The 57,671-nt window shown below is 40.0% G+C and carries 49 protein-coding genes (1 of these 49 running past the window's edge); 22 read left to right on the forward strand and 27 right to left on the reverse strand.

Annotated features, from left to right (window positions below):
* The first annotated feature begins 587 nt into the window (after nucleotides 1-587).
* From CLV42_RS19195 to CLV42_RS19205, 3 genes are read left to right on the forward strand one after another with little or no spacing between them, the layout of a single operon-like run.
* Entirely contained in the window at nucleotides 588-1,598 is a 1,011-nt protein-coding gene (locus CLV42_RS19195; RefSeq protein WP_106603558.1) for a nucleoid-associated protein, read from the forward strand.
* A 3-nt stretch (nucleotides 1,599-1,601) separates the two neighbouring features.
* On the forward strand, nucleotides 1,602-3,101 hold the full coding sequence (locus CLV42_RS19200) for a hypothetical protein (protein ID WP_106603559.1): 1,500 nt from the start codon (nucleotides 1,602-1,604) through the stop codon (nucleotides 3,099-3,101).
* A gap of 1 nt (nucleotide 3,102) precedes the next feature.
* Complete coding sequence (locus CLV42_RS19205; protein WP_106603560.1) at nucleotides 3,103-4,824, forward strand: amidohydrolase family protein; 1,722 nt, start codon at nucleotides 3,103-3,105, stop codon at nucleotides 4,822-4,824.
* Nucleotides 4,825-5,067: 243 nt separating this feature from the next.
* Here the strand turns inward: CLV42_RS19205 and CLV42_RS19210 are convergent, their stop codons facing one another.
* The 3 genes from CLV42_RS19210 to CLV42_RS19220 all read right to left on the reverse strand — a co-directional run bounded on the left by CLV42_RS19210 (nucleotide 5,068) and on the right by CLV42_RS19220 (nucleotide 7,584).
* Nucleotides 5,068-5,697, reverse strand: coding sequence for a hypothetical protein (locus tag CLV42_RS19210; protein ID WP_106603561.1), 630 nt, complete (start codon nucleotides 5,695-5,697; stop codon nucleotides 5,068-5,070).
* A gap of 82 nt (nucleotides 5,698-5,779) precedes the next feature.
* A complete protein-coding gene (locus CLV42_RS19215) occupies nucleotides 5,780-6,931 on the reverse strand; it encodes a FecR family protein (protein ID WP_106603562.1) in 1,152 nt (383 codons plus the stop codon).
* Nucleotides 6,932-6,972: 41 nt separating this feature from the next.
* Nucleotides 6,973-7,584 carry an RNA polymerase sigma factor gene (locus CLV42_RS19220; protein WP_106603563.1) on the reverse strand — a complete coding sequence of 204 codons (612 nt, stop codon included), beginning with the start codon at nucleotides 7,582-7,584 and terminating at the stop codon, nucleotides 6,973-6,975.
* A gap of 196 nt (nucleotides 7,585-7,780) precedes the next feature.
* Here CLV42_RS19220 and CLV42_RS19225 point away from each other — a divergent pair, with 196 nt between their 5' ends.
* From CLV42_RS19225 to CLV42_RS19240, 4 genes are all read left to right on the forward strand, one after another.
* Nucleotides 7,781-8,800 carry a helix-turn-helix domain-containing protein gene (locus CLV42_RS19225; RefSeq protein ID WP_106603564.1) on the forward strand — a complete coding sequence of 340 codons (1,020 nt, stop codon included), beginning with the start codon at nucleotides 7,781-7,783 and terminating at the stop codon, nucleotides 8,798-8,800.
* Between the two features lie 307 nt (nucleotides 8,801-9,107).
* Complete coding sequence (locus CLV42_RS19230) at nucleotides 9,108-9,536, forward strand: MauE/DoxX family redox-associated membrane protein (RefSeq protein ID WP_106603565.1); 429 nt, start codon at nucleotides 9,108-9,110, stop codon at nucleotides 9,534-9,536.
* A 22-nt stretch (nucleotides 9,537-9,558) separates the two neighbouring features.
* On the forward strand, nucleotides 9,559-10,032 hold the full coding sequence (locus tag CLV42_RS19235; RefSeq protein WP_106603566.1) for a peroxiredoxin family protein: 474 nt from the start codon (nucleotides 9,559-9,561) through the stop codon (nucleotides 10,030-10,032).
* Nucleotides 10,033-10,059: 27 nt separating this feature from the next.
* Entirely contained in the window at nucleotides 10,060-12,759 is a 2,700-nt protein-coding gene (locus tag CLV42_RS19240) for a lanthionine synthetase LanC family protein (protein ID WP_106603567.1), read from the forward strand.
* A gap of 1,768 nt (nucleotides 12,760-14,527) precedes the next feature.
* Here the strand turns inward: CLV42_RS19240 and CLV42_RS19245 are convergent.
* The 3 genes from CLV42_RS19245 to CLV42_RS19255 all read right to left on the reverse strand — a co-directional run bounded on the left by CLV42_RS19245 (nucleotide 14,528) and on the right by CLV42_RS19255 (nucleotide 20,709).
* The gene (locus tag CLV42_RS19245; protein WP_106603568.1) at nucleotides 14,528-15,829 is read right to left on the reverse strand and encodes a redoxin domain-containing protein; all 1,302 of its coding nucleotides are present in this window, start codon (nucleotides 15,827-15,829) and stop codon (nucleotides 14,528-14,530) included.
* 59 nt (nucleotides 15,830-15,888) lie between these two features.
* The gene (locus CLV42_RS19250) at nucleotides 15,889-17,289 is read right to left on the reverse strand and encodes a RagB/SusD family nutrient uptake outer membrane protein (protein ID WP_106603569.1); all 1,401 of its coding nucleotides are present in this window, start codon (nucleotides 17,287-17,289) and stop codon (nucleotides 15,889-15,891) included.
* Nucleotides 17,290-17,400: 111 nt separating this feature from the next.
* Nucleotides 17,401-20,709: a SusC/RagA family TonB-linked outer membrane protein gene (locus CLV42_RS19255; RefSeq protein WP_106603570.1), complete on the reverse strand. Its 3,309-nt coding sequence runs from the start codon at nucleotides 20,707-20,709 to the stop codon at nucleotides 17,401-17,403.
* A gap of 826 nt (nucleotides 20,710-21,535) precedes the next feature.
* Here CLV42_RS19255 and CLV42_RS33720 point away from each other — a divergent pair.
* Together CLV42_RS33720 and CLV42_RS33970 are read left to right on the forward strand one after the other, a co-directional pair.
* Nucleotides 21,536-22,564, forward strand: coding sequence for a hypothetical protein (locus tag CLV42_RS33720; RefSeq protein ID WP_211303490.1), 1,029 nt, complete (start codon nucleotides 21,536-21,538; stop codon nucleotides 22,562-22,564).
* A 136-nt stretch (nucleotides 22,565-22,700) separates the two neighbouring features.
* Nucleotides 22,701-24,743 (forward strand): metallophosphoesterase, encoded by a 2,043-nt coding sequence (locus tag CLV42_RS33970; protein WP_170117572.1) that lies wholly within the window; start codon nucleotides 22,701-22,703, stop codon nucleotides 24,741-24,743.
* A gap of 74 nt (nucleotides 24,744-24,817) precedes the next feature.
* Here CLV42_RS33970 and CLV42_RS19270 read toward each other — a convergent pair whose 3' ends face one another.
* The gene (locus CLV42_RS19270; protein WP_146154427.1) at nucleotides 24,818-25,123 is read right to left on the reverse strand and encodes a hypothetical protein; all 306 of its coding nucleotides are present in this window, start codon (nucleotides 25,121-25,123) and stop codon (nucleotides 24,818-24,820) included.
* A gap of 205 nt (nucleotides 25,124-25,328) precedes the next feature.
* A complete protein-coding gene (gene istA / locus CLV42_RS19275) occupies nucleotides 25,329-26,798 on the reverse strand; it encodes an IS21 family transposase (RefSeq protein ID WP_106603573.1) in 1,470 nt (489 codons plus the stop codon).
* Between the two features lie 1,360 nt (nucleotides 26,799-28,158).
* Here istA and CLV42_RS19280 point away from each other — a divergent pair.
* The 3 genes from CLV42_RS19280 (at nucleotide 28,159) to CLV42_RS19290 (ending at nucleotide 29,744) form a co-directional block, all read left to right on the forward strand.
* Entirely contained in the window at nucleotides 28,159-28,671 is a 513-nt protein-coding gene (locus tag CLV42_RS19280) for an AAA family ATPase (protein ID WP_106603574.1), read from the forward strand.
* Between the two features lie 230 nt (nucleotides 28,672-28,901).
* On the forward strand, nucleotides 28,902-29,297 hold the full coding sequence (locus tag CLV42_RS19285; protein ID WP_106603575.1) for a hypothetical protein: 396 nt from the start codon (nucleotides 28,902-28,904) through the stop codon (nucleotides 29,295-29,297).
* Nucleotides 29,298-29,351: 54 nt separating this feature from the next.
* Entirely contained in the window at nucleotides 29,352-29,744 is a 393-nt protein-coding gene (locus CLV42_RS19290) for an Imm1 family immunity protein (protein ID WP_106603576.1), read from the forward strand.
* A gap of 180 nt (nucleotides 29,745-29,924) precedes the next feature.
* Here the strand turns inward: CLV42_RS19290 and CLV42_RS19295 are convergent, their stop codons facing one another.
* Nucleotides 29,925-32,654, reverse strand: a complete 2,730-nt coding sequence (locus CLV42_RS19295; RefSeq protein WP_170117573.1) for a CheR family methyltransferase — start codon at nucleotides 32,652-32,654, stop codon at nucleotides 29,925-29,927.
* 379 nt (nucleotides 32,655-33,033) lie between these two features.
* Between CLV42_RS19295 and CLV42_RS19300 the strand changes: the two genes are divergently transcribed.
* Both CLV42_RS19300 and CLV42_RS19305 read left to right on the forward strand, forming a co-directional pair.
* Nucleotides 33,034-34,392 carry an ATP-binding protein gene (locus tag CLV42_RS19300; RefSeq protein ID WP_170117574.1) on the forward strand — a complete coding sequence of 453 codons (1,359 nt, stop codon included), beginning with the start codon at nucleotides 33,034-33,036 and terminating at the stop codon, nucleotides 34,390-34,392.
* An 11-nt stretch (nucleotides 34,393-34,403) separates the two neighbouring features.
* Complete coding sequence (locus CLV42_RS19305; RefSeq protein WP_170117575.1) at nucleotides 34,404-34,787, forward strand: response regulator; 384 nt, start codon at nucleotides 34,404-34,406, stop codon at nucleotides 34,785-34,787.
* A 131-nt stretch (nucleotides 34,788-34,918) separates the two neighbouring features.
* On the opposite strand, the gene CLV42_RS19310 is transcribed toward CLV42_RS19305, so the two are convergent.
* The 3 genes from CLV42_RS19310 to CLV42_RS19325 all read right to left on the reverse strand — a co-directional run bounded on the left by CLV42_RS19310 (nucleotide 34,919) and on the right by CLV42_RS19325 (nucleotide 38,571).
* On the reverse strand, nucleotides 34,919-35,689 hold the full coding sequence (locus tag CLV42_RS19310) for a slipin family protein (protein ID WP_106603580.1): 771 nt from the start codon (nucleotides 35,687-35,689) through the stop codon (nucleotides 34,919-34,921).
* Nucleotides 35,690-35,700: 11 nt separating this feature from the next.
* Nucleotides 35,701-36,987, reverse strand: coding sequence for an NfeD family protein (locus CLV42_RS19315; RefSeq protein WP_106603581.1), 1,287 nt, complete (start codon nucleotides 36,985-36,987; stop codon nucleotides 35,701-35,703).
* A 555-nt stretch (nucleotides 36,988-37,542) separates the two neighbouring features.
* Nucleotides 37,543-38,571 carry a hypothetical protein gene (locus CLV42_RS19325; protein ID WP_146154428.1) on the reverse strand — a complete coding sequence of 343 codons (1,029 nt, stop codon included), beginning with the start codon at nucleotides 38,569-38,571 and terminating at the stop codon, nucleotides 37,543-37,545.
* A 551-nt stretch (nucleotides 38,572-39,122) separates the two neighbouring features.
* On the opposite strand from CLV42_RS19325, the gene CLV42_RS19335 reads away from it, so the two are divergent.
* Nucleotides 39,123-40,859 carry a PKD domain-containing protein gene (locus CLV42_RS19335; RefSeq protein ID WP_106603585.1) on the forward strand — a complete coding sequence of 579 codons (1,737 nt, stop codon included), beginning with the start codon at nucleotides 39,123-39,125 and terminating at the stop codon, nucleotides 40,857-40,859.
* 302 nt (nucleotides 40,860-41,161) lie between these two features.
* Here CLV42_RS19335 and CLV42_RS19345 read toward each other — a convergent pair whose 3' ends face one another.
* From CLV42_RS19345 to CLV42_RS19360, 4 genes are all read right to left on the reverse strand, one after another.
* Nucleotides 41,162-41,419: a hypothetical protein gene (locus tag CLV42_RS19345; protein WP_106603587.1), complete on the reverse strand. Its 258-nt coding sequence runs from the start codon at nucleotides 41,417-41,419 to the stop codon at nucleotides 41,162-41,164.
* A 44-nt stretch (nucleotides 41,420-41,463) separates the two neighbouring features.
* Complete coding sequence (locus CLV42_RS19350; RefSeq protein ID WP_106603588.1) at nucleotides 41,464-41,826, reverse strand: hypothetical protein; 363 nt, start codon at nucleotides 41,824-41,826, stop codon at nucleotides 41,464-41,466.
* A 62-nt stretch (nucleotides 41,827-41,888) separates the two neighbouring features.
* Nucleotides 41,889-42,458, reverse strand: coding sequence for a hypothetical protein (locus tag CLV42_RS19355; RefSeq protein ID WP_106603589.1), 570 nt, complete (start codon nucleotides 42,456-42,458; stop codon nucleotides 41,889-41,891).
* A gap of 341 nt (nucleotides 42,459-42,799) precedes the next feature.
* Nucleotides 42,800-42,937, reverse strand: a complete 138-nt coding sequence (locus tag CLV42_RS19360; protein ID WP_170117576.1) for an IS3 family transposase — start codon at nucleotides 42,935-42,937, stop codon at nucleotides 42,800-42,802.
* Nucleotides 42,938-43,123: 186 nt separating this feature from the next.
* Here CLV42_RS19360 and CLV42_RS19365 point away from each other — a divergent pair, with 186 nt between their 5' ends.
* A complete protein-coding gene (locus CLV42_RS19365; protein WP_170117577.1) occupies nucleotides 43,124-44,053 on the forward strand; it encodes a FimB/Mfa2 family fimbrial subunit in 930 nt (309 codons plus the stop codon).
* Nucleotides 44,054-44,311: 258 nt separating this feature from the next.
* Here the strand turns inward: CLV42_RS19365 and CLV42_RS19370 are convergent, their stop codons facing one another.
* From CLV42_RS19370 to CLV42_RS19405, 7 genes are all read right to left on the reverse strand, one after another.
* Nucleotides 44,312-44,632, reverse strand: coding sequence for a LytR/AlgR family response regulator transcription factor (locus CLV42_RS19370; RefSeq protein ID WP_106603592.1), 321 nt, complete (start codon nucleotides 44,630-44,632; stop codon nucleotides 44,312-44,314).
* Nucleotides 44,633-45,386: 754 nt separating this feature from the next.
* Entirely contained in the window at nucleotides 45,387-45,680 is a 294-nt protein-coding gene (locus tag CLV42_RS19375; protein WP_106603593.1) for a hypothetical protein, read from the reverse strand.
* 124 nt (nucleotides 45,681-45,804) lie between these two features.
* Nucleotides 45,805-46,422, reverse strand: coding sequence for an ATPase (locus tag CLV42_RS19380; RefSeq protein WP_106603594.1), 618 nt, complete (start codon nucleotides 46,420-46,422; stop codon nucleotides 45,805-45,807).
* On the reverse strand, nucleotides 46,409-47,170 hold the full coding sequence (locus tag CLV42_RS19385) for a hypothetical protein (protein ID WP_106603595.1): 762 nt from the start codon (nucleotides 47,168-47,170) through the stop codon (nucleotides 46,409-46,411). The genes CLV42_RS19380 and CLV42_RS19385 overlap by 14 nt, the downstream gene beginning before the upstream one ends.
* A 44-nt stretch (nucleotides 47,171-47,214) precedes the next feature.
* Nucleotides 47,215-48,126, reverse strand: a complete 912-nt coding sequence (locus CLV42_RS19390; protein ID WP_146154430.1) for a hypothetical protein — start codon at nucleotides 48,124-48,126, stop codon at nucleotides 47,215-47,217.
* A 672-nt stretch (nucleotides 48,127-48,798) separates the two neighbouring features.
* Nucleotides 48,799-49,650, reverse strand: a complete 852-nt coding sequence (locus CLV42_RS19400) for an SDR family oxidoreductase (protein ID WP_106603598.1) — start codon at nucleotides 49,648-49,650, stop codon at nucleotides 48,799-48,801.
* 36 nt (nucleotides 49,651-49,686) lie between these two features.
* On the reverse strand, nucleotides 49,687-50,499 hold the full coding sequence (locus CLV42_RS19405; protein WP_106603599.1) for an alpha/beta fold hydrolase: 813 nt from the start codon (nucleotides 50,497-50,499) through the stop codon (nucleotides 49,687-49,689).
* Between the two features lie 107 nt (nucleotides 50,500-50,606).
* On the opposite strand from CLV42_RS19405, the gene CLV42_RS19410 reads away from it, so the two are divergent.
* The gene (locus tag CLV42_RS19410) at nucleotides 50,607-51,212 is read left to right on the forward strand and encodes a Crp/Fnr family transcriptional regulator (RefSeq protein WP_106603817.1); all 606 of its coding nucleotides are present in this window, start codon (nucleotides 50,607-50,609) and stop codon (nucleotides 51,210-51,212) included.
* Nucleotides 51,213-51,281: 69 nt separating this feature from the next.
* Here CLV42_RS19410 and CLV42_RS19415 read toward each other — a convergent pair whose 3' ends face one another.
* Together CLV42_RS19415 and CLV42_RS19420 are read right to left on the reverse strand one after the other, a co-directional pair.
* On the reverse strand, nucleotides 51,282-51,692 hold the full coding sequence (locus tag CLV42_RS19415; protein ID WP_106603600.1) for a hypothetical protein: 411 nt from the start codon (nucleotides 51,690-51,692) through the stop codon (nucleotides 51,282-51,284).
* Nucleotides 51,689-52,297 carry a TetR/AcrR family transcriptional regulator gene (locus tag CLV42_RS19420; RefSeq protein WP_106603601.1) on the reverse strand — a complete coding sequence of 203 codons (609 nt, stop codon included), beginning with the start codon at nucleotides 52,295-52,297 and terminating at the stop codon, nucleotides 51,689-51,691. Before CLV42_RS19420 ends, CLV42_RS19415 begins: the two co-directional genes overlap by 4 nt.
* 191 nt (nucleotides 52,298-52,488) lie before the next feature.
* On the opposite strand from CLV42_RS19420, the gene CLV42_RS19425 reads away from it, so the two are divergent.
* The 3 genes from CLV42_RS19425 to CLV42_RS19435 are packed head-to-tail and all read left to right on the forward strand — an operon-like array spanning nucleotide 52,489 to nucleotide 54,995.
* Nucleotides 52,489-53,424, forward strand: coding sequence for an alpha/beta fold hydrolase (locus CLV42_RS19425; RefSeq protein ID WP_106603602.1), 936 nt, complete (start codon nucleotides 52,489-52,491; stop codon nucleotides 53,422-53,424).
* A gap of 21 nt (nucleotides 53,425-53,445) precedes the next feature.
* Nucleotides 53,446-54,303: an alpha/beta fold hydrolase gene (locus CLV42_RS19430; protein WP_106603603.1), complete on the forward strand. Its 858-nt coding sequence runs from the start codon at nucleotides 53,446-53,448 to the stop codon at nucleotides 54,301-54,303.
* Nucleotides 54,303-54,995, forward strand: a complete 693-nt coding sequence (locus CLV42_RS19435) for a metal-dependent hydrolase (protein WP_106603604.1) — start codon at nucleotides 54,303-54,305, stop codon at nucleotides 54,993-54,995. The genes CLV42_RS19430 and CLV42_RS19435 overlap by 1 nt, the downstream gene beginning before the upstream one ends.
* 56 nt (nucleotides 54,996-55,051) lie before the next feature.
* Here CLV42_RS19435 and CLV42_RS19440 read toward each other — a convergent pair whose 3' ends face one another.
* Both CLV42_RS19440 and CLV42_RS19445 read right to left on the reverse strand, forming a co-directional pair.
* Nucleotides 55,052-55,927, reverse strand: a complete 876-nt coding sequence (locus CLV42_RS19440) for an NmrA family NAD(P)-binding protein (RefSeq protein ID WP_106603605.1) — start codon at nucleotides 55,925-55,927, stop codon at nucleotides 55,052-55,054.
* 71 nt (nucleotides 55,928-55,998) lie between these two features.
* On the reverse strand, nucleotides 55,999-56,313 hold the full coding sequence (locus CLV42_RS19445; protein WP_170117578.1) for a putative quinol monooxygenase: 315 nt from the start codon (nucleotides 56,311-56,313) through the stop codon (nucleotides 55,999-56,001).
* A 106-nt stretch (nucleotides 56,314-56,419) separates the two neighbouring features.
* On the opposite strand from CLV42_RS19445, the gene CLV42_RS19450 reads away from it, so the two are divergent.
* Nucleotides 56,420-56,848 carry a winged helix-turn-helix transcriptional regulator gene (locus CLV42_RS19450; RefSeq protein ID WP_106603607.1) on the forward strand — a complete coding sequence of 143 codons (429 nt, stop codon included), beginning with the start codon at nucleotides 56,420-56,422 and terminating at the stop codon, nucleotides 56,846-56,848.
* A 415-nt stretch (nucleotides 56,849-57,263) separates the two neighbouring features.
* Nucleotides 57,264-57,671: the beginning of a helix-turn-helix domain-containing protein gene (locus tag CLV42_RS19455; RefSeq protein ID WP_106603608.1), read on the forward strand. Its footprint extends 408 nt past the window's final position; the window shows 408 of its 816 coding nt (coding positions 1-408); its start codon is at nucleotides 57,264-57,266; its stop codon lies beyond the right edge, outside the window.

A 57,671-nucleotide genomic window follows, 5' to 3' on the forward strand; every position in this document is an offset into this window, starting at 1 on the left:
TCCACTAATGCGAAATAGCCGTCCTGTATGGGTCCTTTCATCCTAACGCAAAATTAGAAAAATTCGTCTCGCTTCACAACTTTTGGCCTTGATCCTAGAGGATGACGTTTGGTGCCGTGGTTCGAAATTTATTATCTGAAAAAATCAGCTTTTCTGCGAAAGAGGAGAGTTATATGTTACCGTTAGATGCTTAACGCAACCATGCAATATCACTTAGAAAATTGGCAGGTAGTGTAGTTTACTATAATTAATACCTCTCGCTAACTTTTGGTGAAGAACAATAATAACCGGAATTTTCCCCTCGGACCTTTATTACGGGATTATCTAAATTCGCTGCAGCAACCAGTAGCAAAAGGCTAATGGAACTTTATCATAATAGGGCGATAATACTAAAAAAATTAGTATATTAATACCTGATAACTGAAAGTTTTCATAATGACTGAGCTTTATAGCGGTTATACAGGTATTTATATTTATATGTATATCTAAATTAGACCATTAAAAGATGGCCTAATTTAGATATTGTTGATCTATTATTAGTCGCCAAACAAAACTTAAACCGCTATACTGACCCCCAAACTAACATTATGACGATTGACTTCCAAAAGGCTTTCAAATTCGACCTTGATACTAACCGCGTATTAGAAGTACCTACACCTGAAGGAGAAACTGATTTCGGTGAATACATCGGCGGATTAATTATAGACGTTGTAGCAGATGCCCGTAGTAAAAAATATTTGTTCCCTGCTGATGAGACTACAACTATGGCTGATATGGCAAAAATTCTCGCAGACGATCACAGTGACGTAGCTGCCAGAAGATTTGCCCGTCGCCTTATGACTGCAGAGGCAAGAGTACAAGGGCGCATAGAACATTTGAATAAAGAAGTACAAAGAGGTATGATGATACAGGCAGTGGTAACTATGGGAGAGCTACGTTATTTTCTGATCATCAAAGCAGAACATTTTGACTTCATTGACGAGAGTAGTACGCTCAAATCCACCGGCCTTCCGATAAAAAAGAAGATATTTAAAGCCTTTTGCGCTCACCTAGGTGAAGATGACGCACCAACCCATGCCAAGGTAAGTGACTATCGCACCGTAATATCAACCTATTGGTGGCAAGATTTTTTAGAGTTAAAAGAAGAATATACAGATGAATATAACACGATAAAAAGTTTTGAGGCGCTAGAACGCAAGATTTTTAATCCAATGAAAGAAAAACATCCAAGGGATTACATGTACCTACGTAATGCCACAGTGCAATATTATCGTTCTAAAGAAGAATTCGTACTTGAAGATTATGTACAAAGTATAATAGCACCTTATATTCCGGAGGATGAAACACTTGAAATGGATAAGGTAGCCGACAGAGTCCGTGCTTTACCGGAAAAACAAGAATTTGATGGTCGCTTCCGGGTGATCACCAACAAGATAAAGAAACGAATTATTAAGCATCTACCTCTTACTCCACAGCTGGAACTGGTGATAAAAGAAAATATCAATTGGGATCGTACAGTAAAGTCGGTAGTAGTAGATAACCTAAAACATATTCTTATTAGAACCGATGCCGGTTATGACCATTTTAAACCATCGTAAATTGTGTTAGTACTATCCAATTTATTACCCCTATTCTTTGAACATCATCAAGTAAATGAGATCAAAGAAACTGTTGAGCTACTTGAGCTCAAGTCAATATGCAAGAATCCTAAGAATAACGTGGTAAATACATTATCCACTTTTTTTCAACATCTATACACGGATCACTGGCAGGTGGCAATTGAAGATGGAGATGACCCTTTTACCTTTGATAATTGGGTAGAAGATCTATCTTCCTTCCTTGAACGCTGGGAACACTTGTTGAATAACTATGATGAAGAGGATGAATGCAAGGTGACTGTTACTGTGCATAAAGCGGTTCATGATATTAACATGACCTTTGTTTATGATCATGACGCTTTCATGCATTACCTGACGCAGATTAAAGCGATCGATTTTATTGGTGTCTTTTCCCGGCATCTGATAAAATGTAAGGGAATGGCCATTTTTGTAGTAGCGAGCTTATCAAAACGCGCAGGATCCAATACCGTACATTTTTTAGAAAACATTCCGCCAATTGGCACCAAACCTAGTTCAGACGTTGATCATACAAAAACATGGGAGCGACTCAAAAGCGTTTGTCAGTTCTCTGGAGTTGAAGACTCTATTTTACTGCCATCTGACTTAAAGCTGGAATCGAAGGGTGCCTTGCCACCAAAATTGATCGAAAAATTTGAAAAGTGTGCCCTAGTATTATTACTATCCATTGTGGCTGATTTTATGACCATCCGGGAAAATAAGCTGATTGGTAAGCTGAATGGGTATAAAACATTCAATCTAGACTTTGACATTCCCCAATTAAGTACTGCCTCAATTGACACATACTATAAAATTTATTTATGGTTGCTTACAGGTGGCAACCTCCAGGATAAAATTGGCATTGTACGTAATCTAATCTCACTAAATGTTGATTCTAATGATCTCTATACCCTACCCGATGCGGTCTATCATTCTATACTTTCCGGATTTAAGGTTTATGAGCGCCAAAACATCAAACAGTATATCGAATTACGTAATAAGATGTACGATCAATTAATGGGATTCAATGAGAAAGCCGGCAAGATCGTGGAGACTTTCGCTAACAGCTTTCAAAAATCTGCATTGGCAGTGGTTTCGTTGTACGCTTCTATGATTGTTGTCCGTGTGTTATCTGCCAAAGATGTAAAAGGCGCCTTCACATTGGAGGCTACAATGTTATCCCTTGCATTTCTACTAATATCTTTTGTGTATTTTTTTATTAGTCGTTGGGAAGTCCGGCAGCAGCGTCTGCGATATACAGAAAGTTATAACAATATGAAATGCCGTAATGAGGATCTACTTACTAAAGAAGACATTACAAAAATATTAAATAATGACCGTGACTACAAAGCGGACTTGGCGTTAATCGATGGCAAATTACAGGAGTATTCCGTCCTGTGGTTGCTGCTACTAGCCATATTAGCAACAATTACACTGCTTTTATTTCACCTAAATCAGAGAGATATTTACACACCTACCCTTTGAAATGAAAACGATGCGCAAATATAATTATTTATTCTCCGGCGTATTGGCTTTTATAGAAGTCTTATTGCTTACAGCATTGCTAAAAAAAGACTTATCATGGTCATGGTCTCCTATTAGTATACCGATTACAGGGTTTATTGTTACACTGATTTGGGCGGCACAACTGTACTTTGTTGTCCGAGCCAAAGCCCCACAAGCTGTCGGAAACCTCGCTGTGGATTTTACCCAACGTCCAAGTGTCTTTGTAAGCGTGATCTGCTGTATCGGATTTCTATTCTTATGGCTGTTATTTGCTATCATTGTCTTCACATCTCGTCCCCAACAATACCAGACCTCCCAACAGGTAAATGATTATTTTGAGAAAATCCGTGATGATCATGTTATACTGACAGCATTTTTAACAGCCATGCCCAAAGGCGGAGATCTGCATCATCATTATTCTGGGTCAATATATGGGGAAACCTACTGGAACATGTTAACTGACAGCGATGGTTGGATGAACCCGTACAGCCTCGAGGTAGACACTGTAGGTGCACGACACAAGCCTCCATGGAAGCATTTTAATGCGCTACGCTCAGAGATGTGGTTCGACTCTCTTAAACAGGCTTTTTTGCGTAAAGTGTCTGTCAAAAACTATGATGAATTGATCGGTCCAACTGATCAGCACTTCTTCTCGACCTTTGCCAGACTTACTGCTGTGGAAAGTTATGATATGCAAAAGTGTTTGCAGGAACTCAAAAAACGAGCCGTTGCTGAAAATGTACATTATATTGAAACTATGCTGGGATCTCCAGATACCGCTATACAACTGTCTACGGGACCGGCTTGGGAACAGTCAATGACTGGAGCCCTGTTATCTGATAGCACATCGGTATTGGATACACTCAATAAGGTATATGCTGCTCTTATAACAGCGGGCGTCACTAATACTGCTACAAAATTCTGTCACAAGCTAGACCTGCTCCATCAAAAGGCAACTATTGACGATAGCGCATTCATGATGCGTTATCAGTTGCATGCCAACAGGAGTGCACCGCCACTTAGTGTATATAGAAAGCTTTTAATCGCCTTTCACTCAGCCAGCTTAGACTCACTGGTTGTAGGGGTTAATCTGGTTTCACCGGAAGATGGGGAAGTGTCAATGCGGGACTATAGCCTGCATATGTTAATGTTTGCTCACCTACACCGGCACTATCCTAATATCAAATATGCGCTACATGCCGGTGAGCTGGCATCAGGAATGGTACAACCGGAGCTGCTACGTTACCACATCCGACAGGCAATCTTTGTGGCAGGTGCGCAACGCATTGGCCATGGTGTCGATATCGCTCATGAGGCACATTGTGTTGAGCTACTGAATACAATGAGTAAACGTAAAATACCGGTGGAAATCAACTTAAGCAGTAATGAATTCATCTTGCATGTAAAAAATGAGAAACATCCTATCATGTTGTATCACTCGCACAAGGTGCCGATTATTATCAGTACTGATGATGCAGGAGTGCTACGTACTGATTTGACGCAGCAATATATCTTATTGGCTACTAGGTATCCCTCCCTGCCTTATATTGAAATCAAAAAAATCGTTAGAAACAGTATTGCATTTAGCTTTTTACAACCTAATCTGAAGCGTCAGAAGCTCCAACAACTGGATAAGGCTCTAAGCGAATTTGAAAATGATGTGCTGCGAAATAATCAGGCTTCTGAAAGCAGCATTAAGTAATGATATCAACGACTTATTAGGTGATTCACAATGTCTATAACGAACATTTAAGACTCCTCTACGATCGGTGGGTATTTTTAACAATATGTCCTTGCCAGTTTTACTGAAACACGAATAATTTACTGATAATCAAACATATTTGGTTCGACCCCTACCGCTACTGGGCACGTAAATGGCAAACGCCGGAGATTATGTCTTCGGCGTTTTTGTTTTTAATATAATCCCACTACATATAAAGGAGGATCAAGTTGAATTCGGATCAAGTTGAAAACCCATTTGCTGGTCGTAGTCTCTCACAACATCTTCCATAAATTCTCTCATGCTCCTAAAGAACTGTTGTTCCCTTTCATTTGATACAATGTGGTGGTTCACGATATCCCTTTGAAGAATTTCCTGCCTTTTACTTATACTGCCTTTATAGACCCAATTTTCAGGACTGTGATTTGATGGCATCAACAACTCAAAATAATTTGACGGATATTCGAATTGGGCTGTGATATGAGTACCGGCATTTAAATAATGTAAGCAGGAATCTGTTCCTACCGTACTAAGCAAGTATTCTCCCTGGCCTATATCAGCCGCAATTCCACCGTCGAACTGAACACCAATACCTCCGGAAACAACACTTTTTATAACTGTTCTTATACTGCTGCTTTTTGCTTGTAGTATTGTTTTTTCGCGTACAAAAAAAATGATAGATCTTATCGTACAAGCGTTAAAAGAATAATCCTGATACAAGATATCTAAACTCGGCGTTGTGAAAAAAAGAGGAGGCCGTGTCGAGAAAGTATGAATGAAATTACAATACTGCAATGGGATTACATTGACTCCTCTTAAAATATCTAGTGAATCATTAACTATATAGAACCTCATTAAAAAAAATTTTAAAGGCAAGCGAGTGAACATGAAGTTCTTTATTCCTACTGAAATAGCATATCAGTGGCTTTATACTTAGCTACTTTACACTTTTTAAATGAAGTTCTGATCCTACATAATAATATCGAAGGGCTGAGGTTTTCTCCAAAGCCTTCAAAAATATGTCAAGGGGTTTCTTTTTATTAATACTTCCGGTAAATGTGGCGGCAGCCAACTCATTATCATCTATTACAATTTTCGAGACATCGAACCACCTGGGAATCACATCAGCAATTTCACGCATCGAAGAATGATTAAAGAAAAATATACCATCCATCCAGGAAAGCGTCATTTTGGGTTCAAATGTCCTTGTAACTGCCGGATGGTTCAGAGTACTCACTACCTCAAACCCTGGTTTAGCTATTATTTCCTCATTCTTCCTATTGATAATTATACTACCTGACACCAACGAGGCTATCATTATACCTGGTTTGTATGTATTTATATTAAAATTGGTTCCTAATACTTTAATATCCCCCATCTCTGTATGAACAATAAAAGGCCTATTAGGATCTGTTTTAACTGTAATGTATGCCTCCCCATCAACATAAATCTCTCTGGCGGTTTCGGGGAAGTTGAAAGGAAACTTGAGAGTTGTAGAAGAATTTAGATGAATAGAGGAGCCGTCTGAAAGAACCAAGGTATAGTCCAATTTAGAAGGTACAAATAAGTCGTTTAAACGATAATCGTTATTTTTCCTTGAATTAAAAGTCAAAGTATGACTACTATCGTTTATAGCGATACCATCACGCTCAATTTTCTTACCGTTATTACTACCAAGTAAATAGACGATACCGTCTGCAGCTTTCAGTTTAATAGAATTTGAAAATTTGATGCTTTCATTGTTGTCTAACTTCGCACCAAAGTCACTTTTTCTCAATAAAAAAAATAACGGCGCTGTAATTAGTAAGATAATGGAAGCTGCAACCAGATAACGGAAATTCCTCCGTCGGTTCAAATGCGACTGCTTCCTTTGATTAAACATAACTAATGCTGCTGAAACATCTCGCTTCGGTGGATTTTTGGGAAGCAACCCGCTTTCTATTCTTGCTATATGCCTATCGTACATTAACCGGATTTCAGGGTTCCCACTAACAAGGGTTCGCAGCTCAACCTTTTCTTGTTCAGTAATTTCATTTACATACTCTTTTGTAAAAAGTATCTCAGCGTGTATTTTCAAAGCCTCGTCCATTCTCCGAATGTGGTTACAATGAGTGATATGTACATTTTATTCTATAACTGGCTATATTCTCTGCGAAGTTTAAATATTGCCCTCTCCAGGTGTTTTTTGAAACTGCTCAAAGCAATACGCATTGTCGATGCTCCTTCCCGATAGGTTTTCTCCTGCATATATACGCTATCCAGGGCTTGCCTTTGTTGATCTGTAAGTTTAGATATAGCCATTGATAATCTACGGGAGTAGAAGGCTTCGTCCATCTGGTGCTTAAATGAGTCTTCTGTTTGGTAAGCAAGGGAATCTTTAGAAAGATTATCCTGAAATTTTTTTTGACTTTTATGCCTACGTAAATAATCTATACAATTATGCTTGAGTACGACGAAAAGGATTCGATCTAGATTATTGTCTTCCGGTTGAATATACAATTTTTTCTCCCATACCTCCATGAAGGTATCCTGGACCATATCCTCTGCGACATGATCAAGAAGTACCAATTCAAGAGCTCTATAGTAGAGTCTATTGTAATACCTTTCGAAAAAAAGCTCGTAGGCACTATTATGCCCCTCAATAAGGGCTTTAACTATGAAGTCAGAATCACACGACATATAAGAGCTAAAATTAACAAAAAAAAAAGATTTCGTAATATAATTTTTAGCATAAACACCCATGGTTCCCAATGCTTAATAATTCAGCATTTTTTCAAATACTGATCAGCTCTATATAAAAACATGATAAACAAAATGCGATTGGTATGCAGTCATGTTAAATCTAACTGCTGGTGGAGATCTTTAAGGTTAATTTTATGTAAATTCATCATAGATACTGGAGCCCTCGCTCGTTTTGCTAACCTAATAAATTTAGAAAATGCGCCTTGTTGTTGAGCCCTATGCGCTGCTTGAAGAGAGCGCCCACCCACCTGTACCTGGACGAATAAGAAGAAGCAGTAAGCGTTTGCCAGTTACGGAATATGCAAAGTACTCATCTGGAACTATAATTACTCAAAAACTACTTAACAATTTTTGCTCCATATATCTTTATAGCATCGATGCGAAACAAACAATGCACCTGATTATTAAGTCCATGGAACCGAAGGTTGTATTGCAAATCTTGTTAGAGGCCAATAACACGATTGAGATTAATGAGAGGTTATACGAGGGAATAAAGCGATTAACGGCAACACTCATTATAGTTCCAAAGGGAACTACGCGGTTAAGAGTCAAAAAAGATAAAGTGAAATTAATCTACATTGAACTGGGATTTGATCTATTGAATGAGCTCTCTGCGGAGGCAGAGATATTTCAAAGAGCACTGAACAAGCTACTATATTCTAATGAAATACTCTTTGATGTGATTGCGACGGAATATCTGGAGGATTTACTTATATACAACTTTGAGCAAGCAATCGAATATAATTATACACATGGAAACAGAAATATCACATTTAAATCAATAATTTATTCTTTTTTATCGCATTTTCTGCAAAGTAGGCAAGATAAGTCAGAGTTAAACGCATCATTGCCAGATATTCCTCATAGAGAAAAAATAATGAACATACGAGATACTATAAGATCACATCCTAATTTGCAAACATGCCGACTTGAGAATCTGTCGAAAGAATTTCTATTAAGTAAACAAATGATTGGCCAACTTTTTTACCAGTTATTTAATATACACATCTCTGAATTTTTATCCAGTCAAATAATGGAAAAAGCAGTTTTAATGCTAACCACTACTTCGATTCCTATTAAAGAAATCGCAGCAGAACTCGGCTATTCTGCAAGCTCCAATTTTGTCCGGGCCTTCTATGAAATACATAATGAATATCCAGCAGATGTTAGATTAAACGGAAAAATAGGAAACAGGAAAACTAAAAAAAATAACTAAATGATAATTGAAAAATTTCAAATGATAGCTGATTTTAAATTTAATTTCTGAAATTTGGCGTGTAACAACTTATGAAAATGTCTATGCATTTATTAGTATACCCTGAATAAAATTTCGTATACACAGCTATATACTTTCCGCTTACTTGAATTATAAATTGGCAGTTAACCAGTAGATATCAATTGAAGATAATCAGATACCCCCTTTGTCTAATAGAATATATTAGCTGAAGCTACTAAGGCTATAGGAGAGTTGTTAGTACTCTTTTATATCCATTCAAAATTACAATACCCATATACTTCTTTTTATGAATAAGAAACTCCTTTTTAATGTTGCCACACAACTATTAATACTTCTATTTACTTATACGGGAATCAGTAAGCTGCTTGTATATAGTACATTCAAGATGCAGTTAGAGCGGCAACCTTTGACATCAAACTTTGCTATATCATTAGCAATTATTTTACCAATTGCTGAGTTATTGATTGCGCTATTTTTATTAACAAATCGTATGAAAAGATTTGGGATTTACGGTTCCCTTGGTTTGATGCTGATGTTTACCCTTTATGTAGCCTACATGGTAATATTTGTTCCTCATAGCCAATTACCATGCTCTTGCGGAGGTATTATAAAAGAAATGAACTGGACGCAACATTTGTATTTTAATATTTTGTTTACGATCATAGCCCTATTAGGTCTGTGGACATATAATAAAACATCAATTGCCAAATATTGAACCCGTACACAAACTACAAAATATGCAAACAAGACTTTTGATAATTCTAATATTGCTCATCTCTTGCAATAGCACCGCAACGAATACAAACGAAATTCCAGATTTTAATATACTGCTGACTGATAGCTCCAATTTTAAAACAAGCTCCATTCCACAAGGGAATCCAGTAGCCTTTGTTTTTTTTCATCCTGAGTGTGATGAATGCCAAAACGAAACACGGGACATTATAAATAACATTGATAAATTAAAAAAAATAAATTTTTACTTTATAAGTGTCGCATCCTTTAAGGATATCAAAAGCTTTAAAGAGCAATTTGGTTTGACAAAGTATTCCAACATAGTGGTGGGAAAGGATAACATGTTTTCGTTCCCCAAATTTTTCGAGGACGCAAACAAGATTCCGTTTATCGCGATCTTTAATCGGGAAAGGAAGCTGAAGTTAATTTTAAAGGGAGGATTTAATGCCGATGAGGTTTTAGAGGAATTAAAGAAGTAGAGATAAAATTCTAAACCGATATATTAAATGAATATGAATCCAGGAAACGTGAATATGCCTGTTCAATCAGAAAATAATTATTCAATGAACGGTGACTATTCAGACGTTTTGATGAAAAATAGCTTTATTTATTCTGAGCATAAAAATTATTACCTGGTTGGCGAAGTTCCGAAAACGTATGGCTGGGTAATTTATCTATCGATTATCCGATCCGATATCCATATGGTATTAAGCTTAGTATTACCGGTATTAAAATCGCAGGAGATTTCTTTTGCAATTGTCAAAGACCGGAATATAGCCAAATATATTCTCGATGGAAATTTAGGATATAGCAACCTCGCCAAAATTCTACAGATATATCCAGGTTGCAGTAAACAGGCTTTAGAATTGGCAAAAATTCTGATTTCCCTGACATCAAACTTTAGAGGTCCGGTAATACCAACAGCGGCACATCTGGGACATCTTGTGTATACAGCTTACGAAGACCCAAATGAGTTCACACTTGACACAGCGTTCAATAATCCAAATAAAAAGTCGTCGGGCAGCTTTGACAGTGTATTAAGGAAAAATCATGATAACACTAAAAAATCCGGTAAAACAGACTGGCCATTTAGAGAAATAACAGAACCCGTTTACAATTTTCTTCCAAAACTGCTGAATAAAAGGTATAAGCCCTTATTCATTTTGAAAGCCGATGCAAAAGGTCAGGTTCTAAAGGGAATTTATATGAAGGGGCTATTTAATGTCAAAAGTTGCATACTTAAAGAGGGGAAAAAGGACATGTGGACTGATGAGCAAGGTAGAGATATGGAGGACCGCCTCAAATGGCAATACCAACTAAGTATGGATCTGCATAGCCACATTCCATTACCCAAAATCATTGATCACTTCCGGGAGAATAATGCCAGTTACTTAGTAATGGAATTTGTTAAGGGACAACCGCTGGAGGATGTGATTTTAGAGCGCCATGATATGAGCACCTGGTCTGATATGCCCAATGAAACGAAAATAGCCTTACTAAATCTCTATTTGTCGATAACTAACGTAATTCAAATATTGCACAAAAAAGGATATGTACATCGTGACATAACACCCAATAATTTCCTAGTACAAAAAAAGGGGCAAATTTATTTGATCGATATGGAACTAGCATATTGTATAAGGGAATCCACAGGATTACCACCGTTTAAATTGGGAACTGTTGGGTACATGTCGGAAGAACAAAGTTTGCAAAAGGAGCCCACGTATGCAGAAGATAGCTATGCACTTGGTGCACTCCTTGCTTTTTTATGTACAGGGCTCCCCCCGGTTAAATTCGATATAAGGACTAAGTATCTATCTTCTAATCTTTTTTATTTAATAAATGACATACAAATCTGTGAGATTATTAGTAGGTGTTTAACTGACGATGCAAATGAAAGGCCAAATGTCCTTGAAATAACGCAAAGTGTCTCTCGATTAGCTAAGTCCTTAAAAAACAAAAGCGAACTGAATGAAAGAGAAATTGAGTCACAAGTGTCTTCAGAACTAAATAATTATCCCTCTATTGAAGAAACAATACAGTGTTCAGTTGATGGACTAGTTCACCCATTTCTTATCACGGACAGCAATATATGGTTTACATTGCTTTCAAGTGATCCGTTAATTGGTAATAATCAAATGGAGACAGCCTTATTAACAGGTTGCAAACAGGGTATTAGTGGAATTATATATTTGCTGTCCATCGCAAAGATGAATGGATTTGATGTAAGTAAGTGCTTAGTTAGCTATCAGAATAGCTGGGCACATGTACAAAAAGTAATTACTGATGCACCTGAGGGAGAACATTTAGGATTATTTGAAGGAATGGCAGGTATCGCTGTAGCAATAGCCTATGGCGTACGAGCTGAGTTGCTGCCAGCTGACCCAATTATTCTTAATTTGCTAACTAGATGTTTTGAAAATAATTCAAATTTAATTTCGATTGATTCTGGCTTGGCTGGTCAGGGAATAGCGTTAATTCAATGTCAAGGTAGTTTACCAAACGAGTTTATTGACCGAAAATTATTCGAATATATAAATATAATATTGGGCAAGCAATTAACGAATGGTGCCTGGAATATACCGAGCAACATTCGATCTCAGGGAACTGATTTAGGATTTGCATCAGGTATTCCCGGAGTTTTATACTTTCTGTTAATTGCTGTTAATAGATTTCCAAATGACAATAGAATAAAAGATGCCGTAATAAAAGGGATGAAATGGTTGACCAGAAATGCTAAGAGAAAAGGAAATGCCTATTTGTGGACAACATCAATTAATAGTAAAAATCTAGATTTGGTGTCTTTTGAAAAGGGCGTACCTGGCATCATATTTTTATATATCAAGGCATTTCAAGTGCTGAATGATCCTAATTACAAATCCATTGCAATAAGTTCTTTAGACATTTTGCCTGGTAGAATCATACATGTAAACTTCTCTGTATTAGATGGACTTTCCGGACTTGGACATCTTTATTTAGAAGCTTCTAAAGTATTTAAAAACACAGAATGGATAGCCAGGGCCGACTGGATAGTTGAGCTTTTTAAGCGCACTTGCATTCACCACAGAAGTGGTTCAGGTTACTGGGCGATGGATGCACATCCTGAAGCCGTTTCCAACTTAATGTATGGTGCATGTGGAATTATACATTTTTTGATACGCAGACTCAACATAGAAAAAATCAATTACCCTTTATTACCGCTATAGTCTCCCATCAAAACTGAAACGCGTGAAAAATAAATTGCTTTACTATAATGGGCTTTCATTCATTCTTGCTATTGTAGCGGCAACAATCAATATTAGAGCGCGAAGGCCTGCTGCACCGAATGCAAGAGTGTGGACTTATAATAATTTAACATGTACACTATTTACCACCACATGTGGTGGACATGGAGGCGGAAGACCTGCAACAACTGGAACAGCTCACCATAGAATTCTTTATACTATCAATAGCCTTTGTATCAATATAAAGCCATGCTAATTTTTTAAAACTATGTAAAGATTATATGCATATTAAATCTCGTTGCCGACACCGGCAAGGCAACCAGGGGAAACCGAAAACCTGAGGAAAGAGTAGGTTCTTTTTTAATTGTTAAAAGTTTTCGCTGTTTTTTGGATTAAAAGACAGCATTATTATGAAAAATTCATCTGTAATCTTTGGCGTTTCTTCTCTCGTTTTAGGTGTAGTTGGCGCAATATCAACCATGGGCCATAATAAGTTTACCGCTAATGCTCGCATTATTACTAAACTTCACAACTTGCAATGTACATTGTTTACAACTACCTGCGGAAACGGCACTGGTGTTTGTACTACTCTTACACATCGCACTGTTTTCACACTAAACAGCCTAGACTGTTCAAAGGTACATCCTAAGTCCTAGATTCAATTAACACTTTTATGATTTAAAGAGGCGCCCCGGAAATCCAGGGCACCTCTTTCTGCGATATTTTTCAGCGCTTTTGGCGCAAATCGAATATTTGAATCCATTGATTGCCATTCTACCTGTGGTGAGAATTTTTCATAAAGTGAATCTTGCGATCTCCAATAAGGATATCGCAAGATGAAAGCATAGATATATATAAAATTCAAATCGACACTTAATAGTTAAAATTTCCCATATTTATCAAGTCTCATACGCGAGTAGGTTCTTTTTTTTATTGTTAAAAGTTTTCGCTGTTTTTGGATTAAAAAGCAGCATTGCTATGAAAAATTCATCTGTAATCTTTGCCGTTTCTTCTCTCGTTTTAGGTGTAGTTGGCGCAATATCAACCATGGGCCATAATAAGTTTGTCGCTAATGCTCGCGTTAAGACTGCACTTCACCTAATAAAATGTACATTGTTTACAACTACATGCGGAAACGGGCCAGGTATTTGTACAACTGGTACAGCTTTACACCGCATCGTTTATACAATAAACAGCCTAAACTGTACAAACATACATGGTAGATTCAATTAACCTTTTTCGGTTTGTCGGTGATTGTTAAAAGAGATCTATATAAAAATAAATCTCGTTGTCGACACCGACAAGGCAACCAGGGGAAACCGAAAACCTGAGGAAAGAGTAGGTTCTTTTTTAATTGTTAAAAGTTTTTGCTGTTTTTGGGATTAAAAAGCAGCACTGCTATGAAAAATTCATCTGTAATCTTTGGCGTTTCTTCTCTCGTTTTAGGCATAGTTGGCGCAATATCAACCATGGGCCATAATAAGTTTGTCGCTAATTCTCGCGTTAAAACTGCACTTCACCTATTACAATGTACATTGTTTACGACTTGGTGCGGAAACAGGACTGGTCTTTGTACTACTGGTACAGCTTTACACCGCACCGTTTATACAATAAATAGCCTAAACTGTGAAGCCATACATCCTAGAATCGATTAACGCTTTTATGAATTAAAGAGGCGCCTCAGAAACCCAAGGCGCCTCTTTCCGCGTTTTTGACGCGAATCGAATATTGAATAAACAAATTATATTGGTCAGTTAGAGCATTTGACGATTAACACCTCCATCTCTCTTTCGCCCCTTATGAGATCTAGTCCGTGGATATTAAGTTCTTTCTTGACCTGGTTGAAGTCTGTCATTATGCAATCTAATGTTATATCAATATTTCCTGAAATGTCGGTTTCATCAATAATAGGAGTACCGTCATTGGGAAGTAATATGATAAAGTTTTTCATCGGATAATTCCGAACCGTTACTCCAGTAGCAACCTTGCCTGGTGTAACATAATATGCCCCACCTGTAGCTTTAAGTTTTGAAGGTGCATCTTTGGATGCCACAAGTCGCCAATATGGCATTTTCTTTTTTTCAATGTAAGCACTATATCCAAAATAATTCATTAGGTCATTTTGCATTACTCTCATTAGGTATGCTTTATCGCCCTTTTCTTTAGGGGCAATTAGACTGTAGCAATAGAATTTTTCTCCGCCCTTTTCATTTTGACTGGAGTAGGACGGATCAACTGGTTGCCATTCTACCCGTGGTGAGAATTTCCCATAAAGTGAATCTCGAGGTCCCCAATGAGGATATCGCCCGATGAAAGCATACATATATAGAAAATTCAAATCGACACCTAATAGTTCAAATTTCCCATATTTATCAAGTCCTATACGCGAGGGAAAACCCTCTGTCGGTTTGTCGGTGATTGTTAAAAGAGATCTATATAAAATGTGGTCTTCCGCCCCCCCATTCCCGTTTATTAAATAGGGAATTTTACTATCGTATCTACTATGAATTTTATCTTGCTCAGTCTTTCCATAAATTCTTGGAAGAACAGGTGTTCTTCCTTGTAGGAAATCATTTATATCGTCAAAATTTACCCTATAGGTAACTGCTTTAACAATTCCACCAGGATCGACTACGATGATAAATGGAAGTGCTGCAATGTCAAATCGCTCATAGATACTGTCCTCAAATGCACCAGGAAGATTCAATTTCATTTTTTCTCTAAATCTGTCATATATCTTCTCATTTTCTACGTCCGGGGGTGCTACCATTACTATTTGAATCTCATCCGAGAATTTATTCTGAAGACTATCCATTTTAGGTAGGCTTGCTATACAAGTGGTGCAATGTTTATCCCACACATCCAGAATAAGCCATTTTCCTTTAAACGAGTCAATTGGTATGGATCTATGCTTGTAATATTTAATATTCTTAAAATTGAATGTTTCGATTTTCTTTCCTATCTCCGGAAAGCCGTTGTCTGCAAGCACGTGTCCAATTACGCCAAAAAAGCAAAACAGACTAAACATAAATGATAATACCTTATATTTCATCAAAAAATAATTTGAACATTTTATTAAAGAAAAAAAATAAGATAGCCAGCTAGAACAGATTAGTACCCGTTGTTCTGCACTATATTACTACTCTTTACATCACTTGCAGGAATTGGATATAGTTGTTGATAATCATTCCAGACTACTCCTTTCTTCACAGCTATCTTGTTCATAAGTAATTCAAAATCGTCTCTACGCTTTAAATCAAACCACCTGAAACCTTCCGAGAAAAGCTCAATCTGTCTTTCATGTAAAACTGAATTTAATAAGTCTTGTTTTGACATTATGGGCAGATCGGATAATCCAGCCCTCGCTCTTATAACATTTATATCTGCAACCGAATTTGCAAACTCTTCCAGTTGAGCTTCAGCTTCCGCTCTTATGAGATATTGCTCTGCCAATCGCAGCACTATACTGTATTCTGAAATTGAAGCATCGGTAAGTATTTTGTATTTATATGGAAAGCAATAGGTGACATTCGAGGTGTTATCAACGTATTCTCCAACCCAGCTATTCATACGTTTGTCTCCTGGCTCAAAACTGGACAGAAGTAGATAACTTAGTGATACACCGGTCGTCTGATTCGGAGCTGACGTAAGAATATATTTACGTGCTTCGTCTGTATCATATCCCCTACCTGGTGGAGGCATTATTGACCATATTGTCTCCTGACTATTCATCGTGAAAACCGAATTGAGATCTTTGACGATCATAAATGTAATAGAGTTGTCAATAACCTTTGTCGCTTGAATTTTTGCATTTGCATAGTCTTTATTGTGAAGATATACTCGTGCAAGTAAGGCATAGGCAGCCCACTTTGTTGGCCTTACTCTATCCGTGGTTGGATTGTTAGCAGCATTTACAAAGTTGTCACTTAATAAATCTACTGACTCCGTCAAATCGGTAATAATGAACTTGTAAACATCCGCTACATTCGTTTTGGACAGTTTTAAGTTGTTTGAATAGTCTGTTGTTGTAACCACAGGGATCGGACCGTACAAATTTGCTAAATAGAAGTGCATTAATGCTCTAATAAACAGCGCCTCACCACGTAATTGATTTTTTATTTGGTCACTCACGCCAGTTGAGCGCTGAAGGCCTTCAATAACGGCATTCGCCTGGTAAATGAACTGGTATTGTGGATTCCAGGAGAAATTTGACAACAAAGACGCGTCGCTTTCAATCAGGGAATTTCCATAGACATTAATACATGACTGGGTGGTGCTGTAATTTAAAAATTCATCAGATGACATCCCTGTTAACCATGATAAGTCGGAAAGGGATGAAATTTGACCATAGATAGAAGTTAATGCGGCCGTTGCAGTAGAGTTATTTTCAAATACGTTTGTAGTAACTAACTGCGTTTTTGGGGGTGCAACTTCTACTAGTTTTTTACATGCAGTTCCACAAACACAAATAGAATATAGAACAATTAAGTGGAGGTATTTTTGAATCGCCATGGTCAAGGTTTAATGATACATCTGAAGTCATCAGATATTTATGGATAAAGGTTTCTTTCATCATTTTTGATCTATTGAGGGGATCATCCCTATGATAGCTATCCTTAACTGCTATAATTCCAGTTTCACTCCAGCCGATACCGTACGGAGTGTTGGTAGCCGTAGGCCCTGAACTTCAGGATCAAGTCCTTTGTAACCGGTAAACGTTAGGAGGTTTTGTCCCAGAACGAAAACTCTCAGATCCTTCATATGAAGTTTCCTAACCCAATTATTTGAAATAGCGTAAGATATTGATGCATTTTTTAATCTAATGAATGATGCATCAACCATGTTTTGATCACTTTGCCCGTAATAACTTTGAGATGCATAAGTGTTATCCGTGCCTGTTGAGTATTTTTGTACTGATGCGGTCGGGTGATCCAACATCTGGGACCATTGATTCAATACAGCCACCGGCTGGTTTTGGTTATATACTCCGGCCATTTTGAAAAAATTTAAGGAGTTTAACCCTGTCTGTTTAACAAATTGAATATAAAAGTCGATGTGTAGCCCTTTATAACTGATTGTATTCTGCAGTCCACCATAGTATTTTTGATAAACCTGTTTAATTGTCCGGTAATCGTCAGGATATGCAAGTTGATTGTCTTTGTTGATGTCTTCAAACGTATATGTGCCTGTTTTAGTATCAATACCAGTAAAGTGCAAAAGCTTCTGAATGTATAAAGATTGCCCAATGATATATTGATTCTTGTATGTAGAAGATCCTAAATCAGGATATGATATAAGTTTATTTTTAGGAATAGATATATTCACCGTTGAATTCCAGGAAACTTCTTTACTTTTTATATTTACACTACTCACCTCTAACTCGAAACCATTATTCTGCACTACCGCCGGAAGGTTGTACTGAACGGTATTAAACCCTGCGAAATTGGGTAAAGGGTAACCCACAAGCTGATTACTTGTTCGATTCCTGTAATAATCGAAGTTCATTGAAATTCTGTCTTTAAGAAAAGCCATTTCCAAACCAACTTCAATTTTTCTAACGACCTCCCAGCCAAAATAAGGATTTGCAATTTTTGTAGGATATAGTCCTCCAAGCCCTTGATAAGGATATGAAACAGGACTATATGTACTCAAATACTGATAGTCCTGTATTTGATCATTGCCGGTCGTTCCGAAGCTAGCCCTTAGTTTTCCAAAACTGATAAATTGCATTCTATCCTTCATAAAGCTTTCCTGAGAGAAGATCCAACCAGCTCCAATTGCGCCGAAATTACCGAATTGTTTTCCTGGTCCAAATCTGCTACTACCGTCCCTCCTTGCTGTTAGATTTAAAAGATATTTATCATCCCAGGTAAAGTTAATCCTTGTAAAGGCGCCGCAATATTTGTACTGTGTATATGTATAACCGTAGGTCCGTATGGAGCTCGCCGCAGCAATGTTGCCAATAAGCGCATCGGTTGAGAAATCCGAAGCTAGCTGCCCTATCGTGCTTTGCTTATTATTCTGGAGCGTACCACCGACTAAGAAATCTAGCTTGCCTTTTGAAATGTTCCGTATGTAGTTGATTTGTGGCTCAACAATCCAGGTTTTTAAATCGTTGCTACCAAATGAATTGGTTCGTAAAAATGTGAAATCCGAATAAGATGGAAAATATGCGCTGAGAGGCGTCTGATTAGACTGATTCATTTGCAAATGCGTATAGCCCATAGTTGCTTTTGCAGATAAACCAGGTAACAACTCATAGCTGAGCATTAAATTTCCGATTAAATTATCAGTTATAGCACCGGCATGTCTGTTGATTGCGCCGAGCGGATTAGTAAAGGTATTATTCTGCCAATTAAGATTTCCGAAGGAATCATAAAGTTTTGGAGTCGTTGGAGCTAATGTGATACTTTGAGTAAAATCCGTTAATGGGAGGTCACTATTATTGTTAGAATAACTTGCTGACAAGTCTGTTTTAAACCGCTGATCAGGAGAAGTGTGATTTAAGTTTAGATTCACTGATGCTTTTTGGCTGTAATATGACCCTGAATATACCGTAGTTTGTTTATTATATGCCCCCCCAATTAGAAATTGAGTACTTGTGTTTCCACCGGAAATTGATGCATGAGCATTTGTATATTTTGCAGTTCCCCCGATTAAAACTTTTTGCCAGTCTGTATACCTTGTAGTATCCCAGGAACCATTAATATCATAATCTCTCGTTCCTGGCGTTATCCCATCATTGGAAAATGCTTCATGTCTCATCGAAAGATATTCCGGCGTATTGAGCATTTTAATTTTATGGGGTACCTTGCTATACCCTGTTGAAAAATCCACTATAACCTTTTTTTGTCCGGATTTTCCTCGCCTGGTTGTTATAATTATAACACCATTTGCACCCCTTGAGCCGTAAATAGCGGTAGCATCAGCATCCTTTAAAACTTCGATACTCTCGATGTCGGACGTGGCCAGATTATTGAATGGGCTCAATCCACTCGTTGTTCCGAAAAGCACGTCATTGCTGGGTGTGCCAACAGCACCACCACTAAAAAATTTGCTTGTGAGACTTTGCGATGGGTAAGGCACTCCATCTACAATAAATAAAGGACTATTACCATTTGCGATGCTGTTTTGCCCCCGAAGGCGAACGGTAAGAGCACTTCCAGGATTACCACTGGTCTGCGTAATAAATAATCCAGGGATACGCCCCTCGAGAGCCATTAAGGGATCAGACACTGGCTGGTTATCAATCGTTTGACTGTTAATCGAATTTATACTTCCAGTATTAAACCGTCTTGTTGTTTTGCCGTATGCTATCACAACGGCTTCGTCCAATTTATTGTCAGAAATATCGAGCTGCACGTCAACTATCTCAGCCGTTTTAGCTTCAACTTCTCTGGTTGTATATCCAGTGTAACTGACTGTCAGCGTTTGATTGGGTATTACCCCCTTCAAAGTGAACAAGCCTTGTTCATTGGTTGCAGTCCCTTTGCCTGTCCCTTTTATCCTAATAAAAGCACCGTATAATGGCCCACCTTTTTCGTCTGTGACTTTGCCTGAAACGTTGAATCCCATAACGTTTGCGCTATCTATTACAGGAGTAGTTGAGTTTTTATACGCTTTTTTATGCACTGTTATATAATCATCTGTTGATGACCAGGTCAAGTTTTTGTTTTTAAACAAAGTGGAGAGTACGTCCTCAATCGTTGCATTTTGAAAACTAACTTTAATTTTTTCGCCACTATCCAACACCTTATCTGAGAAAAGGATTTGTTTCCCGGTTTTGCTGAAAATAAAATCAAATACTTCTTTAAAAGTGTAAGTGCCAGAGATTGTAACCAGCTTATCAGATGGTAAATCTTTTGATTGGCTATTTGTCGAAAAGTGCATAAAAAGGCACAATAAGATCATAGCACAAAGAGATGTTCTCATTACGAGTCATTTAAAAAGTTAAATAATAATGCAGGTACTGGTTAGTTTTATTCCTTGTCACTTATATAAGCGAACAAGAACAAGTTTTGGCTGACAATCATCATGTAAAAAAATTGTTAACAACGCTATCAAGTTAAGCTATCAAACTAAGATATATCGATACGATATTAAGCTCCCCCTTATTGCCCTCATTCATAAAGGACTGCATAATAATAAATTATATCCACTAAAGAGTTAACTACGTGTTAAGGCGGGGAAATATTTCGGAGAAAGCTAAAAAAGCCCTTTACTAAGGACTCTCAGTTCCTATAGCCGGCTAATCAATATATTGTGCTATAATGGAAAAACAATCGAAGCATATTTTCACTAAATTGAGAGATCAGTTAACCTTCCTATATGAAATAATATGGCTCCGTCTAATTCCTTTCTTTCCACATTGCAAGATAACAGGCGTTACTTTTTGATAACGATACTTGTGACCTTCATTCAGATTACATTATTTAAGTTTTTCTATCCATTTGCAGATTACTTCTCGGACTCATATAGCTATATATATGCGGCCGCAATACATGCTGACGTTAATATCTGGCCCATCGGTTATTCCAAGTTTCTATGGCTGTTTCATAAAGTCAGTATATCCGATACGGCTTTGGTGACAACACAGTACTTCCTGATTATCCTATCGGAACTTTATCTATTCCTTACAATAGTTCATTTTTTCCCGATTAGCAGGTTGATAAAGAATGTAATCTGGAGCTTTTTATTTCTTAACCCACTTCTGCTGTATCTAAGTAATTACATATCAAGCGACGCAATTTTCTTAGGATTGAGCTTAATCTGGATCTCTCAGCTTCTGTGGATAATAAACAGGCCTCAATGGTATCATGTAATTGTTACAGCATTGGTGGTTGCTATTGCCTTTACAATACGTTATAACGCAATGTACTACCCTATTATAACTACGCTAGCTTTATTAATTTCAAAACAGCGGTTATTTGTAAAATTGTCTGGCATCTCACTTCCGTTACTGTTAATTACACTCTTTGTACTATTTACAAAACAAAAAACTCAAGAAATAACAGGAACAAATCAATTCTCAGTTTTTTCCGGATGGCAGTTAGCGAATAACGCACTATATATGTTCCCTCACATTGAAATTCAAAAAAATCCACCTACAGGATGTGAAGAATTTCATTTAGTTGTTGAGAAGTATTTTAAGGAAATACCGATAGAATATAAAGATGTTTCGCCACTTGAAGGAGCATTCTATATTAAATATCCACAGGCACCTCTAAAAAAATACCTGGCAGATCGTGTTGATCAAGATAAGGATACTAGCGGAGGCATCCAGTCCTGGGGCGCAGTAGCACCGATATATTATAAGTATGGGAAGTACATGATTATTCACTACCCTTTCGGCTATTTTAGGTATTTTATTGTCCCAAACTCCTATAACTATTTTCTCCCGCCGTTAGAAAAACTAGAAGAGTATAATTTAGGATCTCTTCATGTTAGTAGTATTGCTCAGCAGTGGTTTGGTTACAGACATTCCAATGTTAAAGTGGCTAGTATAACCATTCAAAAATTAATTCTCTTCCTATTTCCCAGTATTTTTCTTCTTTTAAATGTGCTGTTTTCATTAAATGTAATTTTGTGGTTGAGAAGCAATAGAATTGCTAAGGAAGAAGCAAATTTTAAATCATGCATAATCTTAATTTCGTTTTTTGTCATAATAAATGCTGCTTTTGGTATTCTTGCGTCCCCAATAGTGCTTCGTTATCAGGTTTTTCCAATGATAGTCTTGTTTTCTTTCACAATGTTGTTATCCAATAGATTGGATCAACAAAATGAATAATACAGGTATTAAAATGATAATCGATTAAGTTTTTCTGACTTTAATAAAAAATATTGAGAAATAAAAATCGTTCTTGTGTCAGCCATTTCTCTGGATAACACGCTATAATAGTGAGTTCAAAACTGATCGATTTCCAATGAACATTTTTTTTAGAATTTCCATTTTATTCCTAGTTGCCCTTCCAACGGAGATACAAGCTCAAGGAACATGGTCTATAGAAAAGGCCAATACCTGGAGTGCCCATGGCGGCTGGCTAACCGGTTGTAATTTTATTCCCTCTACCGCAGTTAATCAACTAGAAATGTGGCAGGAGTTAACTTTTGACACAACGACTCTTAACAAAGAGTTAGGGTACGCTGAAAAAATCGGCCTAACTATTATGCGGGTATTTCTTCATCACGTTGCCTGGCAGGAAGATCCCAATGGTTTTGTAGGACGAATGCGTCAATATTTGGCCATTTCGAACCGGCATCACATAAAGACAATGTTTGTCTTTTTTGACGATTGCTGGAATGATTTATATGCTCCGGGAACCCAGCCAGCACTGATCCCAAGTGTACATAACAGTCAATGGCTAAAAGACCCTGGTAGTCGGATTGATGATGTCCCAGCATTGATGGACACGCTTGAAATGTACGTAAAAGAAGTGCTAACTAAATTTAAAGATGATGAACGCGTTGCAATATGGGATTTGTATAACGAACCGGGACACTTCGGTCATAAGGAGAAAAGTTGGCCTCTTCTTAAAAATGTTGTTAGGTGGGCTCGTGAGATCAATCCCTGTCAGCCCATTACTATTGGTGTCTGGAACCAAAGTTTTGATAAATTCAATCAATATCAAATTGCTAATTCTGACATTATTAGTTTTCATAACTACAGAGATACCGTTTCATTAATAGCGGCAATCGACAGTTTAAAAAGATTTGGGCGGCCAGTCATCTGCACGGAATATATGAAGCGCCCTAATGGCAGCCTTTTCAGCACACATTTGCCAATCTTTAAGCGAGAGCATGTGGGAGCGATTAACTGGGGGCTCGTAGCTGGAAAAAGCCAAACAAACTTCCCACAGGGAAATAAAGGTGGAGAACCGGAACCTTCCCTTTGGTATCATGATATATTCCGTCAGGACGGTAGTCCATTCAATAGTAAGGAAACCGATCTGATCAAGGAATTGAATAAACCTGTTGGAACCGACGGAGCATATATCATATACGCCAGAAACCACGGGGTCAGTTATTCATTAATCCACAATCGTGTTACGATAGATTCGTTTAAATTGAAAAACAGAAGGCGGCAACAAATAACAATACTACCTGCTCAATATCCTGTGAATTTCTCCCTCAAATTACACACTAAAGAAGTCAACCAACCGTATCAATATCCCTCCCCCAGCAAGCTTTTAGTGGTTTCCGACATCGAAGGAGAATTTTCCGCATTTGTCAAACTTATGACAGCCTGCAAGGTGATGGACAGTGGATATTCCTGGACATTTGGGCCAGGCCACTTAGTCATCTGTGGGGATTTGTTTGATAGGGGTAACGATGTGACTGCATATCTATGGTTATTATATCGCCTGGAAAAACAGGCACAAAAAGCGGGAGGATACGTGCATGTAATTCTGGGAAACCATGACATTATGAACTTGTCAGGAGATTACCGATATGTAGACTGCAAGTACTTCACTGTTGCTCGTACCCTACAAATTCCTTATAAGGAACTTTACGCTGCTAATACCGAACTTGGCAGGTGGCTGCGATCAAAGAATATAGTAGAAAAGATCGGGGACATATTGTTTATGCATGCTGGGATTTCCCAGGAGGTCAATAGCAAAAAGATGAGCCTTGAAGCCATCAACAACTTGTGCAGACCCTTTTATGACCAACCTCGCCAGGCTATTCCCGATTCTCTGCAAATATTTTTCGGTCCCCAAAGCCCCTTTTGGTACAGGGGTTATTTTACAGGGAATATTCCGGAATCACAAATTGATGAAACACTTGCATTATACGGCTGCAGACAGGTCGTAGTAGGTCATACCATAGTAGATAATATACAAAAGCTATACAAGGGCAGGGTAGTTGGAGTCGATGTCAACCACCATCAAGGCAACCATCAAGCACTACTCATTGAAAATGGCCAATATTTCAGGCTGAATGACCTGGGAGAAAGGGAAACACTATAACACAAGAATCTTCATTGATACATAAGTTTCAATGAAAAAAACGCCCCGGTTAACCGGGGCGCCAATTCACGTTTCTACGAAATCGTGGATTCCTTTTTGGTTGTATTACTAGGCAAATCCGTCGCAGTAACAACCACGCGAGTACCCGTGAGTGCCGCATTAGCAGCAGTTACCGTATACATCCAGAAACGTCTGTCTCTTGTATTGATGACAGCATCTCCCTGATCCAATACAGTGCCAGCCTGCGAGAAGATGACAACTTTTACCGATGCCGGGGTAATGACGTCTCTTGCCTTGACAGCGATCAGGTCACCTACAGTTCCTTTATAGCCACTGATGTCTACACCATCAATGACAGGGGGATTCATTGCATCCCTCAAGGCTACGTTATATGCGGTCTGACCACCTTTTGCAGCGTAATGATTCGGTCCTCGGCATTGAGGAACTAATCGCCGGGGGCATTACCTTTGCATCGGTTATCCTTTCTTCTTCCAGTTGTGAGGTAATAAATTGATCAGCTGATTAGCAGGGCAGTCATGCAGACGATCATAGATATCGCAGAGGTATGTAAACGGATCTATTTCATTAAGATAGCCCAGCCTTTAAAATGCGCTCAACAGTATGATAGCCGGCTTTATGATATTCCAGTGCCCGATGACAGGCTTGTTCAAGGCGCTGTATGGTATAATCCTTTCCCAAGGCTAGTATACCCTGACATTGCTTATAAGCGATTTCCGGATAGCTATACTGACCTAATAACCTTTGGATATAGAGACGCGTATTATTCCCGGCCAAAGCTGCTTTATCCTCAAAAAACTGAGGACTCCAGCCATTATAAACCTGATGAGTAGAGGGCATATGATCGCTGACGGTGGTATAGTGTCCAGGTGTAAAACAACGACGATGACTGGCTATGCGGGTATGATTATAGAAGATCTCTACTGCCACCTGATTATATTGTACTTCCACATGTAATCCCTGATAACGATAGGGTACGCTATAGTAGTTACGACTCTCACTTAAATAGATATAACTTGTTTTCTGCACCTTGGCTCGTCTGTATTGCCTTAGATGGTAGCGCCCCTGTGGTAGCGGTTGCAACCATTCTTTTTCAGTATCAATAAATTGTTGTCGACGAGTAGTACCTCCATGAGCAAACAGGTAGTCATTATAAGTGATCAGCATATTGCTGATCTCAGCATTGAGCTCTTCGAGAGAAAAGAAGGTGTGACGGGATAGCGGATAATAAATACGCTGGTATACCAGCTCCACTGCGCGTTCAACTAATGCCTTATCTTGCGGGTGATACGGGCGGGCAGGGTCTACTGCGCAACCATAGAAAAGTGCAAAATCGGCCAATGTCTTATTGATCAGTGGTGCATATTTATGTGCTTTGCTCACCGCGCTTTTGAGATTGTCTGATACGATGGCCTGAGGAACACCTCCCAGCCACTGCAGGCAGGAAGATAAACAACTGATCAGGTCTTCCCGTTTCTGCGAGTACACTGCCTTTACAAAAGTATATTGGCTACAAGGCAGCACTGCAACGAATACTTCCACCGCTATCAGTTCTCCTGTAGTTTTATCAACATAGGAGAGCTTATCACCACAAAAGTCTACATACAGCTTGTCGCCTGCCTTATGTAATAGTTTTCCTCCTGGCGCGGTTCTTTTATTCCACTGTCGTATATGCCAGCAAAATTGTGTATAACGATAACCATCGGGATGCTTGAGCACGTATTCCTGATGCAATGCTCCAAGTGTACAACCTGGCTTCAGTAATTCCTGTTCAAAGTAGCTGAAGTAGCCTGCCAGTGTCTCATAGCGTTCTTTCTCAGTCTGACTATCCTCTGTAAACAATTCTGCGAGTTCGCCATCTTCTAACTGTAATAAAGCATCCCATGACAGATCCAATGCTTTAAAGCGGGCCATGTAACTGTCTACTGTCTTACGGTTGATCTTAATGTAATCGGCAATCTTGCGATTACTCCAGCCCTTCTGTTTCAGTGAAATTAATGTACGTACTTCCATGACATTGATTCTTTGACCCGCCATATACCTATCGCTTTTTAGGTACAAGACTATTGCAAATCATGGAAAGTGGCCCAATGACCTCCGTTTTACAGATTGGTTATTGATTAACTTGGCCCGATGACCTCCGTTATTAGCGGTTGACAACATTATTTTGGCCCAATAACCTCCGTTTTCGTGTGTAAAACTTAAAAACCGGTTCATTAATCCGTTTTAGGCGGATAGATATTCTTGTTTTTTGGCCCAATATCACCGTTTTGACTGGCCCGCTATGCTCCGTTAAGGGTGGCCCAATGACCTCCGTTTTAGACAACCGGGACGTTTACTGTATTTTCAAAAATAGCTTTATACAGTTTTGATAATCTAAACAGGAAGAATTCGATATCTCTATGATCTCAATTTAAATAATTCTTTGTATCATCCAAGTACAAAAGGCGATATGCTTGACTATATTGCAGATGAGAAAATAAAATCTGGTAGGCATCCGTATGGCATCCTGTGTTATAACTACGTCTTTTATAGTTCCTATTGCCTTTATCTTATTTATGTTTTTGAACAATTATCTTGAACACCATTTCCGGGGCTCAGTTAAATATAGATTTATCTATTCTTATGGCAGCACTATTTGCATATTTACTCAGCTTGGACTGACTTTTATATCATTGCTACTTGCACTTAATGTTATTTTTAATTTCAGAAAATATAATATCTGGACGCATTTAATTGCTATTCTTTTTGGAGCATCTGTATTTTCATATATGTTTATCGGAGTAACTTGGGGTATTATGCGTTCACTTTGACTAATCTTTCATTTTTCACTAACCATTATTCTATGTAGTTTTTGACTCGCTATATGATTTCTGGTTTGATATAGGTCTGTTGCCATAATAATTGTCACAGGTTATTCTTCCTTTCATTCTGCAGCCCAATTTAGTGTTATTAGCGATTTACTGCCAATTTGAGCTTTCCGTTTTGTATCTGCTTAATAATATCTGACTTCGTCGGATGCGTAACGTTAGCGATAAGCCTTTGTTGTTGCCTGCATGTACGTCATTCGTTATCTCTTTCCCAAACTAAATAGTCAAGTTCTGCTTTCCAGCAACTATTGTCGTTCAAACATTTATTGGGCACTTGGCTAACACCGAAGATAAAATCTATCTGGTGTTTTTTGCATATACTTCTGTGCCCGCTCGGCGCACCATCATCAACTTGAGGATAACGTTTGGCACTGTGGTTCGAAATTTATTATTTAAAGAAACGCTGTAAATTGAATATGGTTTGTTTTTATTGGCATTAGTATAACCAAAAGTATACTGGCAATGATTATTTTTATAAATTCATCAATCGTAAATTACAATAACCTTGAATCCAAAATTCAATATACATGAAGATAGCTGTGATAGGTGCCCATAAGGTTGGTAAAACGACATTAGCTGAAGAGCTCCTGGAGTATCTTCCCGGATACACCCTTAATATAGAACCGTATCATGCACTCGAAGAATCAGGATACGTATTTTCTGAAATACCCGATGTTCATGACTTCATTAAACAATTTGAATGTTCGGTAAAACAAATCTCAAAATCCGGAGAAAATATAATATTTGATAGATGTCCAATTGATATTCTGGCATATGTCCATGCTATTGATGAAGCCAGGAATATTGAACAATTATTTGAAACCGCTCAAACAGTAATCACTGCAATAGATCTCCTTGTGTTCGTTCCTATAGAAGAACCAGATTTAATATCCTGCCAGAAATCAGATTTACCTAAACTTAGATACAGGGTAAATGATATACTTAATGATTGGATATGGGACCTGGATATAAAAACTATTGAAGTTAACGGCACCTTGTTAAACCGTAGAGATCAGATAATAAATAAAATAGCTTTCTGAAAATAGCCACCAACTGGTTCGAAAATGAATCGTTACTAGGCACGTAAAACAGAAAATCCGCTCTAGTTGCGGATTTTCTGTTTTTAGCATAATCTCTTCTTACCATAATCCCTTCTTATTCAACAAGAGCTCAGATCTATCAGCAATCAACCAATTAAAAAATATTTTACTTCCTGGTTAACGAAGACAGGATCCTTTACTCTTGGCTGGAAACAAACAACATAGAGTACATGGTCTGCGCAGAAGACCTGTTTGGAGGACAAACCGTCATCGATCTGACTAATAAAAAAATGGTAAACTATTCTCCCAAAACTGAAGACTATATCTGGACGAATTTCCATCTGTCACCTAACGGGAAAATATTAGCCGCAATAGGTTGTATCTTGGCCGGACCATTTTTTATGAAGATATTTGACTTTAGGAATCCAATGACGCTACCATTACCTGAGCTAAAAGAGATTGACCTGATTGGTAACGACGAGGAGATCGTTACATGGATTGACAATGAGACGCTCCAGATGAAAGGGTTTCAAATAGAGTATGGATATGAATATAACGACAAAGGTTGGATGAGCGTCAAATCAGTAAAGGAAACTCCCACGGAACGCACTGTTAGCATACGTTAAAACAGTCATAGCTCCGATCATTTTTTGTTTTTAAAGTCTTATCGGTTTATACATATGAAACTTAGCATTGATAGCTGGATAGAAAATCGTAATTATAGCAACGACAAAGATATCAAGGAAAGCTATGAAGCCGTTACCGCCCTCCGGACGCTGAACGGGAAAAACGTAACACAGTTAATCGTTGGTGATATTAATGGATTTATCCTGATAGGCGGTGGCCCTGAACTATTTGTTGTCACCCAAGTGGTTGGCGAGGATGAAGCATTCTTCAACCTGATTAACCCGGAGTATGTTTCTGATGAGGAAGAAATCAGCCTCGTAACCGGTGGTCAAGCAGGCGGCTTCCCCAAAAAAAACTGTGTGCCACTGGCACTTGCAGAACAGGCATTGACATACTACGTTAAGCACGGCGACCGTTCACCATCACTAAAATGGGAAGAAGAATAACTGATGTCATTATAATAGGATAGTTGCTCCCATCTCTCAAGGGAATATTTACTAAATCCAAATATCCGGGGAGCCACCAGCGACTGCTATACATGCAAAGTCAAGCCGACGAGCATTACGATATCTCATTTTGGCAATAGGGGCATATGCGACCGTTGTAATTGATATACACACTAGCAATTACATGCCGCTTTCCGTCCTACGAATGGTTGCAATATCACCAATTAATAAGCGAACCTTTTCAATCGATGTGTTTATTACATTCAAAACCGCCTTCAATTCTGGATTCTGAGAATCTAAATTATCTATTGAACTAAAATCATTTGCAATACCGCCCAGCGGTTCCAAAAGGTCACGGCTTATAGTATTAATAAAATAATCCAGATTGCTGTTAATTTGTAAGAGGCTATTATTCTTTTGCTGAAGTTCCTCCTGGGCAGCTTTTAATTCCGTGATATCGGAAAAAGTAATCACAGCCCCACTATTACCATACTCCGTTTGCCGTATATAGGGCATAGTAGTTACTTGATACCATTTCCCGTCATTGGTTTCAATTTCTTTTTTTATTGTAACACCATCCTCTAGTACCTTCTCTATATCGACAATGATCGTATTAAATTTAAAGTTAGTAGATATATTGCCAATTGGTCTACCAATGTCCGTATCTCTTAAATTAATAAGAGTTGCTGTAACCGGCGAAAACTTCATCAGTAATAAATTTTTACTGATAAAAAGTTGCCCATTAATATTGCTTCGAAAATAATTATTAAGATCATCATTTATCTCTCCCAGCTCCTTATTTTTAAGCTGATAATCCGAATTTATGGTATGCAATTCCTCATTTACTGATTGCATTTCTTCATTTGTACTTTGGAGCTCTTCATTGGCAGATACAAGTTCTTCATTAAAAGATTGCATATTCTCATTGGATGCATCTAGTTTCTCATAGGCAGCGTTTAGCTTATCTTTCATCTCCCTCATTTCCTCTTCCAGATTGAAAATGTACTGATCAAGATGCTTTCTTTCGTCAAATGCCACGTGCTGCTCAGGCGAAAGTGCCAGCACCTTATCCTCTATAATTGTTACCATCAGCAATCTGGGCGCGCCTTTCTTAAAGTTCAAAGGATATACAGAAATGCTAACTGTTATTGAGGATGATGGGGCTATTCTTATACCGCTAATTGTATGTTTCTTCCCAGTCACTATTACTTCACGGGAGGCAGTGTTAAAAGCCACCGCTAACGGCCGTGGGAGTAATTCTGGCAAATGCAATGTGAAGTTTTTTTGCAATAGATATTTACTCGTATCCCCATAGGATTTAACCACCCTATTATTTTCATCTATACAAATTGTCAGGCAACCTAGTTCTTTTGCGAGGTTATCGCTTACATTTTCTCCTATTGACGTACTTACATTTACTGTAGGGGCTTCATATAAAGTATGCGATGTTTTATGTCCCACATCTAACAGTTGGGGAAGCGAAAATGCATCAAAACGTACAGTTTGTTTTGTTCCTATATTTTTATAAATCTTATATTTTTTATTTACTACGTCCAGGTTTTGAATAATAGGCATTGGGTTTTCGCTGATACCTAAGAATAAATGTCCATCTATCTTCAAGCCAAATAACAACATCGAAAAGATCTTCTTTTGCAATGTAGGAGCCATATAGATTAGCACATTTCGGCAGCTGATAATGTCCATATTGCAATATGGGGGGTTCTTAACCAAGTCATGCTGGGCAAATACTACCATTCTTCGTATGTCTGGTTTTACTCTATAACCAGTTTGTTCTTTAGAGAAATATCTCTTTATTCTTTCAGGTGTTATATCTTTCTCAATATCATCTTTATACAGGCCAATTCTGGCATAAAGTAGCGCTTCTGTATCTATATCCGTAGCAAATATTTTTACTGCCAAATCCTTTAAATCATCAATAAGCTGTTCATGTATAAGAATAGCCAGTGAATAGGCCTCTTCCCCAGTTGCACAACCGGCAACCCATAACTTCAATTCGTCCCCGGGATTGATTTTCAGAAGTATGTCTGGCAAAATACTATGCTGGATAAAATTAAAAGCAGCTTCATCCCGGAAAAACGAAGTAACACTTATTAAAAATTCCTTGGTCAATGCCTCAATTTCATCAGGGGTCTCTCTTAGGAAATTTATATACTTGTCGAGAGTATTAAAATTCTTAGACGCAGATCTTCTTTTAATTCTTCTGAGAATAGTACTTTCTTTATAATCAGAGAAGTCCAATGGAGACTGTTCTCTAATAATATCCAGTATTATCGCTACGCTTTTTTTATCCTCTTTATATTCCGCTATGGTGTTAAGCCCATTCATTACATATTGTTCTATCATGCCCGGGATTAAAGGTGGCTCCAGGATAAAGTCGACCATGCCAGTAGCAATTGCGCTGGAAGGCATACTGCCATAATCGGAGGTTTCAGGGTTACGAGCGATTACCATACCGCCTGCCTTTTTTATAGCAATCGCCCCTTCAGTTCCATCTGTTCCCAAACCGGAAAGGATAACGCCTATACTCTTTTCACCATAATCTACCGCCAGAGAAGATAAAAACCTATTGATGGTAAGATATGGCGCATGCGAAAGTTCTTTGGGCGTTAGGCACAATTTTCTACCGCTCACGGTCATAAACTTATCATTGGGTATAAGATATACCTCATTGGCTTTTATTATCATTTCATTTTCGGCCTCCTTTACAACTAATTTGCTATGCTTGGCAAGCAGTTCAACCATTCTGCTCTTAAAATCCGCTGATAAATGTTGCACGATCACATAGGACACTGAGTCTAGCTGAGTGTAATCGAAAAAAGAATTAATATCCTCCATTCCACCGGCAGATGCCCCTATCGCAATAACATACCTTGGTTCGGTTGTGTCCATAACTATCCGATTAAAAACGTATTGAATGAATCCAGCACTATTACCTGGCATAATTTAGTTATAAATAACGTTTCCAATATTATGCCATGCCGTACTATACTGTAAGAAATTATACTATCATAGTATTGCATTACAGCATGCTCAACAGAAGTGCAATACATTAATTAAAAATCCACCTTTCGCAAATGCAGGTATTATTTGCCTAAACTGAGCTGGAGCCTAGAAATAATTTTTCTTCTTGCAGCATTTGTGTTACTTTAAATACTGATAATTATCCCATTTCATATGCTTATAACGCTCAAATAAATACCACAGCTCGCTAAACCTCATGCTATTCAACAATCCGGTTTACGTCCGAAAGGTAGATAAAACTTACGTTATGGAACGAAAAGAGATTTCCCAATGTAATTTGGATAAAACTTCAGAAGAGGATTGCAGACTGCGTGAATCGGCAATGGAGGCTGCAGGAGTGGGTGCCTGGGAAGTTCAGCTTGAGACCAATACAATATCCTGGGACAAGCGTTGCCGCGAGCTTTTCGGAGTGTTCACAGGCAACGCTATCTCTTGCGACCAGATCATGACACATATACATCCCAATGATATCGCCGCCGTTAAGGCTGCTGTCGAAAATGCCCTCGGTGGACGACACGATGGAAAATATAGCATTCGTTATCGCACTATCGGCGCAGAAGATGGAAAATTACGTTGGGTGCAGCTTAGCGGACAGGCCTATTTCAATGAAGATGGCCAGGCAACAAGGTTTATTGGAATAGCCCAGGACATAACGGCCTCGTCCAGTAGTACCGCTCAAAGGATTGATAAGCTCTTAATGAAAGAAAACGCCATCTCCATTAACTTAAATGATATGGCCCAGGATGCAATACTATTGAGTTCATTGCAATCGACGCTGGAACAGGAAATCCAAAAACACACCGCAGAACTTGATATTTCCAACGAAGAATTAAAAGCATCGAATGACGAATTGAATGCTAAAAACGAAGAATTAGCCGAGCTTAATAGAGAATTGAAGCAGTCTAATGAAGATCTTCAACAATTTGCACATGTAGCCAGTCATGACCTTAAAGAACCCCTTCGGAAGATCAAAACTTACATTAGCCGCCTGGAGGAGGATATTAATACCCCACTTTCTGCCGAAAGCACAACGTATATAAGTAAGATGTATTTGGCGGCTGACCGCATGTATTCCATGATAGACGGTGTGCTCGCGTACTCTATGATAAATGGGTCAAAACAAGAAATTCAAAATATTGATTTAAACAGGATTATCAACGACATTGTAAACGACCTGGAAATACTGATTACCCAGAAACGGGCAGTTATCCATTATAAGGAATTACCAAACATAGAAGGGGCATCTGTACTAATTTACCAGCTTTTTTACAACCTAATTTCCAATTCATTAAAATTCTGCCATGCCGATATCTATCCTGTTATAATAATTAAATCAACGCTAATTCATGATAATGACCAACAATATGTTCATATTGAATTGTCTGACAATGGAATTGGGTTTAATCATGAAGAAGCTGCGTTTATATTTAATACCTTCGCAAGATTAAACCCAAAAGATAAATATGAAGGCACCGGGCTGGGATTGTCTTTATGCAAGAAGATCGTACAACGTCACAAAGGAAAGATTTATGCTAAAGGAGTAACTTCACAAGGTGCAACATTCATAATTATTTTGCCATTACGACAAATGCAAGAATATGTTTAAATTTTACCTCATTGAAAAAACGTATACTCTTAATTGATGATGACAAAGATGATGCAGAGTTTTTCGAAGACGCATTGCACGGCGTCGATCAAACTGTCATCTTTGAATACATTCATGATGGCCGCGAAGCGATTAGAAAGATAATGCAACAAGAACTGGAAATTCCAGACATTATTTTTCTCGATATAAATATGCCTTTTATAACTGGGTGGGATTGTCTTATAGTAATAAAACAGCAGATTCTATTACAACAAGTATCTGTTATTATGTATTCGACTTCCAATCATTCATACGAGGTAACCAAAGCTGCCGATATGGGAGCCGATGATTACTGGATAAAACCACATTCAATTAAAGTTTTAAGAAACCAACTCGCAGCGTTACTAAATAGTTAACTTAGCCACTCACTGCAGCTATAGATCCTACCTGACCAGGTAGCACACCAACCACATATCATTTATCTTGCTTATGATAGGGCCAGGACAACAATTAAATCGGTTGAACTTGTGAAATCATTGTTGCACTCCTACTCTTTTTTCTCATGCCCATCTAAAAATGGTTTAAGCAGGTCGATAGGGATAGGGAAAATAGTAGTTGAATTTTTTTCAGTGGCAATTTCCCGCAGTGTTTGAAGGTAACGCAATGTAATAGCACTCGGCTGATTACTTAAAATTTGTGCAGCATCCGCTAATCGTTGTGAAGCCTGGAATTCACCTTCCGCCGCAATAACCTTTGAACGACGTTCCCGCTCAGCCTCCGCCTGTTTTGCCATAGCCCGTTGCATTTCCTGCGGCAGGTCGATCTGTTTTACTTCCACATTAGACACTTTAATGCCCCATGGCTCCGTATTAGCATCAATAATTTGCTGCAGCCGGTGATTGATCTTCTCCCGTTGTGAAAGGAGATCGTCCAGTTCCGATTGTCCCAATACACTTCGCAATGTTGTCTGCGAGAGCTGGGAAGTAGCCATAAGGAAATTCTCCACCTCTATAATTGCCTTTTCCGGCTGAATAACGCGGAAATAGATCACGGCGTTTACCTTAATGGAAACATTATCTTGTGTAATTACATCCTGTGGCGGTACGTCCATGACTACAGTACGCAGACTCACCTTCACCATCTTATCTATAAGTGGAATAAGGATAATGAGTCCGGGGCCACGGGCATCATTCCCCATCAGCCGACCAAGCCGGAACACCACGCCCCGCTCATATTCACGCAAAATGCGGATAGCATTTGCGAGAATAATAATCGTAAAAAAGGCAACAACAATAAATACGACAGGAACTGTTTGCATGATCATTGCGTTTAAAATGAGTTCTCGATAAGCTCAACTTGTAATTGAAGACCTTTTATCCCTACCACCCGCACTTTCTTATCCTTATCTATTCTTCCACTGACGGACTTGGTGTTCCATATTTCACCATGTACCCGCGCCGTTCCATAAGGATTCAGCTCTTCCAGCGACACGCCGCTTTCACCTATCAATCCGTCGATACCACTCACGCGTTTCAGTCGCTGCGCCTTCAAACCCATCCCTAATACGAACAGGAAAAACAGTGCAGAAACAAGCGTGGAGACGATAATAATACTCTCAGAAATTCTGATCCCCGGGGCAGAGGGGCTAACGCGGATCAGCATCATTGAACCGAGAAAGAGTGACGTAACACCTCCCAACGTCAGCAATCCGTGGCTGGTGATTTTTATCTCCAATAAAAAGAGAACAACCCCAAAAAGGATCAATGCCAACCCGGCAAAATTGATTGGTAAGGTATGGAGCGAATAGAATGCAAGAATAAGGCTGATTACACCAACAATACCGGGAAGAATAGCTCCGGGATTGTATAGTTCGAACAGTACGCCATATAATCCAAGCAGGATTAGTATATACGCGATATTGGGATCACAAAGCACATCCAGTATTTTTTCATCTACCCCCATCTCCAATGGTTGTATACGGGCATTTTTTGTGTGTAGTATCGCTGCTCCGGATGCCACTTCCACACTTTTCCCATCTATGTGGCTGAGCAACTCCTGTGCATTAATAGCAATAAGGTCGATTACCTTCATTTCCAGTGCCTGATTGGCCGTAATAGAAACACTTTTGCGAACCGTCTCCTCTGCCCATTCCTCATTTCGCTTTCGCCTTTCCGCAATGGTGCGGATAAAAGCCACAGCGTCGTTGGTAACCTTCTCATTCATGATGGTATCACTCTCTGTATGTAAACCAACAGGGTGCGCTGCGCCTATATTTGTACCAGGCGCCATGGCCGCAACATGGGCGGCAAGGGTGATAAACACCCCGGCAGAGCCGGCATGCGCACCAGCCGGGGCAACATACACCACAATAGGTATTGGTGATTCCAGCATATCGCCGACTATAACACGCGTAGATTTTAACAGACCGCCCGGTGTGTTGAGCTCGATAAGGAGACATTCAGCCTTTCTGCGCAAGGCGGTTTCAATTCCCCGGTGAATAAACTGAGCGGTAACCGGGTTAATACTACCGTCGATTTTTATTAAAACAACAGTTTGTGCTGCAAGTAGCAGTGGAGATAATAAAAACAGGAGCAAAGAAAAGATACGATGATTCATAAGAATATTCCTAAATCAAATGAAACACAATCTACCAGCCCCAGCGTCCTTATGCAATTTACTAAAATTCAGGGGGAGTTGGTCACATAACAGGAGAAAACTACCTTGTACCATTAATTTGAAATAGTCAAGACTTATTCTGCTAGTCAGCGATTAACTTTAAGTAACCACACTTCTAATTAATCCCCCTTTAAAACTGTCAGATATGAAAAGTAATGAATAATGTCCTCGTAGTTTCTATTTGAGCGCTCTTATAAACTGCCTCATTGGTAGTTTATATCAATATTGCTATTATAAAGGAATAAGCTAAAGCTCCCCTTAAAGACATATCTAAGTTTTCTATTAACGATTATAAAAAATCAGTTCCTCTTACGAGCACGATATCTATCCCATATTTCCAACAAGATGCCTCCCGTTATAGCTGTTAATACAACAAAGATATCCCAGTCTTTGCGAAAAATAACAGATAAAATTATAAACGGAATAGCATATGTTAATGTGCCGAAAATAAAAGAAATTATGTCTGATTTTTTATCATTACTCATAAACATATGGTCAATGGTTTAAGGGGCGCAATGAAGACAAGGGGTGTAATTGCCTTTCTGCAATCATTAGCTTAATGTATGGATCACCACTTTCTATACCAGCGATCTGCATGTCTATAGGAATGTTTGTTGCGTTCCAATCAATCGCCTTTTTAACATAGTTCCAAAAGACCCCTCCGGCAGAACCTACAACGGCGCCTCCCATCATTCCGATAAGGCCTCCTACAGCTGTACCTCCAATAGTTCCAACACCCGGATTTGCAACGGTGCCACCCGTAAAACCAACCCAGGCACCTTTCACTGCACCTCCGCCGGCACCAATTATATCAGAGAAAATAACGTCTTTCCAGTCTATGCCTGGGCCACGCGCATTATACCCATAGTAACCGTTTGCCAAATTCTCCCACTTTATCTTACTACGTTGCCAGTATCCAGCAGAATTGACACCAATCCGTATCATAGTAACTAATATAACTTTTTCCAATGTATCCGACAAATAAGGCAATGTAGATTTAATGATATCTTCGCCCTCCATATTAATTTTCAGGGTATCTGTATTGTTTTCAATAGTCAATTGAAAATTATTGATGCCAGTAGCCAGCCGAGCACTAAAAGCCCTCTTGTAGACATATTTCATATAATCTGAAATCCAGTAACGATTGTGATCAAATAGAAAAAACTTAAAGTCCGAACTGTCTTCAATAATTCCAGGACTAACTTTTGACAAGCTATCCATGTTTAAATTAAGTTTAGTTTTCATAAACTGGACAATGTATTGCAATACAGGTCCTGCTGATGTAGGCGGTCCATTGGGGTTCGGCGGCTGCAGGATAATGTCAAACTCGTTGAAATCCTCATTAACTATTCTGCCATTAGCAGACGCAGTAAATTGCTCATAAACAAAATCGAGTCCGTCATCATGGCAATCTGCATATGCAGACACACGATCATAAAATTCTTTTTCGTAATCTCGGGCTGCATTAAATTGGGATTCTTTCGAACATGAGATAATTGAGGTCAGTGTAAAAGTAACGAGCACGATCTTTCGAAACGTTTTTTTTATTTTGGGGAGATTTATTAAATAAATAATAGGACTATATTCTAACAATTCTTTAGGGGGTATTCGCTCAGGTGGAATTGTGGATCTTTATTTCGTCGTTATAATATACTCCAAACTTAAGGAAAAAATTTCTCGATTTTCGATGTAGACAAAAATGAACAGCGTTTGAACAACATACTTAATAATGATATTATCACTCTAATTCGGAAGATAGGTCGGAGGGATACACCGGCTTCAACAAAAATAGCTCGCAAACTAATACTTACGATGCGTTTTCGTCGATGGGCGTTTTATTCTGAGCCCAATAGATATCATTGAAGAGGCAATGCAGAAAGATAGGAATAAAAATATTTTCCGCGTTAAGTAATTGTCTTACTGTTTGATATACCCGCTTGTTCATCGCCCCCTTGCAATGCATTAAATTTAATCCTACATTTGGAATGTTACCCGTTATGCATAACATTAACAGACACTTTATCCAACTGTATACCATGCAGTACCCAATTTAATCCAAAACCCTATATTTCATTATGAAACCCAAGTTCCTTTTCCTCGTGGGAGTTATGTTACTGTCGTTACATACCTTTTCCCAAACCACGCAACATACCATTCATTATGCCAATACTGGCTTGACTAATGATTGCAATGTATTTAATACCAGCACACCAGTATCGATAGATGGCTATAAACATTATCCGGTGTACGGCGGCGCTGGCATATTCAATAATACACTCTTACTGAAATGCCAGAATGGTACCAGCTCCGCTACCAAGTTAGGCGCAGCATATGCCATTGAATATCCTTTTAAAAGCGGCTACCTGTACAGGATCACCGGGCGTGCCTGGAAAGCTGCAGGCCAGCCTACTACTGGTATTCCGCAACTTGCGTTTACTACCTATACCACTTTACCTACGCCGGTAAGCGGCACACCCACGGCCTGTGATGCGATCAGGCAGTCGTTCTGGGGATCAATGCTGCTTGATTCAAGGAGTGCAGTTCCCCTGAATGACTCACAGGACGAACAGGTATTTTGCGAGTTTAATGCAGATCAGGATTTCAATTATTTAAGCGTACTATCCTGGGGAGGGGCCAGTAATATGTATACCCTGGCAGCCATCAGCGAGATCACTATTACGGAGATAGCGCCCCGGTTTACGCTGTCGCCTACCAGCCTGACAAAAGATTGTGGCCAGCCGCTTTCACAGCTGTTTCAAGTTACGGATGTAAATTCAGTTGGTGGCATCACGTCTTATGTATGGCATTTAGGGCCAACGCCTAATGGATGGTTGTATAACGGCCAACCCGCGCCGGATTCCATCACTGTGACAAACCTGACTGCCATTACCCTTTCGGCCGATGCCTGTAGCAGTGTAGCACCCTCTCCTGTAAGCGTAACGGTATACAGGGATGCATTGAGTTATCAGACAGATACCGCTACTGTTCAGGTGTCTCCGCTTTCTGCTACTATTTCAGGTCCTGCGCAATTATGCAGCGGCGTGGTTGGAAATTATAGCTTTAACGGGCCTTTACCCTGTGGCGCCACCGTTACCTGGAGCCTCAATAGCGGGAACAACGGAAGCCTTGGCAGTATTACCGGTGACGCTACTACGCTTACGGTGAATGGAAATGTAACGCTTACAGCCCATATCAACGCCCCTTGTGGCAACCTGACTGTTAGCAAATCTGTTGGGTATAGCGGAAAAGCGCCGGCTCCTTTCGGTATTGCTGAGGAGGTATTTTGTCAGCCGGGCAACATTGTTCAGCCGAGTACTTTCACGGCAGTTCCAGCCAGCGATGAGTCCTATACCTGGACCTGGACGTCTGGCAATGGAACCTGGCATACTATTTCGGCTACTACGGCAGAGATCTCCAATAAATTCCCCGTTGGGTCATATACGATCACGGCTACCATCTCGAATAGCTGTGGCTCGGCCAGCGATACTTTGGATTTCCACATAATACGGTGTGCTACAAATTTATCAGGCTCCGATAAAGTAGTGGTATCGCCAAACCCAGCCTCCAGTACCCTGGTAGTAAGTACAACATCCACATCCGGTACTGCGAAAAAACAAGCTGCCAGCGATGAATCGGATATCCGCGAAGTAAGAATCACCGATAAAATGGGAAATTTGCTGCGCAGACAGTTGTTTCCTGCTGGTACTTCCCACGCCACGATTAACGTGGAAGGACTGAAACCGGATGTTTACATCCTGCAAACGGGGAATGGAAAAACATTTGACGCTCAGCAGGTGGTCATTGCGAGATAAGAAAGCAAGTGTTATATAGAGTGCCCGGTAGATCTGTTATCTACCGGGCGCTTTCTTTATAATGACGCATAAAATTTTGGTACTCTGTCCGTATCAAGGTATAAAATGGGTTTAGAGGTATCTTGTCTGATAGATGCTCTCGTTTTGTCAGGATTTGTTCCTGCTAAGACAAGCTGGCAGAAGGCTAGCGACAAAAAGATGATATTAACGATTAGTGTCATTTTGAAGTTAGTGCTGGTCTCTTTTTGAAATGTTTTTATTTCCCGAAGTAAGAAGTAACAAATATGCCTCTTTATTACCATCTAAATAAAACGATCGTCTCTATTTTTCTTCACAACGATTTTCACTTTCGTACCATTCGGGACGCCTACAAGCTGCCTTGCAATATTAGCATTATGATAGTGGTGCTTCGAATACGCTATAGACATAATATTACTTAGAACAAATTCTCCACCGGCGACAAAAGGTATATTGGCGATTAAACGATGATCAATTGGGAGGTCACGCTCTACCTTCCATTGTTTTTCATAACCATGGTATTTGTTAATATTCTTATCCATTTTTCAAATGTTAAACGTTGGGGCAGCACCATCCCTTAAAAACATCAAACAACGGCAACCCTTACCTCTGCCTGATCTCCCCGTATATTCCCGGCTCTCACAACAACCTTCCCATCTGGAAATCCTGGATTCACAACGCCGGTCCGGTAGCTCCAGATCCCACTGCTATTCATCGCAGCCCCCTTTTCCACTTCCGTTCCCTCAGCCGATAGGATGCTGACCATAACATGGTCAACATTTCTTATAATCATATAAATTACGTCGTTGATAGCTCCTCTATAACAGTCAGTAATTACCATCCGGATATCTGGAAGCCCATCACCAGACTTTTCATCTGCAACCGGCTGTCGCTCCAAGGCCCATTTTCCCTCCGTTGATGATATGAATAAACGCTTTAAAATTTTCATAGCCCATAGTTTAAATTTAAAAAAAACGCCCCGGCTAATAACCGGGGCGCAGGTTTACTCGTTTAGGAAATCGTGACTGTCTTCTCGATTTTGTTACCGGGCAAATCCGTCGCGGTAGCGACTACCCTGGTACCGGTCAGTGCCGCATTAGCAGCAGTTACCGTATACATCCAGAAACGTCTGTCTTTTGAATTGATGACAGCATCTCCCTGCTCCAATACAGTGCCAGCCTGCGAGAAGATGACAACTTTTACTGATGCCGGGGTAATGACGTCTCTTGCCTTGACAGCGATCAGGTCACCTACAGTTCCTTTATAGCCACTGATGTCTACACCATCAATGACAGGGGGATTCATTGCATCCCTCAAGGCTACGTTATATGCGGTCTGACCACCTTTTGCTGCTTTCTGATACAGCGCTTTGGTAGCAGGATCCTTCATTGCGTCCTGCGCAAACAGCGATGCATTGATAAATCGCTCGTTTGTTTCCTGCTGCGCTTCAGTAGGCGGTTTACTACTGGGACCGCGTTTAACGGCAATTACCGTTTTTCCTTTTCTTACACGAAAGTTCATCATATCTCCGACAGTGCCGGATGCTCCTCTCGTGAAGATGTTTGTTTTTACGAATGCCATAGTGATAAGTTTTAGTGATTAAAAAATGTTGTTTAACCACAATCGTGATCACCAGGTCAAACAGGAGGCGCCCCTCTCCTGCTTTAGGCGCAGCCCCGTTGATCGTGATTGCTGACACAATATTAGCACGATTATCCGGGGCATTTCCGGCGATGTCCACAGGGCGCCAAAACGTGTCCATAGGACGCCAAAACGTGGGTTCCGGAATTCATGAACCTTATTAAAGATGCAGAAATGGCTTAAAAAGGAGTCCTTAAACTCCTTACTAATGGGCAATACATCGCTGGTCTTCATAGTGACATCTGGAATTGCAACAAAAAAAAGGACAATCGGTTAAGCTGCTATTTTTCGTTGACTAACCTTTTGGCAAAGTCCGCTGGTGATAAGTATTCTAACGCAGAATGTCGCCTTTTGCGGTTATACCAGCCCCCAATGTATTCGAAGATAACTATAGCCGCATTTTCTTTACTAGTGAACAATAGAGGTAATATCTTCGTTGTTTTGTCTTAAAGTAATGTACATCCGCCCCTCGCTTATCGTTTAAGAATGTAGACATGTGTGTTAAGCTGTTTTCTGTTGAATTCCAAAAAATTGTATCATTGCAGCATTGTTTATCCCGTATTTACAATATCTCTGCAATACATTCATCAAATATTCAATTAGTTATGCGAAGACTGCTATACCTCCCTTTATTTGTAATCACCTTGTTTGCCTGTAAACGGAATGAAGTACCGGATGTTCAAACTGAGACTCCGTCCACTATAGCTAAAGTTCCAATTACTATCAGTGTTACTGATTTCCTGAGTCGTGAAGAAAATCTCAGAAAAGCAAGAGAGAACCAGAACACAGGAGCCAGGGAAGATTCTGCCACGATAGAGCATTTGTACTATATAGCCTATGACAGTGCTGGCCGCCAACTGCGCTCCCGATCCCAGACCCCTGAAAGAAATCCCAATGACTTTGGGATAATATCCGACTCTCTTCAACCTGGAACGTATACGATTATCCTGGTAGCTTCAGAGACGCTGTTGCATGACCTCCCTCTCTTCAGCGGACCTAATATTTACGGCTTTATTACGAGGCGCTACATAACAGATCCTCTGGGGCAAATATTCGTCAAGAAAATGCAGCTTACGGTAGATACAACTCCTAATCCACCTAAACTGGAGGTGGCACTCAATCGTATTGTTGGCGAAGTAATGGTAGAGATTACCGATGCTCCGCCTGCCTCTGATTCTAACTTTGAGATCTTTGTTAAGGTGACCAATGCCCCACCATCCTATTATCTGGATACCGAAACAGCGCATGAGCCGGAAGATCATAATACTAGTACGAATTCAGATAGAATCGACCAAACTCATTTTCAGCAGTATATATTTGGTAGTGATTCCGATCTGAAGGTTATTATCACATACTATAATAAAACCACTGGAACGGTGGAGCTCACAAAAACTATTGAGCATGTTAAGTGTCACGCGAATAAGAAAACAATTATAACAGGTCGTCTATTTGAGGCTCCACAACCAAATAAACCGGGGCTTAATATTAAAATTGACCAATCCTGGGATACGGATCGTACTGTAATATACTTTTAGTGCATACTGAATTATATTACCAAAAAATAAAAAGGGGCTGTCTCAAAATGAACTACTAAAAGAGACATCCTCTTTTTATTTTTTGAGAAGTAGATTATAACTTATGTTATAGCAAGAGGAAAAGACCTTCAAAACGAAAAATCACTTCCCAAAAGAATCATGAAGCTATCTCACACAATATTAGCACGATTATCCGAGGCATTTCCGGCGATGTCTACAGGACGCCAAAACGTGGGTTCCGGATATTCATGAACCTTATCAAAAGATGCAGAAATGACTTAAAAACGAGGCCTTAAACTCTTTACTAATAGGCAATACATCTCCGGTCTTCATAGTGACATCCATATCTACAAACCTGATATGGCGGATGCAGACGATATATCTTTTGTGTATGCGGAGAAAAAGGTCGGTGGGAAGATGTTTCTCGAATTGCCGCAGGCTGGTTCTTACCCTAAGGGTGCGGCTATCAATAAGCTTAAGCTGAATATATTTATCTAAAACGGTCACGTAAACAATCGACTCTCTTTCGATCATTTCCCTGGTCGTATCTTTTGCAAGTATGAGGAATGGTTGTTCCATATATTGTTTAAGTTAAATGTTGTCAAATAAGTGTAATAAGAAACTGAAGATGCGTATAGACGTAGGCCTGTCAGGACACGTAGCGTATATAGCACAGATAAGTAGTATAGTCGATATTGACCGGTTAATGAACTTACATTGGTTTTTATTTCAGATCCAATACTTCTTAAGTAATTCATAACGTATAAATTTATTTTTATTTTTAAATACGTCTACCGTTGGGATATACGCACATTTTCTCTTACAAATTTATTGGCAAGCAACAACTTATTGATAATTTTGACACACACTTTTTCCCCAAATTTTACACAAAATCGTAATTCCTGTTTACACGTTTCAATGCACCTTTTCTCCTCTTTGATACCGCTTTAATACCGCTAATCCTACCTTAATCTTACGTTCATGAACGTAGGATTAAGGTAGGATTAGCGGTATTAAAGCGGTATCAAAGAGGTATTGTCCTGGTGCGAAAAATCTCGCATTAGTGCAGAAAAACTTTACAGTTTTATTGTAGCCGTTCACCATTGACTTTACAGTTGATTTGTAAATTCACTATGCGCTTTACAGATGCGTTATTTAAGCTTTACAAAAAATACGGCAACAGAGAGAAAGGATAAATCTACGAGACTCATTAAAGACAGGCGCCATTCAACGATGGCAGACTGCCATACGAAGGTTATTCAAAGCAGGAAATAAAGGAATAATACAATACAGGGGGTAAAAAAAATCGTAAGCAGCGGGGCGCTTTGCTGCATTACGATCTTTTTTTCAAATAGTCTTTAATAGCGCTGTGATACACCGTACTTCCGGGATGCACTTTATAATTCGCCTTCCGTACCGGGTCATTAATAATCTCCCTGGCGTGCTCCACAGCCGCTGCAAATTTGGATTTTGCCTCCAGTTGAGATGCAGATGGAACCACATTGCTCATATCAGGATACCTGGTCAGAAAGGTCTTTCCCATCCTGGTTTTAATGACAAATTCCTTGTCTAATACTGCCTTACTAACCTTGACACCGGTCAATAAGACGTTTTTTGTTCTTGCCATAAGTAAATATTTTCTTTAAAATTAATCAAAACAGGATTGCGACTTTTACGCAATTTTCCCTTTAATCAGATGAAGGCCAGGCAAGATTGCCCGGCCGTTGTTTCTGTAGTTATGAAAACTACGACTACTTCCTTTTATCGCGCGAATCCGGCTGAAAGGCAATCAGGTTAAACATCTCACGCATGCGGCTGCGTAAGTGATCACCATAAATTGCCCCCAGTTGCGCAGCATTCAATCGTGTTATGGCATGTGTGATCATCCCATGAGAATGCATCAGATTATACCTGGTGAACAGGATCTCCGCCATGAGATTGATCTTATTTCCCCAATAGTTGACGAGGGGTTCAAAGCCAAGATCATCAAAGCAATGAACATATGGCATCCGTTTGTAAGGATTAAATGCCCTTCTGCTATATTTCAGGATCAAGTCACTACCGAGATCTGCAAATTCAAGGCTTATCTCCTGCGAAGATTTAAGAAACGGACGATGGTCGGGCAGGCTGAAATTCGACAGGATGCGCATGATCGATGTCTTCCCGCAACCAATAGGTCCTGTTAAAAGCAGCCCTTTATGCAGGTCAAGTTTCTCTTTCGCCGCGACCTCTCCGTCGCGAAGAAAATAGGCGATCAGCTTCATTACAATGGGCCGGTCGATATCGTCAATAGCGAAGTCACCGCGATACAGTTCCCTGCCTTTCTCTTCCACCTGTTTCAGCATATAGATGTAATCAAAACGGCTCATCGTAACGTTCGTCGCCTCGTGATCGGAGCCCTCCGATTGTTGATGTTGTATTTGCAATTGTATTGTTTTTAAATGAGGGAATACGGCTGATCCATTTTTCCGCGGCAGCCTTCCAATCGAGGATCGGTGCGCCGCTCATAGTCCAGCCTATGGCTTTGTAATGAAAATAAAACAGCTCTGCTTCTTTATCCGATTGCGCGGCGGCACGGAAATAGGTACATATCGCTTCCAATTCCGGCGCCTGCGGCGCCCTGATTTTATCCTTACTTTTTTTTTGCGGGCGCGCTGTTTTACTCTCGTTTATAAAATTGTTTATTTGTTTATTATTAAAGTGATGCAAAATCGCCCCCGTATGCGAGGCAGAATCGCTACCCATAGCAGGGTCCTTATTGCTCCACATATGTGGGTCATTTTTGACTGCTCTATGTGGATCACTTTTTTCCAGCGGAACGATTTTTATCACAGATTGCTGAAAAGGCCGTTCTGACGGTTCGTAAGTCAGTAACCCAAAGCTATCCAACCGTTTCAGGCATTGTATGTAGGTATGAAGCGACCCTATTCCGCAAAGCCTCACGACTAAGCTCCTGTTAACCATTAAGGATACCGGGAAATGCTCCAGATTCCATAACTGAAACAATGCCATATAGAGGCTAATATCGTTCGCACGTAGTCGTTCATGCTCGTGAACAAGTGCGTAGAATGCGTTTAGGTGTCTGATAAAATTGATGTTGAGATACTGGTTCTTCATGTACTTTGTTTTTTTAAATGTTTAGTAAATAATGGTTGATCAATCTATTTGCCGATCGTTTCGAGTTCCAACATTCTTTTGGTGTGATAAATTTCCCATTTCAGCCATTCGTCCAGCACTGCTTTCAGCGATTTCTGGCGGTTATGAAAGGATGTTCCTTCTTCCACCAGCTGGTGAGCGATCTTTTTCCGCCGTGCGATGAGCCACAGATACTTCTCCCTGATATTGGTGATAGCAGCACATTCTTCCCTGAACCGGAAGATTAAATACCGGACATAGTCTACACTGTTGAAATCAATGTACTGCAGCCGGTTGTAAAGTCGCCAGACATTATCATTGCCTCTCTTTACAAATCCAAGTAATTGATTGGCCAACGCTGCAACATAGTCCCGATTACCGTAAGAGAGATAGTCATTGCCTGCTGTTGAAACTGACAGCTCCAGTGGGGCGGTTACGATGCGCTGCAGGCGACTGTCGAGAGAGCGGAAACGGGGCGAGCTTTTTACAGTCACTAATGTTTCCATAATAAACCCCTGAAATAAATGCCTGCTGTAAGCCGGTACGTTGTATTCATCATCCATATACCGGTAGAAATTTTTCTCCAGGTACAAGTGCAGATCATACAACAACTGATGAAGAAATTTAAATAAATGTTTCCCTTCGTCATCAGGATCAAGGATGTCCATCCGCCTTACTTCATTGTCCGGAAGCCATTGTATCAATTTGTCCATCAATGGAACAATGCTGTACTGGCAAGACTTTACAGCGGAACGAATGGTTTCTTCCTCTGTTGAATTTTTCAGTGATGTCAGGAACTTCCGGTCTAAAGATTCCAGCTTGTGAAATCTTCCAAACATGACCTGGCTGACAAATCTCGGATTGAGAACAGGTGATCTTCTCAATTGCTTAGGAATTTCCTCATTGATGAGGAACGCGATGTGGTTTAACATCTGCATGTTATTAGATTTGGTTAATGATAATAATTACAGCTTCAAAGCAAATAAGCAGACGCAAAAACCTTTTGCGCACATACGTACATGCGTTGAATTATTTTATAGTAAGAAGTTTTTAAAAAGCTATGAAAAGACTGGGGTAACGAGTCCTGAAGATTATAGTAGGACCGGTAGTAGTAGAGATAGTAGGGGTAGTAGGGAGAAGGCGTCGGTAGTATGAGAAAAACTTGAGCTTAAACCTGAGAGATCAGGTAAGTCGACCAGATCGGTCAACGGCTTATTTAAAAGAAGTTTTGTGTACATAGAATGTTATTCTGAGATTAATGTTATTAAAACTATAACGAGATGCAATTTAGTGAGTTTGTCATTATCATTAATCAAAGCGTCAATATTTTTTTTTGTAACAAATACAATTAATATATAATATATTTTAAATCGTTTACTAGTAGCAGAGAGATACATTTTACATTGGTAGATAGAATTGCTGATAGTAAAACGAGACCGCATTTTTCATAGGTTCTATTCTCGTCTATTTGTTTATGGACTCATTCAAATGTGACTCAGACGACGGAAATAACAGGAATGCTCCAAAAGCGATGTGCTTCCGGAGCATTTTCATGTCAGATAGTCTTTTATTCCACCTGTCCTGCAATGTCCGTGGATCTGAAACAATCTTTATATACCATATTGAGCCAACCAATGCGCTGCCGCTTTAATGGTAGCTTCGTTATAGGCGATATCTGCTCCATTGGCATTGGGATCTACTGATGTGCGCAGCGGGCGTCTTCCTTTATCCATCATCACAAGTGAAAGTGCTGCGTCAGCCACCAATTGGGGGTCTGCAGATTTTCCCTGCAATACCTTCCCATAGGCAGCGGTCAGGTGTTGCTGGAGGTCAGCGAGTGGCTGACCATAATCTGCGATAATTGCCGGTCTGTCTGCGTTGATGCCAGCTTTCGCCCAGATCTCTGTAACGAAGGCTCCTGGCTCTATCAATACTGTTTCGATGCCGTAAGGTATAAGTTCCCGGTGAGAGGCTTCGACCAATGCTTCTATTGCAAACTTGGATGCATTGTAAGGAGCCTGCAGCGGAAGAGATAAGCGACCTACACTACTGGAGATGGTGATAATAAGCCCCTCACCTGCTGCTCTCATCACCGGAAGTACTTCCTGATTGACGCGGAGCACACCATAAACATTCGTATCAAAAACCTTTTGCACCTGTTGTATGGAGAACGCTTCCAGGACACCGCCGCTGTACACACCTGCATTATTGATCAATACGTCAATGCGGTTATAGTTGATCAGAACATTAGCAACGGCTGCCTTTATGGAGGCTTCGCTTGTCACATCCATTTCGAGGACTTTGGTATTGGGGAGCGCACGTAGTCTGGCTGCGGCAGCAGCATTTTTTCCGTCAGGCTCCCGCATAGTGGCAATCACCTGGAAGCCCGACTGATCAAATGTCTTCGCCATTAATGCGCCGAAGCCTGTACTGGAACCCGTAATAAGAACGACTTTTTTCATAAGACTATTTTATTTTGAGATAGCAAAGCGGTATGATTAACGGGCAATGTTTGTGAGCAATAAGCGAACTGAATCAGGTTTCGCCAGTGAAGCGGTATGACTCGTATTTAATTTGTAAACAGTTTTAATACCTGCTGCCTGGATCATCCTGTCTTGTAGTGCAGGAGAGATGGCGTGGTCCTGTAAGGTCTGGATGTAGACCTTTTGTACAGATCCGAAGTGCTCAGCAGTCAGTGTCACCTTATTGGTAAAGGGAATAGCTGGTTCTGCACGATAGTTGGTCAATGTAAGCGCTTTAACGGCATCCGTTCCGTCGGGAATGAAAATGTCAATTAGTTTGTCACGCTTAACATCGAGCGTCAGCTGATCAGCGGAGGGTACCAATGCAGCACCTAGTTGACTGTCGGCATCTGTATTGGCAAGATCGAGGAGCGACTGGCCAGATGCCGGAAGGAATGCACCAATATAAACCAGCTTCTCAATGCGGGATGGTACTTTTTCTGCAACGGCCGATATGATAACACCACCAAGGCTATGACCGACAAGTATCACCTTTCCCTGGATACCGGAAAGTGCACTGATCACTTCATCTCTGTAAACATCAATAGATAATGTTTGTGGTGTCGTCATATCATTACCATGTCCGGGCAACTGTACAACGACTACGTGTGCACCTGTCTTCTCTAACCCTGCCTTTACTGAATCCCAAACGAAAGGAGCCTGCCAGGCGCCATGCACCAATACAAACGTCTTTGCGGCAACGGGTTGACCTTCGTCATCTTTTGAGCAGGAGATCATCGGCGCCATGATAGCGATGATCAGTCCTAAAAGCATCATTTTCGTTTTCATATTTTAATTTTTATAGCACAAAACTACCGCTGCCTCACATGGAAGATTTTAACATCGGTTAATATTTATACCAATTGGTATATTTGCGTACAGCAGATAACATTCATATGTCAACGTTAATAGATTTTGACCGGCTGCAACAACATCTTGCAGTGATATCAGGTATGAGCAAGGAGGCCTTTGCATTGTCTGAACCATACTGGCGGCTTCAGTTTTACAGGAAAGGCGAATTTTACAATGAGTATAAGAACATCTGTAAATATCTTGGATTTGTGGTAAGTGGTATCTTTCGTATATACAGGTATGAAGAGCGTACACAGACTGAGAAGAACATGTTATTCTTTTCATCGGGACAGTTAATGACTTCGTATAAAAGCTTTCTTACACAAACGGCTTGTGAATACTTTACAGAAGCGATGACAGCATCTGTAGTGATTTATATTCATCATGAAAAGCTACAGGAGTTATACAAAACTTCTCATGAGTGGGAGCGATTTGGCAGGGTGTATACAGAACTGGTGTTAACGCAGTTACTGGATGCTACGGAGGCATTATTATTCAGAACAGCAGAAGAGCGATATGCAGCAATGTTACAACAGCATCCTGATCTTGTGCAAAGTATTCCATTATATCATATCGCGTCTTATCTTGGTATTGAAGGTCCTTCCCTCAGCAGGATCCGCAAAAGATTGCAAAAAAACACTGATAAATAAAAGGCCACGGCAAGACTGCCGGAGCCTATGTAAACATTATCCATCGACATAATTTCGTTCAAAAGTAAATTAATGAGTTGGCTGCAATACCCACATATCTGCAGCTACAACATCTTTCAGTTGTTCGTACATCGCATTTCTGAATAGTTCAGCGACGGGCAGTGGTTTAAAAGCCACTGAACGATAATTGATCTTTCCTTCGTCATTATCCCGGATGAGCTCAAAACTGACCAGTTTATGGCTGTCTATTTGTCCCTCCCAGATCAGAACAGTTTCCGCTCCTTCTTTGAACTCATGCGTAAAATGTCCATTTCTGACCTTACTGGAGGTAAACATAATCCGGGCTACCAGATCCCTGCCTTTCACCTCTTTTGAGAAAATTGGGCTTGAAAATACCACGTCTTCTGACAATAGTTCTTTTAATCCTTCCAATGTTGCTGTTGTTGATTCTCTGAATTGTCTGAACGGATGTTTTGTCATTTCTTTTTCTTTTTTGTACTGACCACTACTGATTCGATTTCTTTTTTCAGCAGGTTCACGAGCATTTTCATCTGGGAGATATCCCGGGACACCCTGGATACTAGAATACCACCTTCCACCATTGCATACGCTTTCAGCGCAAACTCCTTATAATTCCAGTCCTTGAGGAACTCACCATCATCAACTCCCTGTTTTAATATATCGATCATTCCCTGTTGCACAGTGCAGATCGTTTCGTTTACCATTTCACGGATGACAGGACTTGTATCATCAGCCTCCATACCTAAGTTCATCATCGGACAGCCTCCCTGTATAGGAGGATTCAGTGGATCACTCAGGTAATCCAGCATACCGAAGAATTTATCTTTGGCCGTCACAAATCTGGCTGCTTCTGCACTGGTCTTTTCAACAAATTGTTTCAGGTTCCATTCCGCTGCGCATTGAGACAACTCCTCCAGGTCTTTAAAGTGCACATACAGCCCACCTCTCGCCATATTGGTCGCCTGCATGACATCTGCTACGACGGTAGCGGCTACTCCTTTGGTGTTAAAAATGGGGGCTGTCTGCTCGATAATGAACTGCCTGGTTTTTTCTGACTTCTTCATGGTATGACCAATTATTGCACAACAAAAGTAATATGAACAAACGTTCATTTTTGTCAAACAAGTGTAAAAAGTACTAAACAGAACAAAATGAACGATTGTTCATTTTACTTTTGCTTCATCGTTCGATGGTTTAATCACACGGCAGACTACCTCAACCTGATCAATTGTCGTCAGCTGCCTAATTCAAAGAAATGGAAAGAAAGGAATTTTTAAAACTCGGAACGCTGGCATCAGCTGGTCTCGCATTCCTGCCAGGGAAAACGTTATTGGCAGCAGCAGAAAAAGGTACTACCGCTCGGGATGTAGCTACCAGTCATGTTCAGGCTGGAGGAATCGACTTTGCGTACAGGCGGTATGGTCGAAAGTCCGGCGTACCACTGGTATTTACCAACTACCTGACAGGGACGATGGATAACTGGGATCCGGCAGTCATTGACGGTCTGGCCAGGGAGAGAGAGGTAATCATCTTCGATAACGCAGGAGTAGCATCATCTACCGGCAAAACACCTGATACAATAGCAGCGATGGCAAAAGATGCAGCAGCCTTTATTGATGCATTGGGTTTAAAGCAAATTGACCTGTTGGGGTTCTCTATTGGTGGTATGGTGGCGCAACAACTCACATTTGATCGTCCGGAGCTTATACGCAGACTCATACTGATTGGTACCGGTCCTCGTGGTGGCGAGCGGATGGATGATTATGCACCAGAAGTATGGGCGTATTTTAAGAAGCAATACCCTCATCCTGACGAATTATTGCTGGATACCTTCTTTACACAAACGGCTAAAAGCCAGTCTGCCGGATGGGATTACCTCAAAAGAATCCGGGCGCGTGTTGGCAAAGAACCTGCACTCACAGATAAGGTAGTGCCTGCGCAACTGGCAGCGATCTTCGGCTGGGGCAAACGCTATGACGGCAGTTTTGATTACCTGAAACAAATCAAACAACCAACGCTGATTGTGCATGGCGACCAGGATATCATTTGCCCGACTGTTAACGCCGTTATCCTGAAAGAACATCTGCCGGATGCTGACCTGATCATCTACCCTGATACTAATCATGCGCCACATTATCAATATCCTGCCATGTTCCTGCAACAAGCCAGGTTGTTCCTGAATGAAGCGTAAATTTTTTAAAACAATTACATCATGAGTTACTTCACACATAATACCGCACCTACTCAGTTTGTAGATGTGAACGGATATAAATTTGCCTATCGCCGCTTTGGTAAAACCGGTCGGCACTTACCGCTGGTTTTCTTCCAACATTTTACCGGTACATTGGATAACTGGGATCCTGCAGTACTCGATCCTTTATCACAGGAAAGAGAAATCATCATTTTTGACAATAAAGGTATCGCCCGTTCTGAAGGTGAGCCACCCCATACCATAGCAGCAATAGCTGCTGATGCGGAGGCCTTTATGGATAAACTGGGATTAACAAAAATCGATCTGTTTGGTTTCTCTATGGGGAGTTTTGTTGCGCAGCAAATAGCACTGGATAGGCCAGCATTGGTAAACAGGATTATATTGGTAGGCTCTGGCCCTCGTGGTGGAGAAGAGCTTGAAACATTTTCGCCTGAAGTATGGGCATTATTTGAAAAACAATATGCACAGCCGGATGAATTGTTACTGGATACCTTCTTCGCACCTACAGCTAGCAGCCAGGCAGCGGGCCGGCTTTTCCTGGACAGAATTCGCTCCCGCAAAGATGACAGGGATATTGCTATCAGCGACAAGGTAGTTCCTGCACAACTGGCAGCAATTGCCGAATGGGGTAAAAAAAGACCGGGATCTTTTGACTACCTGAATAAGATCACACATCCTGTTCTTGTGGTGACCGGGAAGAAAGATATTATCTTCCCAACAGTCAATTCTTATCTGCTACAGCAACATCTGCCTGATGCACAGCTATTATTATACCCTGATTCCAACCATGGTTCACAGTATCAGTTCCATGAGCATTTTGTAATACAGGTACGCTTATTTTTAAATGCGGAAGTCTAATGGAGGTCACTTACTACGGGCATTCGTGTTTTTCGGTATCGACAGCAGGCAAAAGCCTGCTGTTCGATCCTTTCATATCACGGAATGACCTCGCAAAGCATATTAATATCGACGATATTCATCCGGACTACATTTTTGTTTCTCATGGTCATTTTGACCATATGCTGGACGTAGTGGCTATTGCCAGACGAACAGGCGCAATGGTATTAGCTGGCTGGGAGCTGTATAGTTACTTTAGTAAAGAAGGTATTACCAATGCGATGCCGATCAATCCCGGTGGGAGATATACATTTGAGTTCGGAACGGTGAAAGCTTTTTCTGCCCAACATTCCAGTAGCCTGGAAGATGGCACTTATGCCGGTATGGCTGCGGGATTTGCCTTTAAAACCAGGGATGGTAATTTTTACTATAGTGGCGACACGGCATTGACGTTGGATATGGGACTGGTAGCTAAGTGGGCAAAATTAGATTTTGCGGTTTTCCCTATTGGCGGTGGCCTGACAATGGACGCCGAAGATGCAATAGAAGCCGCCGCACTTGTTCAGGTAAAAGAAGTGATTGGCGTACATTATGATACATTCCCATTTATTGCCATTGACAAAACAAGTGTACTGGCTGCTTTCAAAAAGACAGGTGTTAATATTCATCTGCCTGAAATAGGCACATCAGTAACCATGATCACTCAGCGTTGACAGCTGTTCTTCTTTTAAAAAAAGAGCTGCCGGTTTTGCCTGGCAGCTCTTTTTTTTTATTGAAAATAAGCAAGGTGTTTTCGGATAAATTCGCGGATGCCAACAGGTTCGCGACCGGTAATATCCTTTACAGCGGTATTGGTACCGGCAAACAGACCATCACGACAATCCTGCGCTACACTGGATATATGCTGTACGAAATGCGGGTGATATCCCTGTTTAGGAGCTTCCTCCTTGTATGTATCAATACTGATGTCCTGATAGGTGATTTCTCTCTCAAGTTCCTCTGAGAGGATATTAGCCAGGTCATGGACGTTGTATTCTACAGGGCCGAAGAGCGGATATATTTTACCAGCATGTTCTTCAGGGTTTACAAGCAGGGACGCAATCACACGGCCCTGATCTTCTGCCGCGATCGGCGCGTATCTGCCTTCTCCAAATGGTAATACAACCGTATTACTTTTCTTGATAGAATCGCTATAGATCAGCCATTCGGCAAAGAATGTAGGTCTGATATGCGTTACAGTAATCCCTGACAGATCAAGCATACGTTCGGCCATCCAGTGGTCTTGTGCGGCATTACTCTTTGCTTCCCTGCGGGCCGATATCTGAGACATGTTCACAATATTCCGGACACCTTCTTCCCGGGCTGCCTGAATGAGATAGGCAGTGCCGGTCAGTATGCCGGGAGTTAATATCGGGTAAATGTAATAGACGGCCGTAATACCTTTCATAGCCCTGCTGATGGAATGAAAGTCCAGTAAATCGCCTTGCACAATTTCAACTCCCGGCTGATCCAGCTTCTTAATACGGTCATCAATTGTGTGTACCAGTGCCCTTACTTTGACACCTTTCTCCAATAAGGCAGGAATGGCGTATCCTGCTGTGTAACCAGTAGCACCGGTTACCAGGAATGTTTCTTGTTGTTTCATTGTATTGGTTATTGAAATATACCGAATGGTATATTTTAGTTCAAAAAAAACGTCTTTTAGCGTTCTGAAGATTATAGCTGATTTAAAAAAGTAATGATGGGCTTACCGGATGTCTTATCCTGTACGCCTGCAAAAAAAGCCCTGGTATAGTCTGCCTTCAGGTGTAGATCATGGGCGTCTTTTGAGCGGAACACCTCAAAAAATACCAGCGAATTAGGATCATCAGACCTGGCAGTCTGGTAAAAAGCTTCACATCCAGCTTCTTCCAAGGTTGGTTTCAGCGTAGCTGCAGCGAGCGATTTTACGTAGTCCAGATATACAGGCTCGACCGGGATCTCCGCTAAAATGATACATTTATCATCGTTCTTTGTTATTGACGGTGTCATTATTTCAATTGATTTGAAGTTCATTTAAAATACTTGCGTTTTGCAAGTAAAACAAAGATAAGTCACTTTACTTGCATTTTGCAAGTAAATTTGGTAATTTTATTTTATGAAAGAAATAGAACCGCGTTCGACCTGCCCGGTGAGTTATACACTTGACTTTTTCGGAGACAAATGGTCCCTGCTGATCATGCGGGACATGATGCTGAACAATAAATCTACCTATGGAGAGTTTCTGAATTCAGATGAGAAGATTGCAACAAATATCCTGGCAGACCGGCTTAACATGCTTGAAGCTTACGGATTCGTGACTAAGAAAGTAGCTGCTGACAAAAAATCAAAGTTTGTATATCACTTAACTGAAAAGGGAATTGAATTAGTGCCTGTGGTGCTGGAAATAGCTTTATGGGGCGCGAAATATCATCCGTCGGGAATGGACAGGGAACTGTCCGATGCTTTGGAGACCGACAAAGCCGGGACAATCCTGCGCATACAAAACCTGTTGAGGAATAAGTTTCTTTCTTTTGAGACAATCTGAAAATAATATTTCGCTTCTTGCTTTGCATTAACAATGGATCAATTGTGCATGCACCGCTTGCATAATTGACAAGGACAGTTTCAAAAAAGCTTTAGCACTGAAAGAAATTCCGGAGTCCAGGGAGAAATTGGAGAAGTTATTGCATGAATAATTGCCATCTGCTAATCGTTCCTTTCGTTTCCTTACAATTTTCCTTGGGCGAGCACTTATACATTTGCATCATAAATAGCTGTGAGATTCAACAGTAAACAGTTTTTTACAACACGTCAGCTATTTGATCTACATGATTGATAGCTGACGTGTTGTAAAATCATTGTAAGTAACCAATCATACAGCTATTTCCAATAAAGAACCGTAACAATGTATTCAAAGTCTTATTATATTCGCATGTGTGGAAGTTATTCCCTTTAAAAGAATGGAAGATATAACAGGTTATAATAGTTATCGGGTGTCCGTGCCACAGGCATTCGAAGATGTCTTTTCTCATTTTTACTGTGCAGAGAACAAGTCTGATGTAGCAATTGAAAAGACGCTTCTCCCTTCGTACCAAACGATCATGATTTTTAATTTCGGTGTCCCGGCGTCGTTTATTTCCAGAACCGGTGATCAGATCACCGTGGAAACGTGTATAGTACTTGGCCCAATAAAACATGCCTTCAACTATTTATTACCCTCGGGAGCCGAGATACTTGTATGCAATTTTAAAGATGATGCTTTTTTCAGGTTCTTTGGCAATGCAGACATTACGCAAGAGGCCCTGCATCCTGATGAACTGCTTCATAAAAATTGTTTTACTACTCTTTGGTCTGAATTAAAACAAATC

Origin of the sequence: Chitinophaga ginsengisoli (assembly GCF_003014595.1) — a bacterium.
Lineage (GTDB): Bacteria > Bacteroidota > Bacteroidia > Chitinophagales > Chitinophagaceae > Chitinophaga > Chitinophaga ginsengisoli.

Coding starts and splice junctions, on each gene's coding strand:
- CLV42_RS19205 (WP_106603560.1), top strand. CDS start 3,103: ATGAAAACGATGCGCAAATATAATTATTTATTCTCCGGCGTATTGGCT.
- CLV42_RS19300 (WP_170117574.1), top strand. CDS start 33,034: ATGGAACGAAAAGAGATTTCCCAATGTAATTTGGATAAAACTTCAGAA.
- CLV42_RS19295 (WP_170117573.1), bottom strand. CDS start 32,654: ATGGACACAACCGAACCAAGGTATGTTATTGCGATAGGGGCATCTGCC.
- CLV42_RS19380 (WP_106603594.1), bottom strand. CDS start 46,422: ATGAGCCGTTTTGATTACATCTATATGCTGAAACAGGTGGAAGAGAAA.
- CLV42_RS19390 (WP_146154430.1), bottom strand. CDS start 48,126: ATGCAGATGTTAAACCACATCGCGTTCCTCATCAATGAGGAAATTCCT.
- CLV42_RS19210 (WP_106603561.1), bottom strand. CDS start 5,697: ATGAGGTTCTATATAGTTAATGATTCACTAGATATTTTAAGAGGAGTC.
- CLV42_RS19370 (WP_106603592.1), bottom strand. CDS start 44,632: ATGGAACAACCATTCCTCATACTTGCAAAAGATACGACCAGGGAAATG.
- CLV42_RS19290 (WP_106603576.1), top strand. CDS start 29,352: ATGAAACTTAGCATTGATAGCTGGATAGAAAATCGTAATTATAGCAAC.
- CLV42_RS19220 (WP_106603563.1), bottom strand. CDS start 7,584: ATGGGTGTTTATGCTAAAAATTATATTACGAAATCTTTTTTTTTTGTT.
- CLV42_RS19230 (WP_106603565.1), top strand. CDS start 9,108: ATGAATAAGAAACTCCTTTTTAATGTTGCCACACAACTATTAATACTT.
- CLV42_RS19215 (WP_106603562.1), bottom strand. CDS start 6,931: ATGGACGAGGCTTTGAAAATACACGCTGAGATACTTTTTACAAAAGAG.
- CLV42_RS19345 (WP_106603587.1), bottom strand. CDS start 41,419: ATGGATAAGAATATTAACAAATACCATGGTTATGAAAAACAATGGAAG.
- CLV42_RS19450 (WP_106603607.1), top strand. CDS start 56,420: ATGAAAGAAATAGAACCGCGTTCGACCTGCCCGGTGAGTTATACACTT.
- CLV42_RS19430 (WP_106603603.1), top strand. CDS start 53,446: ATGAGTTACTTCACACATAATACCGCACCTACTCAGTTTGTAGATGTG.
- CLV42_RS19335 (WP_106603585.1), top strand. CDS start 39,123: ATGAAACCCAAGTTCCTTTTCCTCGTGGGAGTTATGTTACTGTCGTTA.
- CLV42_RS19280 (WP_106603574.1), top strand. CDS start 28,159: ATGAAGATAGCTGTGATAGGTGCCCATAAGGTTGGTAAAACGACATTA.
- CLV42_RS19245 (WP_106603568.1), bottom strand. CDS start 15,829: ATGAAATATAAGGTATTATCATTTATGTTTAGTCTGTTTTGCTTTTTT.
- istA (WP_106603573.1), bottom strand. CDS start 26,798: ATGGCGGGTCAAAGAATCAATGTCATGGAAGTACGTACATTAATTTCA.
- CLV42_RS19405 (WP_106603599.1), bottom strand. CDS start 50,499: ATGAAAACGAAAATGATGCTTTTAGGACTGATCATCGCTATCATGGCG.
- CLV42_RS19445 (WP_170117578.1), bottom strand. CDS start 56,313: ATGACACCGTCAATAACAAAGAACGATGATAAATGTATCATTTTAGCG.
- CLV42_RS19235 (WP_106603566.1), top strand. CDS start 9,559: ATGCAAACAAGACTTTTGATAATTCTAATATTGCTCATCTCTTGCAAT.
- CLV42_RS19240 (WP_106603567.1), top strand. CDS start 10,060: ATGAATATGAATCCAGGAAACGTGAATATGCCTGTTCAATCAGAAAAT.
- CLV42_RS19355 (WP_106603589.1), bottom strand. CDS start 42,458: ATGGCATTCGTAAAAACAAACATCTTCACGAGAGGAGCATCCGGCACT.
- CLV42_RS19415 (WP_106603600.1), bottom strand. CDS start 51,692: ATGACAAAACATCCGTTCAGACAATTCAGAGAATCAACAACAGCAACA.
- CLV42_RS19440 (WP_106603605.1), bottom strand. CDS start 55,927: ATGAAACAACAAGAAACATTCCTGGTAACCGGTGCTACTGGTTACACA.
- CLV42_RS19195 (WP_106603558.1), top strand. CDS start 588: ATGACGATTGACTTCCAAAAGGCTTTCAAATTCGACCTTGATACTAAC.
- CLV42_RS19365 (WP_170117577.1), top strand. CDS start 43,124: ATGCGAAGACTGCTATACCTCCCTTTATTTGTAATCACCTTGTTTGCC.
- CLV42_RS19425 (WP_106603602.1), top strand. CDS start 52,489: ATGGAAAGAAAGGAATTTTTAAAACTCGGAACGCTGGCATCAGCTGGT.
- CLV42_RS19435 (WP_106603604.1), top strand. CDS start 54,303: ATGGAGGTCACTTACTACGGGCATTCGTGTTTTTCGGTATCGACAGCA.
- CLV42_RS19315 (WP_106603581.1), bottom strand. CDS start 36,987: ATGAATCATCGTATCTTTTCTTTGCTCCTGTTTTTATTATCTCCACTG.
- CLV42_RS19250 (WP_106603569.1), bottom strand. CDS start 17,289: ATGGCGATTCAAAAATACCTCCACTTAATTGTTCTATATTCTATTTGT.
- CLV42_RS19350 (WP_106603588.1), bottom strand. CDS start 41,826: ATGAAAATTTTAAAGCGTTTATTCATATCATCAACGGAGGGAAAATGG.
- CLV42_RS33970 (WP_170117572.1), top strand. CDS start 22,701: ATGAACATTTTTTTTAGAATTTCCATTTTATTCCTAGTTGCCCTTCCA.
- CLV42_RS19385 (WP_106603595.1), bottom strand. CDS start 47,170: ATGAAGAACCAGTATCTCAACATCAATTTTATCAGACACCTAAACGCA.
- CLV42_RS19255 (WP_106603570.1), bottom strand. CDS start 20,709: ATGAGAACATCTCTTTGTGCTATGATCTTATTGTGCCTTTTTATGCAC.
- CLV42_RS19400 (WP_106603598.1), bottom strand. CDS start 49,650: ATGAAAAAAGTCGTTCTTATTACGGGTTCCAGTACAGGCTTCGGCGCA.
- CLV42_RS19410 (WP_106603817.1), top strand. CDS start 50,607: ATGTCAACGTTAATAGATTTTGACCGGCTGCAACAACATCTTGCAGTG.
- CLV42_RS19225 (WP_106603564.1), top strand. CDS start 7,781: ATGCGCCTTGTTGTTGAGCCCTATGCGCTGCTTGAAGAGAGCGCCCAC.
- CLV42_RS19375 (WP_106603593.1), bottom strand. CDS start 45,680: ATGGCAAGAACAAAAAACGTCTTATTGACCGGTGTCAAGGTTAGTAAG.
- CLV42_RS19285 (WP_106603575.1), top strand. CDS start 28,902: ATGGTCTGCGCAGAAGACCTGTTTGGAGGACAAACCGTCATCGATCTG.
- CLV42_RS19310 (WP_106603580.1), bottom strand. CDS start 35,689: ATGCAAACAGTTCCTGTCGTATTTATTGTTGTTGCCTTTTTTACGATT.
- CLV42_RS19420 (WP_106603601.1), bottom strand. CDS start 52,297: ATGAAGAAGTCAGAAAAAACCAGGCAGTTCATTATCGAGCAGACAGCC.